37 protein-coding genes and 1 riboswitch are annotated in these 48,357 nt (G+C 48.5%); of the genes, 24 read left to right on the plus strand and 13 right to left on the minus strand.

Annotated elements, in window-relative coordinates; genetic code table 11:
- The first annotated feature begins 21 nt into the window (after positions 1–21).
- Positions 22–912: a cation diffusion facilitator family transporter gene (locus AC58UW_RS17970; RefSeq protein ID WP_497421983.1), complete on the plus strand. Its 891-nt coding sequence runs from the start codon at positions 22–24 to the stop codon at positions 910–912.
- Positions 913–986: 74 nt separating this feature from the next.
- On the opposite strand, the gene sleB is transcribed toward AC58UW_RS17970, so the two are convergent.
- Positions 987–1,619: a spore cortex-lytic enzyme gene (gene sleB, locus AC58UW_RS17975; protein WP_497422030.1), complete on the minus strand. Its 633-nt coding sequence runs from the start codon at positions 1,617–1,619 to the stop codon at positions 987–989.
- Positions 1,620–1,844: 225 nt separating this feature from the next.
- A complete protein-coding gene (gene acnA / locus AC58UW_RS17980; RefSeq protein ID WP_497421984.1) occupies positions 1,845–4,562 on the minus strand; it encodes an aconitate hydratase AcnA in 2,718 nt (905 codons plus the stop codon).
- A gap of 292 nt (positions 4,563–4,854) precedes the next feature.
- On the opposite strand from acnA, the gene AC58UW_RS17985 reads away from it, so the two are divergent.
- The 3 genes from AC58UW_RS17985 to AC58UW_RS17995 are packed head-to-tail and all read left to right on the plus strand — an operon-like array spanning position 4,855 to position 7,384.
- Positions 4,855–5,874: an amidase domain-containing protein gene (locus AC58UW_RS17985; protein WP_497421985.1), complete on the plus strand. Its 1,020-nt coding sequence runs from the start codon at positions 4,855–4,857 to the stop codon at positions 5,872–5,874.
- Between the two features lie 43 nt (positions 5,875–5,917).
- Positions 5,918–7,060: a D-alanine--D-alanine ligase gene (locus tag AC58UW_RS17990; protein WP_497421986.1), complete on the plus strand. Its 1,143-nt coding sequence runs from the start codon at positions 5,918–5,920 to the stop codon at positions 7,058–7,060.
- A gap of 6 nt (positions 7,061–7,066) precedes the next feature.
- Positions 7,067–7,384, plus strand: a complete 318-nt coding sequence (locus tag AC58UW_RS17995; protein WP_497421987.1) for a hypothetical protein — start codon at positions 7,067–7,069, stop codon at positions 7,382–7,384.
- A gap of 158 nt (positions 7,385–7,542) precedes the next feature.
- Here the strand turns inward: AC58UW_RS17995 and AC58UW_RS18000 are convergent, their stop codons facing one another.
- Positions 7,543–8,064: a hypothetical protein gene (locus tag AC58UW_RS18000; protein WP_497421988.1), complete on the minus strand. Its 522-nt coding sequence runs from the start codon at positions 8,062–8,064 to the stop codon at positions 7,543–7,545.
- A 201-nt stretch (positions 8,065–8,265) separates the two neighbouring features.
- On the opposite strand from AC58UW_RS18000, the gene AC58UW_RS18005 reads away from it, so the two are divergent.
- The 8 genes from AC58UW_RS18005 (at position 8,266) to helD (ending at position 17,164) form a co-directional block, all read left to right on the plus strand.
- A complete protein-coding gene (locus AC58UW_RS18005) occupies positions 8,266–8,565 on the plus strand; it encodes a hypothetical protein (protein WP_497421989.1) in 300 nt (99 codons plus the stop codon).
- A gap of 82 nt (positions 8,566–8,647) precedes the next feature.
- Positions 8,648–9,604, plus strand: a complete 957-nt coding sequence (gene uvsE / locus AC58UW_RS18010; protein ID WP_497421990.1) for a UV DNA damage repair endonuclease UvsE — start codon at positions 8,648–8,650, stop codon at positions 9,602–9,604.
- 100 nt (positions 9,605–9,704) lie between these two features.
- A complete protein-coding gene (gene fabI / locus AC58UW_RS18015; RefSeq protein ID WP_497421991.1) occupies positions 9,705–10,475 on the plus strand; it encodes an enoyl-ACP reductase FabI in 771 nt (256 codons plus the stop codon).
- A 215-nt stretch (positions 10,476–10,690) separates the two neighbouring features.
- On the plus strand, positions 10,691–11,551 hold the full coding sequence (locus AC58UW_RS18020) for an inositol monophosphatase family protein (RefSeq protein WP_497421992.1): 861 nt from the start codon (positions 10,691–10,693) through the stop codon (positions 11,549–11,551).
- A 412-nt stretch (positions 11,552–11,963) separates the two neighbouring features.
- The gene (locus AC58UW_RS18025; protein ID WP_497421993.1) at positions 11,964–12,941 is read left to right on the plus strand and encodes a sugar kinase; all 978 of its coding nucleotides are present in this window, start codon (positions 11,964–11,966) and stop codon (positions 12,939–12,941) included.
- 32 nt (positions 12,942–12,973) lie between these two features.
- Positions 12,974–13,636 (plus strand): bifunctional 2-keto-4-hydroxyglutarate aldolase/2-keto-3-deoxy-6-phosphogluconate aldolase, encoded by a 663-nt coding sequence (locus AC58UW_RS18030; RefSeq protein ID WP_145668938.1) that lies wholly within the window; start codon positions 12,974–12,976, stop codon positions 13,634–13,636.
- Between the two features lie 4 nt (positions 13,637–13,640).
- Entirely contained in the window at positions 13,641–14,525 is an 885-nt protein-coding gene (locus AC58UW_RS18035) for a DinB family protein (protein WP_497421994.1), read from the plus strand.
- Positions 14,526–14,746: 221 nt separating this feature from the next.
- Positions 14,747–17,164 (plus strand): RNA polymerase recycling motor HelD, encoded by a 2,418-nt coding sequence (helD, locus tag AC58UW_RS18040; RefSeq protein ID WP_497421995.1) that lies wholly within the window; start codon positions 14,747–14,749, stop codon positions 17,162–17,164.
- Positions 17,165–17,576: 412 nt separating this feature from the next.
- On the opposite strand, the gene AC58UW_RS18045 is transcribed toward helD, so the two are convergent.
- The 5 genes from AC58UW_RS18045 to AC58UW_RS18065 form a co-directional block, all read right to left on the minus strand.
- Positions 17,577–17,702 carry a DUF6254 family protein gene (locus tag AC58UW_RS18045; protein ID WP_497421996.1) on the minus strand — a complete coding sequence of 42 codons (126 nt, stop codon included), beginning with the start codon at positions 17,700–17,702 and terminating at the stop codon, positions 17,577–17,579.
- A 158-nt stretch (positions 17,703–17,860) separates the two neighbouring features.
- The gene (locus tag AC58UW_RS18050) at positions 17,861–22,411 is read right to left on the minus strand and encodes a glutamate synthase-related protein (RefSeq protein WP_497421997.1); all 4,551 of its coding nucleotides are present in this window, start codon (positions 22,409–22,411) and stop codon (positions 17,861–17,863) included.
- 623 nt (positions 22,412–23,034) lie between these two features.
- Positions 23,035–24,381: a glutamate-1-semialdehyde 2,1-aminomutase gene (locus AC58UW_RS18055; RefSeq protein ID WP_497421998.1), complete on the minus strand. Its 1,347-nt coding sequence runs from the start codon at positions 24,379–24,381 to the stop codon at positions 23,035–23,037.
- A gap of 56 nt (positions 24,382–24,437) precedes the next feature.
- Positions 24,438–24,611, minus strand: coding sequence for a hypothetical protein (locus AC58UW_RS18060; protein ID WP_497421999.1), 174 nt, complete (start codon positions 24,609–24,611; stop codon positions 24,438–24,440).
- 40 nt (positions 24,612–24,651) lie between these two features.
- Positions 24,652–25,689, minus strand: coding sequence for an LCP family protein (locus AC58UW_RS18065; protein WP_497422000.1), 1,038 nt, complete (start codon positions 25,687–25,689; stop codon positions 24,652–24,654).
- A 206-nt stretch (positions 25,690–25,895) separates the two neighbouring features.
- On the opposite strand from AC58UW_RS18065, the gene AC58UW_RS18070 reads away from it, so the two are divergent.
- The 5 genes from AC58UW_RS18070 (at position 25,896) to AC58UW_RS18090 (ending at position 31,533) form a co-directional block, all read left to right on the plus strand.
- On the plus strand, positions 25,896–26,951 hold the full coding sequence (locus AC58UW_RS18070; protein ID WP_497422001.1) for an ABC transporter ATP-binding protein: 1,056 nt from the start codon (positions 25,896–25,898) through the stop codon (positions 26,949–26,951).
- Positions 26,944–27,738, plus strand: a complete 795-nt coding sequence (locus AC58UW_RS18075) for an ABC transporter permease (protein ID WP_497422002.1) — start codon at positions 26,944–26,946, stop codon at positions 27,736–27,738. Before AC58UW_RS18070 ends, AC58UW_RS18075 begins: the two co-directional genes overlap by 8 nt.
- 3 nt (positions 27,739–27,741) lie before the next feature.
- The gene (locus tag AC58UW_RS18080) at positions 27,742–28,530 is read left to right on the plus strand and encodes an ABC transporter permease (protein ID WP_497422003.1); all 789 of its coding nucleotides are present in this window, start codon (positions 27,742–27,744) and stop codon (positions 28,528–28,530) included.
- A 750-nt stretch (positions 28,531–29,280) separates the two neighbouring features.
- Positions 29,281–30,585, plus strand: coding sequence for a phytoene desaturase family protein (locus AC58UW_RS18085; protein WP_497422004.1), 1,305 nt, complete (start codon positions 29,281–29,283; stop codon positions 30,583–30,585).
- A gap of 27 nt (positions 30,586–30,612) precedes the next feature.
- Positions 30,613–31,533, plus strand: a complete 921-nt coding sequence (locus AC58UW_RS18090; protein WP_497422005.1) for an RNA polymerase sigma-70 factor — start codon at positions 30,613–30,615, stop codon at positions 31,531–31,533.
- Positions 31,534–31,545: 12 nt separating this feature from the next.
- Here AC58UW_RS18090 and AC58UW_RS18095 read toward each other — a convergent pair whose 3' ends face one another.
- The 5 genes from AC58UW_RS18095 to AC58UW_RS18115 form a co-directional block, all read right to left on the minus strand.
- Entirely contained in the window at positions 31,546–33,492 is a 1,947-nt protein-coding gene (locus AC58UW_RS18095; RefSeq protein ID WP_497422006.1) for an FtsX-like permease family protein, read from the minus strand.
- Positions 33,482–34,243: an ABC transporter ATP-binding protein gene (locus AC58UW_RS18100; RefSeq protein ID WP_497422007.1), complete on the minus strand. Its 762-nt coding sequence runs from the start codon at positions 34,241–34,243 to the stop codon at positions 33,482–33,484. The genes AC58UW_RS18095 and AC58UW_RS18100 overlap by 11 nt, the downstream gene beginning before the upstream one ends.
- Before the next feature lie 98 nt (positions 34,244–34,341).
- Positions 34,342–35,352 (minus strand): sensor histidine kinase, encoded by a 1,011-nt coding sequence (locus AC58UW_RS18105; protein WP_497422008.1) that lies wholly within the window; start codon positions 35,350–35,352, stop codon positions 34,342–34,344.
- Positions 35,345–36,040, minus strand: a complete 696-nt coding sequence (locus AC58UW_RS18110; RefSeq protein WP_497422009.1) for a response regulator transcription factor — start codon at positions 36,038–36,040, stop codon at positions 35,345–35,347. Before AC58UW_RS18110 ends, AC58UW_RS18105 begins: the two co-directional genes overlap by 8 nt.
- A 141-nt stretch (positions 36,041–36,181) precedes the next feature.
- Positions 36,182–37,429, minus strand: coding sequence for a DUF6612 family protein (locus AC58UW_RS18115; protein WP_497422010.1), 1,248 nt, complete (start codon positions 37,427–37,429; stop codon positions 36,182–36,184).
- Between the two features lie 157 nt (positions 37,430–37,586).
- Between AC58UW_RS18115 and bcp the strand changes: the two genes are divergently transcribed.
- The 7 genes from bcp (at position 37,587) to AC58UW_RS18150 (ending at position 47,964) form a co-directional block, all read left to right on the plus strand.
- Positions 37,587–38,066 (plus strand): thioredoxin-dependent thiol peroxidase, encoded by a 480-nt coding sequence (bcp, locus tag AC58UW_RS18120; RefSeq protein WP_497422011.1) that lies wholly within the window; start codon positions 37,587–37,589, stop codon positions 38,064–38,066.
- A gap of 388 nt (positions 38,067–38,454) precedes the next feature.
- The gene (locus tag AC58UW_RS18125) at positions 38,455–39,909 is read left to right on the plus strand and encodes a polysaccharide deacetylase family protein (RefSeq protein ID WP_497422012.1); all 1,455 of its coding nucleotides are present in this window, start codon (positions 38,455–38,457) and stop codon (positions 39,907–39,909) included.
- A gap of 65 nt (positions 39,910–39,974) precedes the next feature.
- Positions 39,975–40,952, plus strand: coding sequence for an AAA family ATPase (locus tag AC58UW_RS18130; protein ID WP_497422013.1), 978 nt, complete (start codon positions 39,975–39,977; stop codon positions 40,950–40,952).
- Positions 40,953–40,963: 11 nt separating this feature from the next.
- Positions 40,964–42,178, plus strand: a complete 1,215-nt coding sequence (locus AC58UW_RS18135) for a DUF58 domain-containing protein (protein WP_497422014.1) — start codon at positions 40,964–40,966, stop codon at positions 42,176–42,178.
- Positions 42,165–44,525 (plus strand): transglutaminase TgpA family protein, encoded by a 2,361-nt coding sequence (locus tag AC58UW_RS18140; RefSeq protein WP_497422015.1) that lies wholly within the window; start codon positions 42,165–42,167, stop codon positions 44,523–44,525. Before AC58UW_RS18135 ends, AC58UW_RS18140 begins: the two co-directional genes overlap by 14 nt.
- A 164-nt stretch (positions 44,526–44,689) precedes the next feature.
- Positions 44,690–46,228 carry a glutamine-hydrolyzing GMP synthase gene (gene guaA, locus AC58UW_RS18145; protein ID WP_497422016.1) on the plus strand — a complete coding sequence of 513 codons (1,539 nt, stop codon included), beginning with the start codon at positions 44,690–44,692 and terminating at the stop codon, positions 46,226–46,228.
- A gap of 89 nt (positions 46,229–46,317) precedes the next feature.
- A riboswitch (purine riboswitch) is annotated at positions 46,318–46,418 on the plus strand.
- 142 nt (positions 46,419–46,560) lie between these two features.
- The gene (locus AC58UW_RS18150) at positions 46,561–47,964 is read left to right on the plus strand and encodes an NCS2 family permease (protein WP_497422017.1); all 1,404 of its coding nucleotides are present in this window, start codon (positions 46,561–46,563) and stop codon (positions 47,962–47,964) included.
- The last annotated feature ends 393 nt before the right edge of the window (positions 47,965–48,357 follow it).

Consider the following 48,357-nt stretch of genomic DNA (forward strand, 5'->3'; position numbering starts at 1 on the left):
AGAGGGAAGGGAGTGGCAAGTATGAATAAGACAGCCTCAATGCTGGCGATCTGGATCAGTCTTGCCAGCAACATTGTGCTTACCGCCATCAAAATTATCGTTGGCCTTCTATTCAATAGCCAAGTGCTCATAGCCGATGGCATCCATAATGCCGGCGATGTAATTGCTACCGCGACCGCATACAGCTCTATGCGTGTTTCGTCTAAGCCCGCAGACGTAGACCATCCTTATGGCCACGGCAAAGCGGAGGTGCTAGGCGCCTTTATCGTCGCGATTATTTTAGCCGGAGCGGCTGTATACATTGGTTATCATTCCATTCATGCCCTATTCGAGCCAGCCGGTGAGGCTCACGTGATTGCTTTTATCGCAGCGCTTATCTCACTGATCTGGAAGCAAATTCTTTATGTGTACACGATGCGGGTTGGTCGTAATATGAACAGCAAAGGGCTGATCGCCACAGCCTATGATCATTTAGCGGATGTCTACGCGTCGATTGCTGCCTCCGTCGGGATTGGATTGGCGCTGCTCGGGGAACGCTTCGGCTATGGATTTCTAGCCTACGGCGACCCTGTGGCGGGGATTATCGTCTCCATTCTGGTATTGAAGCTGGCTTATGAAATGGGCCAAGACTCATTCGGTATTCTCATGGAGCGAAGTGTCAGCACGACACAGATTGAACAGTACGAGGCGTTGATCCGTTCTGTACCCGAAATCAAGCGGATTGACCGCTTGAGAGCACGCGAGCACGGACACTACATATTGATCGACGCGCGGCTGGGCGTATCGGGCACATTAACCATTCAGGAAGGTCATGATATTATTCGCGGCATTAAACAAAAGATCAAATCAGCCCATAACGATGTGGACGAGGTACTGGTGCATTTAAATCCGTGGTACAAGGAGCCTACTTAACTTAAACGCATGAAAAAACACCTTTCATTAGGGGACTCCGATCCGGAGCGGCCACATGAGAGGTGTTTTCCTTTTTACTTGGCAAAAATATGATTGCCGATTTGAACCGTCTGCGGACGTGTCCAGATCCATTTGCTTGTCGCTGTTTTTGGATTGAAGTAGTAGAGAGCACCACCGGTTGGATCCCAGCCGCGTACAGCTTCTTGTGCAGCTTGATAAGCTGTGCTATCCGGCGTCAACCAGTATTGTCCGTCACTTACAGCCGTAAAAGCTCCAGAATCAAATACAATCCCTTCGATTGTATTCGGAAATTCACTTGAGTTCAGACGATTCATAACTACTGCTCCGACCGCGACTTGTCCTTCATAGGATTCACCGCGAGCCTCGCTATAGATTACTTTCGCCAGTATATCAAGATCAGCTTGATTTACCGAATACTTACGTAAGCTCTGCCATGTATTAGCACCAACAATGCCATCAATCGTTAAGCCATAATTATATTGAAAATTACGCACAGCTGCGGCGGTAACGGGACCGTATACGCCATCTAGCGGCTGTTGGTAATAGCCTAACATTTTAAGACGGAACTGAGCATCCCAGACGTCTCCATTTTGACTGCCTGGCTGCAACGTTGTAGCCGTTGCGGCAGAAGTTGGTTGGCTCCATTCGCTTACTGAAATACCTAGACCAATCGAAGCGATCAGCATGACTAGGACGAGCCTTTTTAATGAGTTCATCTTCATCTCCCCTTTCGCTGTTACCCATTATAGGTCGACAGGATAAGGGGCTCAACCCGCAGTTATTACCAATGTAAGTCAATCACTTGTGGCTCTAAGGATACAGCCGCCTCTAAAATTGCAAAAAATCCGAGAATGCCTTAAGGCAATCCCGGATTTCGTAGATGTGTGTGTATTGCTTTCTTGATGGTTATCTTAGTTTTTCTCAGCCAAAATTTGGCGAAGAACGGTTTGTAGAATACCGCCATTACGGTAGTAATCCACATCAACCAAGCTATCCAAACGAACAAGTACGCTGAACTCGAAAGTTGTACCATCTTCACGAGTTGCTGTCACTTTAACTGTCGTTCCTGGTTGAACATCATTGCTCAGTCCAGTGATATCGAATGTTTCACGACCTGTGATACCTAGTGTTTTCCAGCTTGTTCCTTCAAGGAATTGAAGAGGAAGTACGCCCATACCTACAAGGTTACTGCGGTGAATACGTTCGAAGCTTTCAGCGATAACGGCTTTTACACCAAGCAGGAATGTTCCTTTGGCTGCCCAGTCACGGGAGCTTCCAGTTCCGTACTCTTTACCTGCGATAACTACGAGGTTTTGGCCTGCAGCTTGATACTTCATGGATGCATCGTAGATGGATTCTACTTCGCCAGTTGGCAGGTAAGTTGTTACGCCGCCTTCTGTTCCTGGTGCCACTTGGTTACGAATACGGATGTTCGCGAACGTTCCGCGCATCATCACTTCGTGGTTACCACGACGGGAACCATAGGAGTTGAAGTCTTCTCTTTTTACACCATGGTTGATCAGGTACTGACCTCCAGGACTGTCAACTTTGATGTTACCTGCAGGGGAGATGTGATCCGTTGTAACGGAATCGCCCATGAGTGCCAAAGTTTTCGCGCTGCGGATATCAGCGATATCGTCAAGAACTGTACCCAAATCAGTGAAGAATGGAGGCTCTTGAATATATGTGGAATTCGTGTCGAATTCGTACAGATCGCCTTCTGGAATCGCGATTTCGTTGAAACGCTCATTCGCACGGAATACGTTGCTGTATTTGTCACGGAACATGTCTGGGCTCATTGCAATGCCAAGAGCTTCTTGAATCTCTTGGTTTGTTGGCCAGATGTCTTTAAGGTAGACAGGTTGATTGCTTTGGTCGTAACCGATTGGATCGTTAGCCAAATCAATGTTTACTGTGCCTGCAAGTGCATAAGCAACAACAAGTGGAGGTGATCCAAGGTAGTTAGCTTTTACTTGAGCATGAACGCGGCCTTCAAAGTTACGGTTACCAGAGATAACGGCAGCTACCGTCATATCGTTGTCAGCAACAGCTTTGCTCACTTCATCAGGAAGCGGACCGGAGTTACCGATACATGTTGCACAGCCGTAACCTGCAACGTGGAAGCCTAGTGCTTCCAGGGACTCAAGCAAGCCTGCTTTCTTGAGGTACTCAGTAACAACCAGGGATCCTGGCGTCAAGGAGCTCTTCACGAATGCCGGTTTTCTCAAACCGCGAGCTACTGCTTTCTTAGCCACAAGACCCGCACCTAGCATAACGCTTGGGTTGGATGTATTCGTACAGGAAGTGATCGCTGCGATTACAACGGAACCTGTTCCCATTTTAACCGTCTCGCCATTCGAGTAAACCACATCAACTTCTTCGTTGATTTTCTCTTCCGTCAGACCATATCCACCTTTGTCGATTGGCGTACGGATGATGGAGTTGAAGGACTCTTTCATGTTCGTAAGCTCTACACGGTCTTGCGGACGTTTTGGACCAGCCAAGCTCGGTACTACGGAACCAAGGTCAAGTTCAAGCACATCTGTGAAGACTGGGTCTGGTGTGGAGTCAGTACGGAACATGCCTTGTGCTTTGTAGTAAGCTTCTACGAGTGCGATTTGATCTTCTTCACGGCCAGTTGCTCTCAAGTAGTTCAATGTTTCGCTATCAACTGGGAAGAAACCGATTGTTGCGCCATACTCAGGAGCCATGTTCGCTACCGTTGCGCGGTCAGCCAAGGAGATGTTGCTCAGACCAGGACCGAAGAACTCAACGAATTTACCAACAACACCTTTTTTACGCAAAATTTGTGTAACGGTGAGAGCCAAGTCAGTCGCTGTAGCGCCTTCTGCCAAGTGGCCTGTCAATTTGAAACCAACAACGTCTGGAGCTACGAAGTAAAGGGGTTGTCCAAGCATACCAGCCTCAGCTTCAATACCGCCAACGCCCCAACCTACAACACCTAAACCGTTAATCATTGTTGTATGGGAGTCAGTACCTACGAGGGAATCCGGATAAACAACCGTTTCACCATCGATCGTTTTTGTAGCAGCAACAGAAGCGAGGTACTCCAAGTTAACTTGGTGAACGATACCTGTTGAAGGCGGAACCGCACGGAAGTTATCGAATGCTGTTTGTGCCCAACGAAGGAAACGGTAACGCTCTTCGTTTCTTTCGAATTCTAAGTTAATGTTCATGTCAAGCGCATCCGGTGAACCGAAAGCGTCAACCATGACAGAGTGGTCAATAACAAGGTCTACAGGAACAAGCGGGTTGATCCGTTTTGGATCTCCACCTTCACGAGCCATTGTCGCACGCATTGCCGCAAGGTCAACGACGACAGGTACACCTGTGAAGTCCTGAAGAACGATACGAGCAGGAATGAAAGGAATTTCTTTGTTGTCGTCACGGCCTTGAGCCCAGCCGGCGATTTGTTTCACGTGTTCGCTTGTGATCGCACGGCCGTCGAATTGACGGATAGCTGCTTCAAGCAAAACACGAATGGAAACAGGAAGGTTGCTTACAGTACCGTGACCTTGGTTTTCAAAGTCAGGAAGACTGTAGTATTGGAACGAGTTTGTTCCGACAGTTAACTGCTTGCGCACAGAAAAAGTGTCCTTGTTGGACATAGATTATTCCTCCTTTGATATCTTCATCCATTGGTTTCATCTAGTGAAACTCAATTTCATTAATCCCCTAACTCAAGTATAGCGTTTCGATGTGTATGAGTAAAGATTTATTTCAATCATTTTTACCCTGCAAATGTCATATATTGAATCAATTCAAAGCAAATCGGGCTCGTCCTATGATGACTGTTATTTTGCCGCAAAAACGTACTTTCCATAAATAAAAGTTTCACACCTAGCAAGCAACTGCGCACGCAACATTCCTAGCAAAAAACTTTTTAGGAGGGTAACCCCGATGTCCTGGAAAACAGCGCTCTACAATTACGTCCATGCTAAAAATCAGTCAGAGCTCGAAGGCTCTGCAGCACCTTTGGAAGCCTATTTGTCAGACATCGCTTATGTACGTAAGCAGGAGGTCAGGGTTCGCAGGCTCCTAGAAAGTTTTCGCGATCGCAATGCCAAGCTGCTGCGAGGTGAAACGAAGCTGCGTCTTACCGGAGTCAGAGAATCTGCGCATGGTGTTATTGCGGATATCGTACTGCACCGTTTTATCCACTACAGAATCGGTTCAATTGACCACTTGGAGGAGCGTATTGAGCCGGAACGAGTCGTTATTGACAGTGCAGCGAATCGCTGGCAGGTCAGAAGTACAGAATCCTTACAGGGAGAACAATCGCTTCCGAATAAGCCGAGGAGCGTCTTTTTCTCTGAGCAAGCTGAATTTGTGGAGGGTCTCCGCAGAGCACCTTCACTCCCTTATATCAACCATAGTATACTCAACAGCGGAGCCCAGGAATTCGTTCCGCGCAAAATCATTTATAATCGCGATAAAGCCGTCCAATATGCGGAAACATGGTGGCAGACACCGAACCCGAAATATGAGCAATTTGAAGTGGATTGCACCAACTTTGTATCGCAATGCCTCTTTGCAGGCGGGGCTCCTATGGACTATACTGGGAAAAGGGATTTGGGCTGGTGGTACGCTGGCAAAAGAGGCAACCAAGAGTTGTGGAGCTTCAGTTGGGCAGTTGCCAATAGCTTGCAATCTTTTTTAGCGCACAGCCGCAAAGGGTTACACGGTCATGAGGTTCATGACCCGCGCGAACTTCAGCTTGGCGACACAATCTGCTATGACTGGGATGGCGATGGCCGTTATCAGCATAATGTTGTTGTGACAGGCAAAGATGCTAATGGCATGCCGCTCGTCAATGCACACACGTATAATAGCCGCAATCGCTATTGGGCTTATAAAGATTCACCGGCATGGACGGAGCGGACCAAATACTTCTTCGTTCGAGTTGCAGATGAAATGTGAAACTAATTTTTGTAGGAATAGAACGACTAGACGGAGGTAAGCAATGAGCGGCAAAATAAGAGTTGGACTAATTTATGGGGGGAAATCTGGAGAGCATGACGTATCTTTGCAAACCGCAATGGCCGTTATGAAAGCTGTTGACTTCACCAAATATGAAGTGATACCGTTTTACATCTCCAAAAAAGGGGAGTGGAAAAGCGGCGCGCCTCTCTTGGCACCCGTTACATCGAAAGAGGTACTGACCTTCAGCAATGGAGACTCCGTGAATGCACCTGTTTCTAATGCCTTAGCACCTATCTTCGGAGCTGTTCATGCGAAAGGCGATGTAGCTATCGCTTCTGCCGCGGCTGGAACGAAAGACACAAGTATAGATGTTATTTTCCCGCTTTTGCATGGTACGTTTGGTGAGGACGGGACAATTCAAGGTTTATTGGAAATGGCGAATATCCCTTACGTAGGAGCAGGGGTGCTTGCCTCCGCAGTTGGCATGGATAAAGTCATGATGAAGAAAATCTTTGCGCAAGAGGGACTTCCGCAATGTATTTTCCGTCACTTCACACGGGCGGAATGGGAGAAGAATCGCGCGTATCACCTCATTGAACTTGAAACCGCGATTGGTTATCCGTGCTTCGTGAAGCCGGCTAATTTAGGCTCCAGTGTTGGTATTTCCAAAGCTAGAAATCAAGATGAACTTATTAAAGCGGTTAATTTCGCTTTCCAATATGACCGTAAAGTCATTATTGAAGAAAATATCGATGCTCGCGAGATTGAAGTAGCTGTTCTTGGGAATGATGAACCACAAGCGTCAGTTGTAGGTGAAGTTGTTTCTTCGAATGATTTTTACGACTACAAAGCCAAATATATTGATGGTAAATCCGCTATGGTCATCCCGGCAGATATTCCGGCTGAAACAGCTGAGCAAGTTAGACAACTTGCGGTTCAAGCCTTCGCGGCTGTTGATGGCAGCGGCTTATCCCGCGTGGACTTTTTCCTAGGCAAAGCTGATCAAAAGATCTATATCAACGAAATCAACACGATGCCAGGCTTCACGCCTTACAGCATGTATCCGCTGCTGTGGCAGGAATCCGGCAAACCATATACAGAATTGCTGGATGATCTCATTCGTCTGGCGGTTGAACGGCATACAGCGAAGCAAAGTATCCAATATTCTTTTGATGTGGAGTAGATGCTAATGGGATTCCAATCGGAGTTTAACTCAGTCTGTAAGTTCAAGTCCGCGCAGGAGCTCTTCGAGCTTCTTGAGTACGGCCGCGGAAAAATGGTGAAAAGCGGCTTCCGCGTATTCCCGACGGGGCAGAAGGTCATTGCCTACACACCGGACAATCAAGCGATCGCCATCGTCAAAATCCTTGCATCCATCGCGGAAATTAATTTCCAAGGCGAGGAAGTGACGCAAGTGGAGATGGAGCTCGTTCGTCGTTTGACGGAGGAAGAGGCACAGGTACAGACGAAGCTTGCTTATGAGATGTTTTTTGGCGACCAAGCTTAGTTGGCAGTAGAGGAAGAGGTAGAAGAAGAGGAAGAAGAAGAGGAAGAAGAAGACATCGTTCATGAGGACGGTGTTTTTTTTGGGTTGAGGAGAGCCTCGGGTCATCCCGTGGCGCGATGCTGTGTGCTTCGTTGTACTTTGTGCAACATGAAAGCAGTCTACTGCTTGCAATCGCGGCCTTCGTTGCACAAAGTACAATCAAATTGGCGCTGTTGCCCGAAAACAGCAGAATTCAGCCCATAATGTTGTACTAAGTACATTATAGGGGAGTGTGGAGGGCTAATTGCGCTCATAACGTTGCACATAGTACAACATAGGGAATGGAATAGCGCTATCGGTTTCCATGAGTGAGCCTTAAGGGATTGCCATTTCACAGCTACCCCTGTGCATACCGCCCCACATTCGCATGCATATCGCTGCTCCGATGCTAATAGATAAAGCCTAGCTACTCTAACTAATTCTCTCTTCACTGCCACACAAACGCTCTTATTCACATCCCCTGCATGCATCAGCACCTCCGCCACAACTACAACTACAACTACAACTACAACTACAACTACAACTACAACTACAACTACAACTACAACTACAACTACAACTACAACTACAACTACAACTACAACTACAACTACAATTACTGCCACTACAACCACTGCCACTGCCACTACAACCACTGCCACTGCCACCACAACCTTACCGCACGCGTCCTACTCCGACCAATATCCCTAAGTAACGCAAATTCTGAGCTATCTACACAAAACTATTTCAGGCCTCACTACTCTCCACGAGGTCTTTCTGCGCATGGGTACTACAAGAAATTAGTACTTTTTCTCTTTTTCAACCAGAGCTACAATTAATTCAGTAGACTTCGCTGCAAAGGGATGAATAAGATGAAATTTACCGCCTACTGGCTGTTTAATATTGTGCTTGGCATACCGACGCCGTATGTGCTTATTTATATGATTTTCGGCTTCTACGGTTTCATGCCCCCTTCTTCAACCGAACAGAAGTACATGGCGGCAGGGGTATTACTCCTGTATCTCCTCGTATGGTTGATTGGCAATTTGCTAACTTTGCAAAAAGAAGACCGCGCCACTAAACTTGGCATGCTTGCGTTAAGCCCGCTGCCTATTGCCATAACGGCTTATTGCGGCTTTAAAATTATTGCTGCACTTTCCTAGTCATTCTAGTGAATGTGGCAACTGGAAAAAGGGTAACCTAACACAGGATTTTTACCTGAACTTTCTTGGGGGTTACATGTGCATGATTATTCGGCTTGGGTATGTGGCGATGTCGACGGTTGTCAAAAATGCTTCACCGTCCAAAACAATGACAGTCACCAACTTCAGCAAGCTGCTGGACCAGGAGGCTGCCATCCGGAAGCTGGAACGCTTGGGTGCGGAGAACTTGCATAATACATTGAGATTGCTGCGGCATAACCGGGCTCACGATATCATGGTGTTCCGCTTCTCCTCTAGATTCATCCCCCTTATCGGGCATGAAATGTTAGGGGACTGGGACCCCATCCCAACGCTTTCAGCGGAATTCGAGGAGCTTGGCGCCTATGCCAAGCAGGCGGGCATGCGCGTCAGCTTTCATCCAGACCACTTCACTGTCCTCAGCACACCGAAAGAGGATGTACTGCTGAAGTCCGTCCAGGATCTGGAACGGCATAACGCGATGCTGAATGCGATGGGGCTTGGCGCGGAGGCTATGTGCAACATCCATGTAGGCGGTTCGTATGGGGATAAGAAGAAAGCGGCAAAGCGATTTATTCACAACTTTTCCACGCTGCGCCCCGAGATTCAAAAGCGGATTACGCTAGAGAACGACGATAAAACATTCAATGCGCTAGAAACGCTGGAAATTGCTGAAGCAGTAGGGGTTCCGATGGTTCTGGATGTTCATCATCATACGGTGAACAACGAGGGGGAAGATGCCGCAGAGCTGTGGCCGCGTATTCAACAAACCTGGACAAACGAACTCCCGCCGAAGATTCACGTCTCAAGCCCCAAAAGTGAGACCGATCCGAGAAGCCATGCCGATTATGTGGAAGTTGGGCCACTTCTTGTTTTTCTTCGTGCGATTGCCCCTGTTACCCCAAGGCTTGATATCATGATTGAAGCGAAGATGAAGGATGAAGCGCTATTTCGTCTTATGGAGGATTTTAAGCTCCAGGAAGGAGTAGTTATCCTCGATCAAGCCTCGATCCAGCTGTAACGGCTTAGAATTATTTCTTGAAATGTTTGGCAAAATGGGGTACTTTGGAGAATGGGTAAGAATGACGCATAATCCAATGTTGAGAGGGGTTTTTCCGGCCATGAGTCAACTGTTAACAGGAAAAAATATACTTGTCATGGGTGTTGCCAATGATCGCAGCATCGCATGGGCTATTGCTCAATCTTTAGCAGCACAAGGGGCAAATCTGGTTTTTACATACGAGAATGAGCGTGTTGAGGAACGCGTGCGCAAGCTTGCTGATACGATTCCAGGCTCAACACTTATGCCTTGTAACGTAACGGTAGACGCTGAAATTGATACGTTAGCTGATACGCTGAAAGCGAAGCTTGGTGTCGTTCATGGCCTTGTACATAGTATTGCTTTTGCAAGAACGGAAGAATTGGACGGGCTGTTCGTCGACACATCGCGTGACGGCTTTGCCTTAGCGCATGACATCAGCGCTTACTCCCTTGTTGCCGTTTCCAAACGCATTTATCCGCTAATGACAGAAGGCGGCAGCATCATGACAATGACGTACCTTGGCGCAGAGCGTGCAATGAAGAACTACAACGTCATGGGCGTTGCCAAAGCTGCATTGGAAGCTTCCGTGCGCTACCTGGCGGCTGACCTCGGCCAATTTGGCATTCGCGTGAACGGTATTTCCGCTGGTCCGATCCGTACCTTGGCTGCCAAAGGCATCAAAGATTTCAACTCGATTCTGCGTCAAGTGGAAGAGAAAGCGCCGCTGCGCAAAACAACGGAAACCGCTGAAGTTGGCGATACAGCGATGTTCTTGATGAGCAACCTGTCACGAGGCATCACGGGTGAAGTTATTTATGTGGACGGTGGCTACCACATCGTTGGAATTTAAGCAATTTTTAATGTCTTTATGACTATCGAGGAACTGTATTGCCTTCGCGGCAATATGGTTTTTTTATTTGTAAATATCTGAAAATCTCCTTTTTTTATTAATAAATGTATAAATGTACGAATATTTTGGGATGAAACGCACTAGTATTTAAAACGTATAATTTACTATACTTAACTTACTTCTAAGTCTAAATAAAAAAGAAAGAGTTGATATAAGTGGTAAATGGTGGGGTGGAGCCGTTCGTCATCGGCAGTAAGAGTTTTACAGCAGTGGCTATCAATACGGCAGCCAAGGCTGGGCAATGGATCAAGAGCAAAATGGGCGAGATCAGCCGTATTGATACGAAATTTTCTCCGCAGGACCTGGTGACCGAAGTGGATAAAGGGTCGGAAAAGCTGATTCGCAACTTGATCATGACGCATTTCCCGGATCATTCCATTCTCGGTGAAGAAGGCGTAGAGCCTGGTCCTGAAGCATCAGCCAAAGCGCTTCAAGCCATGAGCGAGGAAGAATACTTATGGATCGTGGATCCCATTGATGGAACTACGAACTTTGTTCACGGGTTCCCGTTCTTCTCTGTTTCGATTGCACTCGCGCATAAGGGTGAGATCATTGTCGGCGTGGTTTATGACCCGTCTCGTGACGAACTGTTCGTTGCCGAGAAGGGCAAAGGTGCTTATATGCACGGCAAAAAAACAGTGGTCTCACTGGATGGACAGCTCTCAAGCAGTCTGATTGCTACAGGTCTTCCAGCCGATCGCAATGGAGCATTGCCGATTAACCTGATAGGTATTCAGGCGCTATCTCCCAAAGTCCGCAACCTCCGGATCGCAGGCTCAGCTGCGCTTCACTTGGCTTATGTGGCCTCAGGACGCCTTAGCGGCTTCTGGGAAATTGGTTTGAACGCGTGGGATGTTGCAGCGGGCGCTTTGCTGATCCAAGAGTCAGGCGGTAAGGTGACCGACACGGAAGGCAGACCTTATAATTTGGCGGTTCGCAACATACTGGCCACCAACGGTCAGATCCATGATGAACTGCGGCAAGAGTTGGTTAAAGCGGAAGCTACCGGATTCTAGCTGTCGTATAAGGTAGATGAAACCTGAGACATAAGTCTGAGGTTTTTTCTTCAGTTTTTTAGCTGGGGCGGGGGCACTCACTGGGGGAACTACAGGGTGCTATTTCGTCGATAATAGCCCTTTGAGCCATAGAAAGGGAACTAGGATCCGCTATTCCGTCATTTCGAATAGAAATTAGGCTTTATGACCGAAATAGCCCCTGTAGTTCCCGCTTAGCACACGAACATCCACTAATCACGCAAATAGAGGAATGGAGTTCCCCTATGCATAGTGGAAGAACTCTCTTGTCAGATACTAATCTTACATTCTAATCTTACTATCTGGTACAAACCGTCGTTATACACTATAATATAAGGTATATTTATTATTTAAACGTTTCAACTAACGATCAGGAAATGGATGGAGAACTCATATGACGACGAATACACAATCGCAATCGGTTACCGGACCTGACATTATTACCTTTGGCGAAACGATGGCGCTGCTGATGCCTACAAACGGAAAAGGACTGGAATACTCGTCTGAGCTGCACAGCTTGTTTGGCGGTGCGGAAAGCAACGTGGCTATCGGAATATCCCGCCTTGGAGGAAAGGTAGGCTGGTTTGGACGTTTAGGCAAAGACCCGATGGGCCGTTTGATTTACAAAAAAATCCGTGGAGAAGGTGTCGATGTTTCCCGTGCTGAATTGACGGCAGAAGCCCCGACAGGACTTATGATGCGCGAAATGATCATGGGCAAAACCTCCGTCTACTACTATCGCAAAAACTCAGCAGCAAGCCAGATGAGCGTGAAACATTTGGACGAAGGCTACATTGCTGGGGCAAAAATCCTTCATATCACCGGCATTACACCGGCGCTCAGCGAGTCTTGCAAAGAGGCTGCGTTCGAAGCGGTTCGTTTGGCCCGTAAGCACGGGGTCAAAGTTAGTTTCGATCCTAATCTGCGCTTGAAACTTTGGGGCATAGACGAAGCGCGCCCTGTACTTCTTGAGCTCGCCAAGCTGTCGGATATTTTCCTGCCTGGCCTTGATGAGCTGAAGCTGCTCTACCAGACGGATGACTGGGATGTCATTGTGGGCAAGCTGCGTGAATTGTCCGCTGTTTCCATCGTCAAGGGCGGAGAGAACGAAACCTACGTTGTAACACAAGATTCGATCACAGCGGTTCCTTATTTTAAGGCGGAGCATGTGGTGGATACGGTTGGTGCGGGCGATGGTTTTTGTGCGGGATTTTTGGTAGGCTTGTCCAAAGAGTACGACTATGCGGAAGCGGTGCGTATCGGTAATTTAGTGGGCTCCTTGATTGTTCAAACCGAAGGTGATTGGGAAGGCGCTCCAACTTGGGAGCAAGTAGACGCAATTCTTAACGATGTTAAACATATAGAACGCTAAATACACGCTTGCAAAAGAAGGGGAAGATTCCATTGAAAAAATTGAAACTTGTTCAGCAAATATCAAGTGAAGGCGTCGTTGCCGTACTGCGTGGCGAAACGCCGGAAGAAGTTGTTGAAATGGCAGATCAAGCCATTGCAGGCGGCATTAAAGTCATCGAGGTCACGATGACGGTGCCATTCGCGCTGCGCGCTATCGAGGAGCTGGCGAAACGCTACTCGAGCCAGACGCAGGACGCTTCCAAGTACGCGATTATCGGGGTGGGCACAGCCCTAGACCCGGAGACAGCGCGTGCAGCGATCCTGAGCGGGGCCGAGTTCGTTGTCGGCCCGTCGCTTAACCCGAACACGGTTGCACTCTGCAATCGTTATCGCGTGCCCGTCATGCCGGGCTGCATGACGATTCAAGAGATTCAGACGGCGCTGGAACTTGGGGTCGATATCGTGAAGCTCTTCCCCGGCAATCTCTACTCGCCGGCGATGATTAAGGCCATTAAAGGTCCGCTGCCGCAGGCGAACATTATGCCAACCGGCGGGGTCTCGCTGAGCAACCTCGGTGAATGGATTGAGGCCGGCGCCGTTGCTGTCGGCATCGGTTCGGATTTGACCAGCGAAGCGGTCAAAACAGGCAATTACAGCCTAGTTGCCAAGCGGGCTGCACAATATATTGAGGCCTATCGAGCGGCCAAGAAGTAGAACGATGGAACATAACGGGGCGAAGCTGCTTTTGCAGGTAGATGACATTCAGGCATCGATTGCCTTTTATACGAAACAACTGGACTGGGAGCTGCTCGAAAGAGCCGCTTCCTGTCTAGTTGCCTTGCTGCGAATCACGACTGACTATGACGCCGTGTTGATACAGCAAAAAGAACCGTCTGCTCAGTTAGTGACGGAGGAACAGACGGAGCTAGTAGCAAGCTGGCTGCAGATCAAACATGCCACGCCAAAAAAGGGAGATCTCATCTACGTTGGCGTAACTTCGGTGAATGCTGTGGAGCTTAACCTGCAAGCCAAAGGCTGTAAGGAGCTGCGAAAAGAAGAGAATCCAGGCCATATTCGTAAGCTATTTGTGCCTGACATCGATGGACATACGTTTGTGTACTGGCAGGAGCTACCGGCTACCCCTGCTGAGATTGTAGAGATGTATGAGGCGGGTGCTGACGAATTAGAAAGCGCAATAACGGGATTAACGGGGGAGCAGCTTAGTCTGGCGCAAACTCCCGGCAAATGGTCCATTCGTGAGCAAGTCCTGCATCTGATCGACTTAGAGCTGGTTACACAGCACAAAGTGAAATTCGCTTTGGCGGAGTCAGGGCGCACCTTTCAAGGCAACAGCTTTTCACAGGACGATTGGAGTAAAGGGCTGGATTATCGGAATCGGCCGATTCATGCAGAAGTGCAGCTGTTCCGGGCTATGAGACAGCATCTACTTGGATTGTGCGAGCATTTGCCGAATGCGCTTGAGAGAACGATCATCACGAAAGACCGCGAAGAGACCGTGGCGCAATTGCTGAAAATGATGGCAGGCCATGCAAAGCATCATATCCGAGCTGTGAACCAAATTCGTGAGCTGCATGGTTGCTGAGAACTAACGAGTCAGAATCTAGGAACTAAGGTGAAAAAAGAATGCCAGAAAACCCCAGGTCAAAGACCTAGGGTTTTTATTGATTTTTGGAGAGTAAATTGATAAAATAAAGATTGATTCAAATATTTTGAATTATAAACATTTTTATCCTAATTTAATTATAGCACCAAAACAAGCCCCATGTCAAATCGTAATAAAATGGTAAGAAAAGAGGCGTTGGAATGAGTCTAACAGATCAAGCTAAGGCAGCAGAAATGCAAAGAGTGCAGGAAGTAACAGAGCAGATAGCCGTCAAAATCACAGAGCTGGAAGAGCAAGTTGGCCTAGTTCAATCTGATGTTGTTGAGATTCGTAAACATTATTGGGACGAAGTCACGATGGATATGAGTACGGCAGAAGATGCGGTAGAATCCATCGCGAGCATGAGACAGCAATCAGAAGTGCTTTCTGAGCGGGAACGAACGCATCGACAGGCGACCAAAACGATAGGCAAGCTGAGAAGACTCGTCCAATCGCCTTATTTTGGCCGGATCGATTTCATTGAACGCGGTGAGCGGGAAGAAGAGGCTGTTTATCTGGGGATTGCGTCTTTCTTGGATGAGGAAGCCGGTCAGTATCTTATTTACGATTGGCGGGCTCCAATCTCCAGCCTGTATTACGATTTTGCACCTGGAGAAGTGGCATTTGCTACACCGAACGGCACAGTTGAGGGCCAAATGGTTCTGAAACGTCAATTCGTCATTCGTGACCGTCATATTCATCTTATGTTCGATACGGGTGTTACAATCGGTGATGAACTGCTGAAGCAAGTGCTCAGCCGGAGCTCGGATGCGCAAATGAAGACGATCGTAGCGACCATTCAAAAAGAGCAAAACCGCATCATCCGCAATGACAGCGCGCATATGCTGATCGTGCAAGGGGCTGCAGGCAGCGGTAAAACATCAGCCGCATTGCAAAGAGTCGCTTACCTCCTATATAAGCACCGGGATAAGCTGAGTTCGGATCAGATGGTATTGTTTTCACCAAATCCGCTTTTTAATCATTATGTTTCCACGGTGCTGCCAGAGCTAGGTGAAGAAAATATGCAACAAACGACCTATCAGGCCTATTTGGAGCATCGTTTGGGCGAGTTGTTTGAAGTGGAGGACTCTTTTACACAATTGGAATATGTACTGACGAGGGGCAACCTTGAGGATGTGACTGAGAGAACGCCAATGATGGAAGAAGCCTATGAAGCTCGTTTGAGCGGAATTTATTATAAATCTTCGACTGCTTTTCTTGCTGTCATAGAGGCTTATAAGAAGCAGCTTGAGCAAATGGGGATGTTATTTAACCCTATTAAGTTTCGCGACAAAGAGGTACTTAGCGCGGCTCGTTTGGTGGAGCGTTTTTATAGCTATGATACGGCTATTCGGCTCCCTAACCGCTTAGAGCTGATGAAAGTATGGATATTGGAGCAGCTAGAACTCTTTGCAGAGCTTGAAATCGAGGAAGCTTGGGTCGATGAGGAGATTGAACTGCTGAGCAGTGATGAGTACCATCGTACGTATATAAGGCTGCATAAAATGGAAGGAGGACTTGATTCCACTTTCGACGATTATGAGCAAGAAAGGCATTTGCTTGCTCGAACCGTCATGAAAGAGCATGTAAAACCTGTGCGAAGCGCAGTGAAGCAGCTTAAATTCGTTGATATGATTGGCCTTTACGGGCAATTGTTTGAAAAGAGAGAGGGGACAGCCGCGGATGAAAGGGAGCTGATAGCGGAGAAACCGCGCTATTGGTCCGAAATCTGCGGGCGGACGCTGGAGGAGCTGGCGCAAGCCAAGCTGCCGTACGAGGACGCTACGCCCTTCCTGTACTTGCTGGAAGCTGTCTGCGGCTTCCAGACGAACGGTGCTGTGCGCCACGTCATTATCGACGAGGCGCAGGACTATTCTCCGTTTCAGCTGGCTTATCTGAAACGGCTCTTCCCGCGCTGCCGCATGACAGCGCTCGGCGATCTGAGCCAGGCGATCTATTCGCACGCTTCCGCGTACAGCGAAATCGATCCGATCGCCGCTCTGTACGGGCCGGAACAAACGGAAGTCATCCGTTTGTTCCGCAGCTACCGCTCCACGCGCGAGATCGTGGAGTTCACCCGCGGCATCGTGCCAGGCGGCGATGCCATAGAGCCCTTCACCCGCGCCGGCAGCAAGCCGCGGGTGATCCAGACCAGCGATCGCGGGTCGCTGCAGAGCCTGTTGGCAGCCGAAGTAGCGCGGCTGCTGGATGAAGGCTATGCCTCGCTCGCGATCATTACCAAGACCGCGAGCGAGGCCGAGATCGCGCATCAAGCTCTTACTCCCCTGCTGCAGGTACCGCTGGGGCGTGTCACCAAACACAGCCCGACCTTCGAGTCGGGCGTGCTGGTCATCCCTTCGTATCTGGCGAAGGGGGTCGAATTCGATGCCGTACTCATTTATGATGGTTCTCATCATCAGTACGGCCATGAGAATGAGCGCAAGCTGTTTTACACGGCTTGCACCCGGGCTATGCACGAGTTGTGTATCTTCGCGCAAGGGGACCCGTGTCATTTCATCACGAGTCAGCCGCAGGATACTTATGTGCTTACGGACAGCTCCAAGGAAGTTATCAGTTAGGGGGGAGGGTCCTATGGGCACTATCCCCAAGAGTCAGGAGAATTATCGTGGGTAACAGCTGTGATCGATCGTTGTCCAGAAACGGTATTTTCAGAAGCTTCTGAGTGAAAGGGATAGTGTCAATAGTATGCCCCGAGCTGGATGTTGTGCGATCGGGATAGTGTCTATAGTGAGTGTCAAACCGTATTCTGAGTGAAAGGGATAGTGTCGATAGCTGCGTTTCAAATTGTGTATTGAGCTGGTGGGTTAGCACTAGATAGGTAGGGCCTCGGTAAGCTCTTACCTGAGTCAAAGGGATAGTGCCAATAGCCACCGCGAACTCAAAGAACCCGGTACCGCACATCCTAAGATGCGCGGCAAACCGGGTTGCTTTGAGTTGGTCCCTCTTTTGGACGTTAGAGGGGGCTTTCGGTTACTTGTTAAGTCCCGCGTCGTACTCACTGGCGAATTCGGCCAGAGACTTCACCTTACCATGTGGATGTCTAGCTTGTTTGCGGCTTTTCCATGCAGCTTCTTCGCGGCGTTTCGATTGGCTCATAGCAAAAAACCTCCTATGGTATGCGGATGGGTGTTGCACTTATAACGTGTGAATTACGCGGTTCTTTTATACAAAGAGCCTCCGTGGTTTTCTCGCCCAGCTACCTCGCATAAAAAAGCTCCACAAGACCTTGAAGGTCCTGTGGAGCTTTCATTTATCTATTCCGTAGCAACGGATTGGTCAGCTTGCATGTTGACCGGGGAGATACGGATGAAGTTAGCTTCAAGATTGCTTAGCAAACCGTCAATTTTGACTGCTGCATCCGTTTGACCCGAGTTAGCAAGCTCTGTGCGGTAAGCTGTGAGCAATTCAGTAAGATCTTTGATACTTTGTACGCCGATTGTCTCAATTTTAACTTTTGCGCCTTTAGCAATACGACGTTCGATAGCTGCTTGGTCTAGACCCATTTCTGGTACAAGACGTTGGTAGATAACTCCACCTGTCATCCCTGCACAAATCCATGGACCTGGATCTCCCATAACAACGGCACGGCCGTTTGTCATGTATTCGAACGCAAAGCCTTTGAGGTTCGCACGAGCAGCAAGTCCGCCGAGCTCATCTCGCAACGGCGTCGTGATTTCGCCGCCGAATACAACATCTGCACCGGAGAAACGGATACAAGCACGTGTATCTGCGCTGCCTTGAATCAAGAACAAGCCTTTTTGTGCGCCGTAACCGAACGATTTACCAACGCTACCGTTGATGAACGTGTTGTTTTTGCCAAGTGACTTCACGATGGCCACTTTACCACCGAACGCCATTTTACCAAGACCATCCTCAGCACCACCTTGAACGGTAATGTCAACGCCGCGGGCATTGAATGCACCTAAGCCGTTACCTGGAACAGATCCGTCAACGAGGTTCAGAGCGATAGCTGGCAGTTCATCGTAGCTGCCGTCGAAACGGTCTCTTACGCGATGGCTGGAGTAGCGAGTTCCGAGAATACGGGACTCCGCATCCACTTTGGACCAGTTGCGAACGATTGGAGCGTCAAACGCCAAGGATTCAGGGAAGAATTCCAGGCCTTCTGCACCAGCCGCGATACGGATATCAGAGGATACTGCTGCTTCTTCCATAGCTCTTTCAGCATCAGAAACGAACTGAAGTGGAGCAGGACGAAGAATGTCAGACAGATCAATGCGATCCAAGTGGCTGATTTGCTCAAGCAGGTCAGAACGTCCTACAAGGTCTTGCAAGCTTGTGAATCCAAGGGAAGCAACAACTTCACGTACTTCTTCGCCAATACCGCCGAACAGACGAACCAAGCTGTCAACAGCTACGTCAAATTGACGAGGTACGAAACGGCGAAGACCTTTTTCTTCGGCTTCTTCCAAGGAATCGATTTGAGTTGCGATACCAACGTGGCAAGTGTCTAAGTGACAGCCGCGGCATGTTGTACAACCGATCGATTGCATGGCGATACTGCCAAAACCTGCACGGTTTGCACCGAGCATAACCATTTTAACAACGTCAGCGCCTGATTTCAGACCGCCATCAGACCACAGCTCAACGCGGTGACGAAGACCTGCTTCAATCAAAGCCACGTGGGCAAGCTTAGTCCCAATTTCAGTAGGAAGACCAACGTGTGTCAAGGAGTGAATACGAGCCGCGCCTGTACCGCCGTCAAAACCGGAAAGCGTAATAACGTCAGCGCCTGCTTTGGCAACACCCACGGCAATGGTACCGATACCTGGTACGACTGGGATTTTTACGATAATTTTCGCTTTGCGACCGCTAGCTTCTTTCAACTCGGAAATGATTTGAGCCAAATCTTCGATCGAATAAATATCATGGTTATTCGAAGGGGAGATCAGGTCAGAGCCGATTGTTGCGTTACGAGCTGCAGCGATTTTTGCTGTAACTTTGGAGCCAGGTAAGTGACCGCCTTCACCCGGTTTAGCACCTTGACCGATTTTGATCTCAAGGAATGCAACCGCGTTAGCTAGTTCAACGTTAACTCCGAAACGTCCGGATGCCACTTGTGCACCGCGCGTTTTTTTGTAGCGACCAAGCATATCTTTAATTTCTCCGCCCTCGCCGTTCATGGTTACCATGTTCAGGCGTTCGCCGGCTTCAGCGTAGGCACGGAAAGCTGTTTCGTTCTGTGAACCGAAGGACATGGAGGAAATCAGCATCGGCAAGGAATGACCGCCAATGGAGATATCAACCTTCGATGGATCAAGGGCTTTACGACCTTCTCCAAGTGCTTTCTCAACGTTAAATCCAGCAATGTGACGAATGGAGATTGGGTTCTTCTTCTCTTCTTCACGCAGTTTGTCGCGGTAGTCGCCGTAAGAAGCAGCTCCTGAAGCAGCATCGCCGAGCGCTTTCCACATACGTTGGAAGAAACGGAAGTTTTTCGCTGCTTTTGCTTTCGGATTAGTGATATCGTTGTAACGAGCTTCAGCTTCAGCTTCGAGCTGCGCAAAGCCAGTTCCAGCTTTTTCACTACCCAGGTAGTTCACGATATCAAGCACCTCAGCCACTTCCGGATGGAAGCCGATGGAGGAGAAGAAACGTGTATAACCGCGAAGCTCATGCGTGCCGATCGTGGAGATGACTTTCTCCAGGCCTTTCGTAAGAGCTGCATACACTTTACGTGCTGCTGCCGCGTTGCCTTCTTTATCAGAAGCAGTGGAGAACAACAGGTAAGGTGAAATAACGTCGGCGCCAAGACCACAAGCTACTGCGATATCATGCAGGTTGCGAATGGCTGCGGAACGAAGCACCAATGTAACGTGACGGCGCAGGTTGTCGCCGAAAGTAAGCTTTTCTGCACGAAGCGCGATATCGATTTTGGATACAACTAAGTGAGGCTCAAGCCATAAACGATCGTTTTGGTGAGCTTCTGCATCATCAAGAATGATAAGTGCAGCGCCAGCGCGAGCAGCAGCAATAGCGTCAGCAGCCAAAGCGTCCAAACCAGCGCCCAGAGAAGTTCCTCTTGCAAAAGTCGTGGAAAGTACGGCTACAACATTGTCACCTTGTGCACGGAACAAAGCAACTAATTGCTCAAACGAAGGCTGGGACAAGTGCTCTTCGCTGTCTACACCATTCGTGCCTTCAAGCACAAGTGGAGCTAGAAGCTCAAGGCGCAGATTGTCATCAACCTGAGAGTAAACCGGCGTTCGCGAACCTGCGATAACACGAGTCGAGAAATGCTCCATTTCACGGTCACGGTCAATCGCTGGGTTGGTAACAACCGCAACGCTCTCTTTAATGAAGTCAGGCACGTTCTGGCGTTCCCAAGCAATAGCTGCGTGAGGGGAATCGTGACCCAGGGAACGAATAGGCTCGGCGCCTGTTTCGGACATCGTTTCGATATAAGAAATACCGTCGCGATCCCAACCGAACGCACTGTACAATTGATCCGTTGCTACCATGTTCTCATTGAGCTCGGCTTGTTTGTCTGTTTTCAAAGGATTTAGATATTTGCGAAGACCGCTAATATTCAGACGTTGGCTTGCGCGTTCATATACAAGAGTCTGTACTTCATGGTAAGGAATGACTTGAACATGTTCACCCGCAGTCAGCACAACACCGACTTTCTCGCCAGGTGCGATAGGCTTCGGATCAGCAACCATGTCGCCAACCGTGATAACGCCTTGCTCCGAGGAGAAGTATAGGGAAGTTTCGCTCTCAACCATCCAAACAGGACGTAGACCAAGCGCATCCACGCTGAAAATACATTCGTTGCCGTAACGGGAAACGATACCTGCAGGACCTTGGGCGAAGTGACCCCAAACTTGACGGTAGTAAACATACAGATCTTGAAGTTCCGGACGGAATTGTTTCATTTCATTAATAATAGGAGGGAAAACCATTTCCATGGCTTCGAAAAGCGATAGTCCAAAACGGTGAATGAACGTTTCAATCGTTCTGTTCATGTCTTGGGAGTCAGATCCGCCGCTAACCAGCGGAACGCCAACCATATCTGCTTCGAGACGAAGTTTCTTAACCGTGTTAATTTCGCCATTGTGCCCGAGTAGGGAGAATGGTTGAACGCGGAAGAAGCTGGATAGTGTGTTTGTGGAATAACGGTTGTGACCGATTGTGACTTGGGAAGCGAAAAGTGGATCACGTGTGTCGTTAAAATATTTCGGAAGAATGCTTGCTGCGCCCAACACTTTGTAAGCGGAAGTAACATTGCTTAATGTTGCAACGTGCACATTGTAACGGTCTTCAATTGCAATATGAAGCTCAAAAAGGTGATCAGCTACTTGGCCATCTGTTTTGTTGCTGATTGCAGCGATTTGCCAGAACGTAGGCTCATCGTTTAATCCGTTAGGACCAAGAACGTTGCTGTCTACTTGGTTTTCTTGCTCGAGAATGATGGACACATCGTGGGAAGCAAATAGCTCACGGATGCCATTCTGAATCTCGGTAACGGTCAGGTCAAGTTTGCGTGGAACAAAGATGTGGCCAACAGAAAAACGGTTATCATAAGCAAGTTTGCCGTCTAGACCCGCATCTGCTAATTTCTTTTCCCAAAGAGCGCGTGGAATGTCAGTTAAAATACCGCAACCGTCGCCTTCGCCGTTAATAAATCCTGAGCGATGTTCCATTTTTACAAGGGCGTCAATCGTTTTTTGGATGTTTTCACGGGTAGGATGACCGTTCTTTTCAATAATACAAATAATACCGCAGCTATCGTGTTCGGTTCCTAGTAGATCTTGAAAACGGCCTTCATTACGCATAATTTCATTCATTGCTCAGGTCAGTCGCCTGACCGTCACCTCCCCTATATATTTAACTCCTCTTTCACTGCATTTCTTGCATTTTGGCATTAATGAGCCCGCAACTCGTAGCATTTCCAATGGATGACCAGAAAGTGATCAAAAACGAAATATGCGAGATTCTGAATAAAAATGCAATTTAACTGAATAGCATGCCAATTCCGAGGAAATAGCTCCCTTGAAATCAGTCAAGAATCGACCCGTCTTAAAGTAAGGCATCGTATACAAAAAACGAACGTGAATTTGTAAATCATGCCCTAACTTTCTAGGAAAATACTGCGTAAACAAGACTTTTCGTTAAAAGGGTAAAAGTAATCTTAGAATAGCATGAAAATGTTCATCCGACAATAGTTGCAGAGCGAAAACAAAAATGTAAGCGTTACCTTTTGTGTATAATGGTGAATAAAGGTAATTTTTTTATTGCTTGGTGTCTTCTTAAAATACGAACGAACTATGATCCTAGTAGGATCATAGTTCGCTTCTGGGGCATGTCTACTGAAATAGGTAATAGAAAATTCTTTGTGCGCTAGGGCATGATTTAATGGTTTTTTATACGTAATTTCTTTAATTGTGTGTATTTTCGAAAAAATTAAACCTTATCTTGTTTTCATGATTTTGAAAGCATGATCCACCGCATCCAGCGTCTGGGCGATGTCTTCTTCCGTGTGGGCAATGGTTGTAAACCATGCTTCGTATTTGGAAGGAGCGAGGTTGATTCCTTGCTCAAGCATGAGCCGGAAGAAGTCCGCGAAGCGTTCGCCGTCTGTATCCTGCGCCTCGTCATAGTTGGTGACGGGATGATCGCAGAAGTGGGTGGAGAACGCGCCGCCGATACGATTCAGCGTCAAGGCGATGCCATGTCTCGCAGCGGATTCCGCGATGCCGACTGCAAGCTTCGCGCCAAGCTGCTCGAGCTTGGCGTAAACACCTGCCTGCTGGAGCACCTCCAAGCAGGCGATGCCGGCCGAGATGGAGGCGGGGTTCCCCGCCATCGTGCCGGCTTGATAGGCAGGTCCGAGCGGAGCGACCTGCTCCATCACGGCCTTGCGGCCCCCATAGGCCCCGATCGGCAGCCCGCCGCCGATCACTTTGCCCAGGGCCGTAAGGTCTGGCTCGACGGCGGCGAAGCGCGCCGCTGCCTCGGCTGTGCCGCCCTCCACGAGAGGGAGGCGGGGATAAGTCTGTGCCGCGCCATAGTGGAAGCGGAACGCCGTGATGACCTCGTCGTAAATGACGAGGGCCCCGTATTTGCGAGCAGCCGCGCAGAGCTGCTCGAGGTAGCCGGCATGGGGCATGACCATGCCGAAGTTGCCGACGACGGGCTCCACCATCACCGCGGCAATCTCTTCGCTCCATCGCGCGAGCGCGGCTTCCAGTGCCGGAATGTCATTGAACGGCACGGTGATGACCTCTTGCGCGATGCTCGCAGGCACGCCGGCGCTGTCCGGCGTGCCGAGCGTGGACGGCCCGGAACCGGCCGCCACAAGCACTAGATCGGAGTGGCCGTGGTAGCACCCGGCAAACTTAATGATTTTGGTGCGCCCGGTGAAGGCGCGGGCCACGCGGATCGTCGTCATCACGGCCTCGGTGCCGGAGTTGACGAAACGCACTTTGTCCAGCGATGGGATCGCGGACTTCAGCATTCGTGCGAACTCGATTTCGAGTTCGGTTGGGGTGCCGTACAGCGTGCCGTTCTGTGCGGCGCGGCAAATCGCTTCGGTCACGTGCGGATGAGCGTGACCGGTAATGATAGGGCCGTAGGCGGCGAGGTAGTCAATGAAGCGATTGCCGTCTACATCCCAGAAGTGCGCGCCTTGCGCGCGCTTCATGAAGACGGGGGCGCCGCCGCCTACGGCTTTGAATGAGCGGGAGGGGGAGTTGACCCCGCCGACGATGTGCTTTAGAGCTTCTTGATATAATTGCTCAGAGTTCTTGCGTTCCATAAGAAGAGATCATTCCTTTATTCGTAGTAGTTGTTGAGATTCCGTTGTTCGATGCTTCATGTGTTGTTTTTGTTCGATTTGCGGCTAATAACGGACCTGTTGTCCGCTAGATTAGCAGCATGGGAGTCCGTTACGGACGGATGCGGGCTGGTGTCGTTCATCATCTCATAAAAAGCCTCTACTTGAGGGGCTATAAGCCCTGCACCAAGTAGAGGCATGTTAATCTTCAAACGCTAACTTTGCCGTAATTTTACGTAACTCTTCCGTCGATTACCTCGCCGTTGTTTTCACGGAAGTCTTCGGTGCAGGTGATGGCGATGGCTTCGTTGGACCTGTATCCGCGTCCGTCTTGCCAGCAAATAAGTCCCTCACATACTGCTGCAGCTTATCTTTGTTTGCCGTAATGACCGCAGCTCCTCGAACGTTCTTCTCGACGAGAAGATCTGACGGCGGAAGCTGGGAGGAGACGATTCCATCAGCCTTGGCTTCATAGCCTAAGGAAGCAAGCTTCAGCATATCCGTTACGCTTAGATTCGTATCAATGTAAGGATCCATTGCGTTCAGTATTTTTGGCAATTTAATGAGAGATGACGTAGTTTGCATTTTCTGGGCAACTGCCGTTAGGAACTTCCGCTGGCGTTCTGTACGCGAGAAATCCGATAAAGCATCGTGCCGGAAACGCACATATTGCAGGGCTGTTTTGCCATCAAGATGTTGGAGACCTTTTTTTAAATTAATATCATACACATGGTCATCTTCTGAATCGGTATATTTCATATCCTTTTCGACGTCAATATCAATTCCGCCGACAGCATCAATGAGAGCTATGAATCCTTTGAAATCGGTATAAACATAATACTGAACCGGAATGCCAAGCAAGTCACTGACGGTTTTCATTGCCAAATTCGGGCCGCCTGACGTGATCGCTGTGTTGATGCGGTCTTCGCCTTCGCCTGGGATTTTCACATATGTATCACGAAGGATTGAGAAGAGGTGAGCCTTCTTCGTTACTGGATCAATCGATGCAAGCATGATACTGTCGGATCGGGGCAGCTCATTCTTCACCATGCCGCGGGAATCCCCGCCTAATAGTAAAATATTAACCCGATTCTTGCCTTCCCATTTCGGCGGTGTGTATTTGTCGCCCTTGTCCTTGACTGTTTGGGCAATCAGGGGTGTGCTGCCTTTCGGCGCATCCGGTTTATTCGATATATTTTGCGCAAAATGGTAAAAGGAATAGGAATAATAACCAGCCACCACTATCAGGAGTAAGCCGATCAGGAGCAAGGTTCGTTTAATGATTCTCATGGTTCTGCGCTCCTTTCTATGGTAGGTATAATCTGTACTTTTTTTTCTTACAGAATTCATGTGTCATGAGTTTGGTGCAGTTGTTGTACATTTTATCTTTATGATCCATATTATAGATGCTACGAAACTTCGATAGCAAGTTACGGCGAATTTTGCCGTTATATGTAGCCAAGTGTAGCCGAGTCTACCTAGACAGGAGGAAGTTCATGTTAGCCATCGATGTAGAATTGCTTCGCAAAGAATTTCAAGTTCAGCAGAGCCGCGGGGGCTTAAAGGGCGCCTTCCAAGATTTATTCCATAGAGAGTACAAACATATTACAGCTGTGAAGGACATTAGCTTTCAAATTCCTAAGGGCGAAATTTGCGGTTATATCGGTGAAAATGGCGCTGGTAAATCAACCACGATCAAGATGCTGACCGGCATCCTTGTACCGACCTCCGGACACATTAAGGTTAATGGTTTCATTCCTTTTAAAGAGCGTGAGAAGTTCGTAGCTGGAATCGGAGTCGTGTTTGGCCAACGCAGTCAGCTGTGGTGGGATATCGGCGTTGTAGAATCTTTTCAATTGTTGAAAAAGGTATACCGTGTCTCCGAAGCCGACTACAAAAAGCGCCTCGACGAACTTGTCGACCGCCTGCAGTTATCTGATTTACTATCACGACCTGTCCGTAAATTGAGTCTGGGGCAGCGGATGCGTTGCGAGCTTGCGGCTTCGCTGATTCATAATCCGGCGATTCTCTTCTTAGACGAACCAACCATCGGTTTGGATATCGTTGTGAAAACAGAAATTCGCGAATTTTTGAAATCACTTAATCAGCGCTATGAGACAACGATCCTGCTGACCACGCACGATTTGCAGGATATTGAGGCGCTTTGCTCGCGTGTTATTATGCTCGATGACGGCCGTATTATTTATGATGGCGGTCTGGAAGAGCTGAAAGCCAAGTGGGGCAAAGGTAAGGAAGTGGTGCTTCAGTTCGAGCATCCGATTACATTACCACGTCTGCAAGAGTTGACTAGTGGTCTGGATGTGGCGTGGCAGCTTGAGAACGAATTGTCCGCCAAGGTGTTCATTCCTTACGAGCGCGCGAACGTATCTGAAGTGCTAAGCCGAGTGGTCGGTGTTGTGCAAATTCAAGATATCAAAATCAATGAAACCAACACGGATGACATCGTACGAGAAATATATAAAGCAGGTTCAGCTGATGTGAAACGTCCAGAGGAAACAAAGCAGCCAGAGGGAGCCTTCACACATGCTTAGTGCGTATTTAGAAGTTATTCGCATGCGATTTCTCATGATGCTTGCTTATCGGGTGAATTACTACAGCGGCATTCTGATCTATGCTCTCAATATTGGGTCCTATTATTTTGTTTATAAAGCCATTTATGGCGGGCAAGAGATGATCGGCGGTCTGACACTGGGCCAAATGACGACGTATGTCGCGGTTTCATGGATGGGGCGCGCGTTTTACTTCAATAACTTGGACCGGGAAATTGCCAATGAAATTCGAGACGGCAGTGTGGCGATCCAATTCATCCGGCCGTATAATTATGTATTTGTGAAAATGATGCAGGGACTCGGAGAAGGTGTCTTTCGCTTGCTCCTCTTCACCGTGCCGGGCATGATTTTCATTTGGCTGCTGCTGCCGATTGAATTTCCAAGCGATCCAAGCCTATGGGTAATCTACTTTGTGATGCTGTTTTTCAGTTTCCTGATCAATACGCAGCTTAATATCATCACGGGGTTGTTTGCTTTCTTCCTGGAAAATAACGAAGGCCTAATGCGCATGAAGCGTGTTGCGGTCGACTTATTTTCAGGGTTGATTATTCCGATTTCCTTTTTCCCGGGATGGTCCAAATCGATTCTAGAGTGGCTGCCGTTTCAAGCCATTACGTACTTGCCGAGCGCAGTGTTCACAGGGAAAATTGCGGGTGCAGCCATTTTTCAAAATCTCGGTGTACAGGTTCTATGGTTCGTGCTGCTGCTCATTCCCATGGTTGTTCTCTGGGTCAAATCCAAAACACGTTTATTCGTACAGGGGGGTTAACACATGACGTTCTATGTCTCCCTAGTTGTTGAGTATCTGAAAAACTACATGAAAACCCGTCTCACCTACCGATCCGACTTCTGGATTGAAGTGCTTTCCGATTTGATGTTCAATGGGCTCAACTTATTCTTCATTCTCGTCGTTTTTTTGCAAACACAATCGCTCGGCGGCTGGAATCAAGAACAAATTTTGTTCATTTACGGCTATTTTATGATCCCCTATGGCATATTCATCACTTTTTTTAATCTGTGGGGCTTCAGTGAACGATATATTGTTAAAGGGGAAATGGATCGCATCCTGACCCGTCCGGCTTACAACTTATGGCAGTTGATGCTGGAGAATCTCAGTCCATCTTCGCTCTTTAGCGCTTTGGCGGGGCTGATTGTCATGATCTACTCTTGGGTGAAGCTGGGGCTCCCGTTCCATTGGCATGATCCGCTGATTTTCATCGTGATGGTTGTGGGCTCGATCCTGATCTATGCTGGCGTGTACATCTCGCTGACGGCGCTTGGCTTCTACTCTGATGCGCCTACGGGCATTCTGCCGCTAATTTGGAACATCCAGAACTATGGGCGTTATCCGGCTACGATTTACAATAAGCTGCTTCGCAGCATTTTGACGTGGATATTGCCGTTCGCGTTTGTCGGTTTTTATCCTGCGGCGTATTTCATTGATCCGGCCAATTGGAAGTGGTTCGCGCTGCTGACACCGGTCATGGGCGTGGTTTTCTGCTTTATTGGCATTACGGTTTGGAATATTGGTGTGAAACGGTACCGCGGTGCGGGATCGTAAAATAAGTTTGGCCTTGGCCTCCAACACTGCGTATGCGGGTTGGAGGTGTTTTTGCGTTTCGCTGGGACCCGGACTGTAGCCTAGACATCCCGGTGATACCGCCTTCACCTCTATCATAACTTTATAGCTCCAAAGAAACGATCGTTCAGCTGTCTCCAGCAAGTATAGATGGAAAAACTACCGTTAATCTGCACGGTTCAGAGGCAGGGAACGAAATAGCGGTAGAAGCTCCAGCTAAAACATAGATAGCTGGGCGAAATTCCCTAGATATGTGAAAATTAACGGTAGAAAATCCAGTTAGTTGGATAGAAAATGGCAGACTCGAGGCAAATAGCAGGAGTAGTTGGCGCTATTTGTAAAGTAATCCTTATGCTCAAGTGCACAGCTCCAGAGAAACGATCCGTTCAGCTGCCTCAGCAAGTATAGATGGAAAAACTACCGTTAATCTGCACGGTTCAGTGGCGGGAAACGAAATAGCGGTAGAAGCTCCAGCTAAATCGTAGATAGCTGGGCGAAGTTCCTTAGATATGTGGTAAATAACGGTAGAATATCCAGCTAGTTGGACAAAAAGTGGAAGATTTGCGGCAAATAGCTGGAGTAATCGGCGTTATTTGTGAAGTAATCCCTCGGGGATCCCACAGCATTAACGATGTTTTTCATCGTTAACGCACCCGACTCCACGCCCTTTGTCACAAAACGCATGCCTCACTCGCCATATGTACGGAAAAGACCAAACGGAGGCGATGGAGCATGACAGAGTTGCTTAAATCCGAGTTAAAGCAATACGACACAGCGGTAATAGGCGGTGGCTTGGCAGGACTAATCGCGGCTATTGAACTGGCAAAAGGCGGGCAAACGGTGGTTATACTTGAAAGAGCTGCGCGCTTGGGAGGCCGGGCGATGACGAATAAGAAGAACGGCGCCTTTTTTAATCTGGGCGGGCATGCCTTGTATCGTGCAGGGCAAGCGTATGCGGTTTTGACGGAGCTGGGAATCCAATTAGATGGAGGAAAGCCTTCATCCAACATTAAGGCGATGTGGAACAACCGAATTGTTCCCATGCCTGCAAGTCTCACCAGTATGCTGACATCAAAGCTGTTGACGTGGTCGGGTAAAATGCAGCTCATGCAGCTCGTCATGAAGCTTACCAGAATGGACGCAAGCCGCATCCCGGACATGAGCCTGAGGGACTGGGCGGAGGCGCAGATATCGGACCCGATGGTCCGGCACGTCTTTTACTCGCTATGCAGAACGGCCACTTACGCGCAGGATCCCGATTTTCAGCTGGCGGGGCCGACACTGGCTCAGGTGCAGCGTTCTTTAAAAGGCGTCCTTTACCTTCATGGAGGTTGGCAAACGATTGTGGATCAGCTAAGAGACTTAGCAGTCCAAACCGGTGTACAAATCGTAAGCGGGAAAGATGTAAAAGAAATCGTGCTTGAAAATGGCAGAGTTCAAAAACTTGAGCTTGCCGAGGGCGAGTATATCCAAGCGGCTAATGTCATCAGCACTGCCTCACCGTCTGAAACTTATAAGTTAGTAAGTGATGCGGCTGACCGTACCTTGCTCAAGCAGTGGAAGGATCAAGCTCGTCCTTGCATGGCGGCATGTTTGGATCTTGGATTGAGGAAATTGCCTGAAGGCGGGCGAGACATCGCGATGGGCCTCGATCAACCGATTTTCTTCTCTCACCATACCGTGAACGCCAAATTAAGCGACAACGGAACCTTCGTTGTGCATTTGGTGAAGTATAACGGCCCCGGGGAGGGTGATCCGAAGGCCGATGAGCGCCTGCTCACCGCAGCGATGAATACCCTGCATCCAGGTTGGGAAGATGAGGTAGTGGCACGGCAGTTCCTGCCGAATATCACCGTTGTCCATGACACGCTGCATCGAGGAAGGTCGAGCCGGTTCACAGGGCCGGCTGTTGAGGGAGTCCGCGGACTCTATGTGGCCGGAGATTGGGTCACGCACGGCGAAATGCTCGCCGATGCTTCAGCAGCAAGCGCCAAGCGGGCCGCAGCCGCTATTTTAAAGAACAGCAGCATAGCGTAATATGGTAATAAGTAGGAGGTGTGAGCTATGGAAACTGCAGGGGATGCCGAGCAGATGTATACGGCGTATAAACCGCTTTTGTTCACGTTAGCTTATCGGATGATGGGAAGTGTCATGGATGCCGAGGATATCGTCCAAGAAACCTTTCTATATATGAATGAGAGAAATCCTCAGGGCATCCAGAATCTTAAAGCTTATCTGTGCAAAATGGTGACCAACCGCTGCATCGACAAGCTGCGTTCCGCGAGCAAAACACGCGAAGTCTATGTAGGCCCGTGGCTGCCGGAACCACTTGTGGGGACGGGTAGAGAGAGCGATGTGCCAGAACTATTTTATACGCAAAAAGAGTCCTTATCCACCGCTTACCTATTACTGCTGCAGCAGCTTACCTGGGTAGAGAGGGCGGTGTTCTTATTAAGGGAAGTGCTGCAATACGAATATGAGGAAATTGCTGAAATTGTGGAGAAAAGCAGCGTGAACTGCCGCCAGATTTTCCGCAGAGCCAAAAGTGCGATCAGCTCCTTTACCGATGAAAATGATGAGAGTGTAGAGAGCATACGGCCTAAGCAGCCAGTGGAGGATCAGGCTAACGCTATCGTTGAGCAATTCGTACATGCCTTAGTTTCTGGCAATATGGCTCAATTGCTGAACATCGTCAAAACAGAAGCAGTCCTATACTCGGACGGTGGGGGCAAGGTTAGAGCGGCTATACGGCCTATTGAGGGAGCAGAACGAGTTGCAATGTTCTTATTCGGAGCACTGTCTAAGGTTCCGAGTGGCTATAGTTTTGAATTGATGACAGTAAATGGACAACTGGGTGTTGTATCCTATCAGGATGGACAGCCGAACAATGTGATGACTTTCCATGTTGAAGGGGGTCAGGTTGCGGCTGTCTATTTGGTTGTAAATCCTGATAAGCTGAGGCATGTTGCGGATATAGATGTTTAAGAAGATCGTCTATCAAAGAGCTCTGCGGATGACTTTCTTATAATGCTGCACGGAAAGAAATCCGAAGACGGAATATAAGGCGGTATATAGCACCATGACTAATATCATGGGTGTCCACAGCTCCGCTCCGAATAGGAACCAGCCGGATTGAACGGCGAAGTAACTATGAGTTAGGCCTACGACAAGCGGGATTCCGAAGTTAAATAGCTGCTTGCGGCGAATCCCCTTTAATAGATCCTCCTGTGTGTAGCCAAGCTTTCGTAAAATCGTGTACGTCGGTTTCTCGTCTTCGCTCTCGTCCATCTGTTTGAAATACAGGATGCAGCCTGATGTGATCAGGAACGTAAGACCGAGGAAGCCGACGATGAACATAGTAAGTCCCATTCTATTTTTTTGGTTAAGTGTGCTATCTAACCGGGAGTCACCGTGATCATCTTTACCAAAGCCTAATTCTCCGAAAATCTGATTAGCTGTCGGCAGCTCAGCCTCGTTCACAATATCAATGCCTTGATACGTTGATGACTTCTTTTGCAGCGAGGGCACCAGATCTTGCTTTAGTCGCTGGAAGACAGAGTCGTCTACAATGGCAGTCGGCATGCCGCCGTTTGTGAAGTACCAAGAGACAATGGACTGTTTCTTCGAGCCTAAATAGGTGAGCTGGGCACTAACTTGCTGTCCGGCTAACTCGATTTGCCCTGAATGTTTAAAACTCATAAATTTAGTCAACAGATCGTTCGTGCCGGTAAAAAGGGTTTGTTCAGGCGTCATATCGTAGGAAGGCGTATTTATGTCGCTAATTACGGAAAGCGTCATATTGCTCGGATCGACCATAAGCCCATTCATATCCCCCGTAAGAATTCCCTTTATGTTGGCTTTTGCCTGAATAACTTCAATGTTTGTATCCCTATGCGAAATGTGTCGGGCATCCAGCGCCGCTTTGAACCTGCCGGCATCTTCCTTTTGAGTGATGGAGAAGTGGGCCGGTACATCGTTTTTTGCTGTTTTTTCAGCAGAATAGTAGGAAATGTAGCTTAAAGACAGCAAAGCGATGGCTAATGCGGAAACGGTTGTAATGACTGTCAGCAGCAGGGCATTGGATTTCATCCGAAACATGATGGAAGAGAGCGAGAGCACCTCACGGACATTCAAAAAGCCGTTTTTCCTCTTGCGAATGAGGTTAAGCAGCATGCGTACGGAGCCTCTATAAAAGAGATAAGAGCCGATAATGACCGAAGCCAAAATAAAGATCATGGCTGAGAACAACTCGACCATTGTCGTGAAATCGCCGCTGAACAGCTTCGATGAAACATAATACCCGAGCAGGATGAGCGTCATGCCGATCAATCCGAGGACTGCTTCTGCAAGGGACATCCGCTTTACTTTGATTTCGGTTGATGTGGAAACTCGGAACAAGGATAGAATGGTTTGTCTTTTAATAAAAACATAGTTAACCAGCATGATAAGCAAATAGACCGCCACGAACACAACAAGTGTCTGGACTAGCGCCTGAGTCGAAAAGTGGAGAGTTGCAATCGCGTTGACACCCGTAATTTGGAACAAAACCATCAGAATCAACTTCGACACGGAGAACCCGATAAAGCTTCCTACAAGCAGCGAGCTGAAATACAGGATGAAGTTCTCTGTGCTGAGGATACGGAAAATCGACGTTTTCGTCATGCCAATCAGCTGCAATAAGCCGATTTCTTTGCTGCGCCTTTTCACAAAGATGTTATTGGCATACAGGTTGAAGATGGCCACAATTGCGATTAACAGAATCGACGCTGATTTGATGGCTGCTGCTCCTTTAATTGAGCCTCTGGTCTGATCCAAAGCGGGATCGTACTGCAACGTGACGAAAGCGAAATAAAGCGCGACACTGAACATCAAAGCGAATATATACAAATAGTAGTGCTTGATATTCGCCTTCAAATTTTGAATAATCAGCTGGTTAATGCTCATTCTGCACACCGCCTAGAACTGCCTGAGTTTTCATAATATCTTGAAAGAAGGCCTGTCTGGACTCCTGCCCTTTATATAGCTGCGTGTACATTTGCCCGTCTTTGATGAAAATAACCCGGCTCCCGTAACTGGCAGCAACGGAGTCGTGCGTGACCATGACGATGGTCGCTTTCCGCTTCTCGTTCATATCGCTCAGCTTATGCAGCAAATCCGCTGCGGATTTGGAGTCGAGCGCCCCAGTCGGCTCATCTGCAAAAATAATGCCCGGCTCGTGAACAAACGCTCTGGCTGCGGAGGTCCGCTGTTTCTGTCCGCCTGAAATTTCATTCGGGTACTTATCTTTGATTTCATAGATACCCAGCTCAGTCGCAACAGCTTGGAATTTGGTCTCAGCGTCCTGCTTCGAAGTTTTGGTAATAGAAAGCGGCAGAAGAATATTTTCTTTGACGGTCAAGGTATCGAGTAGATTGTAATCCTGAAAAATAAACCCCAAATGACGCTTGCGAAACTCGGCTAACTGTTTGTCCTTCAAGGTCGTAATCTCTTTGCCTTCGATTTGAATGGAGCCCTGGCTGACCTTATCTATCGAGGAAAGCACATTCAGCAAAGTGGTTTTCCCCGAGCCTGACGCCCCCATAATACTGACGAACTCTCCTTTTTCAATACGGATATCGAGACCTTTCAGCACCTCTTGCTTGTTGAATTTGTTGCCGTAGCTTTTATGAATCTTCACTGCTTCCAGAATTGTCATTTCACACACTCCTTTATTCGTTAGCTTTATTATAAAAAGAGCTGCCCCGTTTCTCCTGCGATCGGGCGAACAAAGAAGAAGGGCATGTGACAAGGTTGTCACATGCCTGTGATGCGCATGACCTCATTCGGCTGGGGGAAGGTGAGGGTGAAGGTTGTGCCAGAGCCTGGCTCCGAGCTTACGGCTATGTGAATCAGCATCAACTCGGCGGCCTTTTTCGCCAAATAGAGGCCCATCCCCGTAGCGGCACTGTCCTGATGCCAGGCTGTGGAGGTGAAGCCCTTATCGAAGATGCGCGGCAGATCCTTCGGCTCGATCCCACGGCCATGGTCGATGACCTCAAGAACAGTCCGCTCGTTGCAGCGGCGGCTTCGGATGATGATATCCGCAGCATGAGGATCGCTGTATTTCACGGCGTTCGTCACTAACTGACGCAGAATGAAGGCGAGCCACTTGGCGTCGCTCAGCACGTCCGTCACTTCGAAATCGACATCGAAACCAATACCTTTTTGAATGCACCAGGTCTTTAGCGTCTTAATTTCTGCATAGGTCAATGATTCCAAATTCACATGCTCGATATACAGGTCGTTCTCCATGAACGGGAGCCGTTTCTGGTGAAGCTGCCTATCCAAGAGAAGATGAATCCGCAGCCACTCGTAGGTTAATGTAGTCTTCATCGTCTCATCTTCCAGACGGTCCATCATGAGCCGCATCGCGGTGAGCGGTGTTTTGACTTCGTGAATCCAAGCCAGCACATCGTCCTTCTCCTGTTCCAATGCCACCTGATTACGGGACGCAGATTGACGGAGATGCTCAGCTAGATTTATCATGCTAGTCTCCACGATCGACTCTAAGGGACTATCCGCACCTTCCATGCTAGAGAGGTCCAGGTTGTTATCCCGTTCCTCAAGCTGTTTATAGAAACGAGTTTCTTTGTTGTAGCGAAAAATAAAAAAAATCAGAAATAACGTTGTGGTTAGAAAGACAATGTACAGAATAGGCCCAAATGGAATGGCCATATCCAAAAAGGCAATAAGCAGAACAAGGGTCTGTACGGATAAAAAGAAAAGGAGCCAGCTTCTTCTTTCGACGAGATAGCGTCTAATCATGGAAATGAGCCTCTTCCGTGGCCATATAGCCTTGCCCGACCTTTGTTTCGATAAAGCGGCCTAACCCCAGCTCGTCCAGCGTTTTCCGAAGCCGATTAACGTTGACGGTTAAGGTATTGTCGCTGACAAACCGCTGGTCGTCCCATAGGCTGTTAATGATGACATCCCGGCTAACGATTGTATTCTTGTGTTCAATCAGCAATTTGAGAATGAAAATTTCATTCTTCGTTAATTCGATCGTACCGGCCTCGTTAGTCACCGTATTTTTCTCATAATCAATCGTAGCACCGCACCAGGTTTTCAGCTTGAGCGGCTCCGTATTGTAGTTATAGACACGACGGAGAATAGCCTGAATTTTGGCGATAAGCACGTCGAAATGAAACGGCTTCTGGATGAAATCATCAGCGCCAAGCTGCATCGACATCACCATGTCCGTTGGATGATCGCGTGAGGACAAGAAGACAATGGGGACATTGGAGTGAGTTCGAATCATTCGACACCAATGGAAGCCGTCGAATTTGGGGAGTTGAATATCGATAATCACGAGATCAGGTTTCAAGGCTGCGAACGTTTCGATGACCCGGCCAAAATCCGCTATGCCATGCACATCATAGGACCACTGAGCGAGCCGGTCCTTCACTTCCGTGAAGAGAGTGGCATCATCTTCGATCAGTAATATTTTAAACATAAGGAATCACCTGCTTGCGAGAAATTTCTAACATTCATTGTAATGGAAAAAAGCGGTAAGTGCGAATGGACAGTATCCACCACCAAACACAAAAGAACCTCAACCTCCACGAAAGTGGGAATCAAGGTTCATCTTTTGCGCTTATTGAGCAGGCATTGGGAGAGGTTTCGCTTTCTTAGCTTCCTCAGGTAATTGAATATCTATCGGCTGATTCACATCCTGATAGGTCATGGACATCGTCATATCCATATGATCCAGTGGAATATTCGGGTCCTCGGCATAATCGACGATATAATCGCCATCCATGCTGACAGGAAGTTTGGTCTGCTCATCTACCGTAAGCACAGCAGATAAGGAAACGCTCATTCCTGCGATCGCAGGGGAGTTAAGAACCTCTTTGAACGCATCCTGGCTGCCGCCAAGCCCGTTCAATGTTTTGATAATATCGGTGGTGTTGGTCAATTTGCCTCGAATAGAGACCTTGCGCTGCTTCTTCCCGTCCTTCTCGGTTGTGCCAAGATCCTTGTAGAAGAAATATGGCGTTACCAAGGTTTTGCTCACGTCCATGCTTTTCTTCTGCAGCTCCATCAGCTGTTCGAAGGAAAATGGCACCTGCTTGGACAAATCATACCATTCAATGCCGTCATTCGCTGCACTCGGCATCGACATGAAGATACCTTGACTGACCATGTATTGCTCCATTTTGATCGTTTTCATTACCATATCTGATCCAGGTGCGATGGTTGTAATAGATTGATGAATGCCTTGATCTTTATTATAGGCGATGTCTGACTTGACAGTTGTCTGTAGGTCGTTCATCGGATATTCCGCATTTGGATGAAATAGAATATGCATGCCCATCTCCATGTGACCACGGAACGTTTTCAGATCAGTTGGTGAAGTTGGATCAGCAGCGAGCCAGGAAGACACTGAGGGGTCATTCGCTAACGCTTTTTTGATGGCTGCTCCTGCTGTGTCGAGGGTAATGCCGGCATTTTGGCCGCTGAAATCAACGCTGAAATCGTTTTGCAAAACGGAGCTTGCCTTACTGTCCGCTATGCCTAAGAATCTCCCTAGAATGAGGGAAGCTTCCGCGGGGCTGACCGCTTGGTTCAGACGGAAGGTACCGTCCGAATATCCCTGCAGGATTTGGCGTTCACGCATGATACGCACAGTGTCAGCATAGGGAGACTCTGGACTGACGTCGGAAGGCAGCACAGTTTGCTTGTTCGAAGGTGACAGCTTCAGCTCGTCGGTAATTTGTTTAATAAATTGTCCGCGTGTAACAAGTGCACTATCATCCGCGGCTGCGGCAGAGATTGATAAAGTAGGGAGAGCTAGTGTCAATCCCAATGCAGAGAGTAAGGACATACGTTGAATAGGATGCATGACGATTCTTCACTCCTTTAAGTTTTATACCATCCTATTAAAATTACCATGTTTTTCATGATGCACGCTAGTTTTGGTCATAGCGGTTTGATGTGAGGCTGCAAATATCGCATAATGGGGGGAGATAAGAAGGAATGGATAGAGGAGCGTTCATAGAATGGCCAAGAAAAAAGAGCAAGAGACGGTCAAACGTCTTGCCCCTGATTTTACACTGCCTGCATCGAGTGGCAGCAGCGTATCCCTGCATGATTACATAGGGAAAAAGGTGGTTATCTACTTTTACCCACAAGATAATACGCCGACCTGTACGCAGCAATCTTGCGATTTCCGCGACTATAACGGCAAGTTCGCCGAGCTCGGGGTCGAAGTAATCGGCATTAGCCCTGATGAACTGAACGCCCATCATAAATTTATCGCGAAATATGAGCTGCCTTTCCTGCTGCTCTCTGACAGTGACCACCAGGTCGCTGAAAAGTACGGGGTATGGGCACTCAAAAAGCTGTATGGACGTGAGTACATGGGCATTGTGCGCTCGACTTTCCTTATTGATGAGGAAGGATACATAGTGAGGGAATGGAGTAAGGTGCGGATAAAAAATCATGTCCAGTTGGTGCTGGATGCGGTTGTAGCACTGTAAGAGAAGGGGCTGTCGAGATAATCTCGGCAGCTTTTTTGTTTGCTTCAATGGATGCGATGGGTGCGTGGAAGGTGAGGGAGAGAGAACTACAGTCCGCTATTTCATCCCAGAACGGCCTTTCGCTAACTAGAGGGGAACTATGATCCTCTATGTATTCAATTTTGGGCGAAATGCTGCAATTTGAAGCGAATAAGACTCTGTAGTTCCGCTTAACTCATGAAATCGGCCAATTACGCCTAAATAGAGGACTCTAGCTCCCTTTCTCATACCGAGAGATACCGCTAATCGGCATCGAAAAATTACTGCTAGATAAGAGACATACTCCCCGTTTATCTCCCATATACTCTATCAGTTAGTAAAATGATAGAACAAGCGGAGGGATCATCGCATGCGTTTTCAAGTTCAACATGCAGCCAGTAAACGGAAAAGTATTCAACTCACTATGGTCATCCTACTACTAGTTTCGCTGTTTCTCTCTGCTGTCCCTGTAAAGGCCACGGAGGAGGATGGAAACTCCGCAAAAGATGAGCAAGAGGTCTATCAAAAGCTCAAAACGGGCAAGCGCCTGCAGCAGGAAGAGAAAAACTATGTAACACCTGAGCAGCCTACGGTTTATTTAACCTTCGATGATGGTCCTAGCAAGCTAACGGGTAAGGTTCTAGATATTTTAGAGGAAGAAGGCGTGAAAGCTACGTTTTTCGCGCTTGGTGAGCAAGCCACAGAGCATCCAGATCTGGTGAAAAGAATTTTGAAAGACGGACATACCTTAGGCAATCATTCCTATAATCATGTATATAAAGAGCTTTACAGTGATTTTCAAACGTTTTGGGATCAGATTCAGCGCAGTGAAGAAGTGTTCGCCGACATCGCGGATACTCGCCCGCAATTGGTGCGCGCTCCTGGAGGAACTTATACCAATTTCGATGCCTATTACTACTATTTAATGGATAAAGCAGGCTATACCGTCGTGGACTGGAATGTAGACAGTGGAGACTCGAAGAGAGTTAATGTGCCGGCGGGTGAGATCTGGCAAACGGTAAAGGGATCGCCGCTCGAGCATGAATTAACGGTTCTATTTCACGACGGCACGGGGCATGAATCGACGGTAGAGATCCTGCCTAAGGTGATTGAATACTATAAAAGCCTGGGTTATGCCTTCGCACCTCTGACAACTGACGTGAAGCCGAAGCAATTCCAGGTGGGGAAATCCAAGTGGTCAAGAAACATGAGTGCGGCTCATTTTCAACAGCTATGGGAGGAAACACAGCAATATGTGGCCGTACATCAGCACCCGAGGCTGCAGCCGATCAAAGAGGAGCCTAAGAACACAGACGAGCAGCTAGCGAAGCAAAAGGTGTCAGCAGCAGAGGAAAAGTCGCCATTACTCGCTATACAGCCGAGCGTACCGTTGAAGGTCCATTTTTCTAGGTGGACCAGCGTTACCCTGGAGCCCGCCCAATATCAATTGAGATCGAATCGAATTGAGCTTTCACTACGTTTTCTGATTGAGAAATTAGGTGGAAATGTACAGTGGCAGGATAAAACCAAGACAGCTAATGCCCATTACGGCATTTATGATATCGAATATGACTTACCATCGAGAACGATTCGCGCCTATGCTTTAGGAAATAGCGTAGCAACCTACTCGCTCGCAGATATGGAGCTGCAGGAAGGGACGATGGTCGTGCCTCTGCGCAAAACGGTAGATTCGCTAGGAGGTAGAATTACGGACACGGTGATGGAAGCGGACAGACGGGAAGTGTCTATGGCATTCCGGCAATTCTATATGCTGAAAGAAAATAATAGTATTCTAAAAAACTCTCTATTTGCACTAGCAGGCTAATGTCTAAAAGAGTAGAAGACTGGAAAAACTAGAAGCATACCCTTATGTAAGGAGGCTTCTTGACTATGCAGTCGAAGACAAGAATATTCGATCAGCCGCAGCCTCTCGTGGAACGGATGATCCTGAACGTGGAGAAAGTCATTGTTGGCAAAAGAGAGACGATCGAGCAGGCGTTTATCGCGATGTTAAGCGGCGGTCATCTGTTATTGGAAGACGTGCCGGGTGTGGGAAAAACGATGCTTGTGCGCGCTTTGGCAAGAACCATTGGTTGCGAGTTTAAGAGAATACAATGTACGCCGGATTTACTGCCGTCCGATGTGACGGGCGTGTCTGTTTATAATGCGAAGACAGGCGATTTTGAATTTCGCCCGGGGCCTTTGATGACGCCTGTCGTATTGGCAGATGAATGCAACAGGACCTCACCGAAAACACAATCTGCTTTTTTGGAAGCGATGGAAGAGAAACGGGTCACGGTCGATGGAGTGGGCTATGAACTGCCGAAGCCTTTCGTCTTGCTGGCAACTCAAAATCCCGTAGATTACGAGGGAACTTATGCGCTGCCTGAAGCGCAAATGGATCGCTTCCTGATGAAGCTATCACTAGGGTATCCAACGCCGGATCAAGAGATTCTGATGCTCGACCGACTCCAGGACCGCCATCCCATCGATCAGGTGAAGCCTGTTATCGTGCAGGATGAGTTTGTGCAATTACAAAGAGAAGCAGCTATGATTCATGTCGATAATACGTTAAAAGATTTCATCGTTCGCCTTGCATTAGCTACAAGGGAACATACAGATTTGTACCTCGGCGCAAGCCCACGGGCCTCCTACGCGTTGATGCGTGCTGCGCAAACGTCCGCATATATGAAAGGCAGAACTTTCGTTGTGCCGGACGACATTAAAGATTTGGTCCTCCCTGTGTGGACGCACCGGCTTATTCTGACTTCCGAAGCCCGGATGACGGGCAAGTCGGCGGAACGGATACTGGCAGATCTCTTAGTTTCCTCACAAACTCCAGTACTTCGCTATGTTTCGTCGAAGTAGGAGGCGCATTCATGAAAAGCTGGGGTAAAACGTCGCTGCTCTTTGTGGGGTGTGTCCTATCGGTTCTGCTGGTTTATTGGCAAGGCGGGTTCGCTGCCTGGTATTTAGGAATCTGCTTGACCCTGATTTGGATTCAGGCCGGGTTCTTTTATGTCTTTGCGTTCAAAGGGCTGTCGATCAACCGACAGCTGTCGGGAGAAGTATTTGTATCGGGGGAAGATATCAAAATCACCCTCGGGATCGGGCACCGTGCGCGGATGCCGATGCCTTGGCTGGTCGTCAAAGAAACGTGGGTCCATGAAGGAAGCGGGGCTAAGCTGGTTTACAGCAAGCTGCTTTTCCCATGGTTTCAGTCCACCCTCCTATTCCACTATAAAATAACGGGCCTTATGCGCGGCGTTTATCGCTTCGCGGGGTGCGAAGCGGTCACCGGCGATATGTTCGGTTTTGCCGTCCGCCGAACGCACCGGGACGAGATCCACCGGTGCGTCGTCTATCCGAAGGCAGATACGCTCAGCCGCTCCGGCATGACCTTTCACGCGGACGACGGCGACGTGCCTACCGCCCGCGGTCCCAAAGCGGAGACACCGCTGATCAGCGGTATCCGTGACTATGCCAGCGGTGATCCGTATCACCGCATCCACTGGAAATCCACAGCCCGGTTGAACCGGCTGATGACCAAAGACCCCGAGCAGGCCGCCTCCGCGAAGCGGATGCTGCTGCTCGATGCGGCGCCTGCGGCGACTCCAGCCGAAGCGGCTCAGCCGCTGCTGGAGAAGGGCGTCGCCCTCGCGGCAGGCTTCTTCGAAGCCGCCGCTGGCGGGCGCGAGAGCTGCGGCTTCGCCAGCAGCTCGAACGGAAAGCGAATCGCGCCGGCGATTCGCCCAGACCTGACGCTCGCGTACGAAGTACTCGCGAGCGTGGGCGGCAAGCCCGTCATGGCCTTTCCTGACCTCGTCAGGAAAGAGGCGGCGGCCTTGCCGCCAGATGCGTCGATGGTGTGTATCACATCGACGCTGGATGTGGCGCTGGTGCGCGCGATCGCGGATGCGCGCACCAGGCGCCGTGCCGTGCACGTGATTTACGTGCACGCGAAGCCCTCCCTCTCGGTCGCTGAGCGAGAGGGGGCCTCGCAGCTGCAGGCCGCAGGCTGCAGCTTCACGGAAGTGCCACATCCCGTTCACCAGTGGCCCAAACAAGGAGGTGTCGCGGATGCAACCGCTTGAACCACGGCGCGATTCGCGCATGCTCTTTCAATCTTCCCAATCGACCCGTACGGCAGATGAGGCTGTTCACCCTTCGAGAGTCATCCCGCCAAAACCCATCTTCCACGCCGGCGCAGTGACGAGCACAGAGACATCATCGCCGCTTCACCAAAGCTTTTTCCGAGACATCTTGATCTCTCTCTTGCTGTTCTTACTGATTTCAGAATGGCTCCATCCATTGGCATGGATGGCAGATACGTCGATTGAAACCGGCCCTATATTGGTCGTTTTTGCGTTATGCATCGCCATAGATTGCTTTAAGGTTCCTTACGCTTGGGGCTGGACCGCCAAAGGCGTATTGATCCTGCTATTTGTCGGATTCATGTTTAACCGAGAAACCTTTGTAACCGGAACGTGGGTTATTGACTTGCTTAGAACGATCGTTCGGGATGCCGGTCATCTGATGCAAGCCCATTTCGACCTCATCAGCGGTGAACTCAGGACCTTGTTATTTTTGCTGGGCTGGTCGCTTCTTATTTCCGTGATACAGGCGCTCATGCTGCAGAGGCAGCACAGTCTGTGGTTTGTCGCCGCTACGCTAATTTACCTGGTTGTTCTTCAATTGGTATTTGGCGCGGATACCGTGCAAGGCATCATGCGCACAATAGGATATGGACTTTTTCTGCTAGCGCTGCTGAACCTTTCTAGGATTGAGCAAACCTACGGAATTGCTTCAGTTCGTCCGGGAAGCGCTTTTAGGTGGGTGGCTGTTAGTGCAGTCATCGTGGGGGTGCTAGCCGCAGCCGCATGGTATTCGGCTAAGCAGGCTGAGCCGGAACCGCTGATGAAACCGGTAAGCTGGGCGTATATGTCCGATCGTTTGTTTGAACTTTACAATGAGGAGACGCATGCTGGGGGAGCTGTGGCCAAATCAGGCTACGGTCAAAATGATACCTCCTTAGGAGGTCCGCTCCAAGTTGACACGACTCCGGTTTTCACAGCCAAAACCTCAGAGCTGACTTACTGGCGCGGAGAATCCAAAAATGTCTACGACGGCAAAGGCTGGACCCAAACGAACCAAACGCTTGAATCGTATGCAGCGCCTGTTCAAACAGGTACGGGAAGGCTTGTTACACAAGAGGTTTTGTTGAGTGATAAATCACCGAATAAGCAGTTGTTCTTAGGTGGCAATCTACTTGGTGTAGACTCTCTTCTGACGGAAAAGGGGAGTCCGTTATCACCGGATATCCTGCTCAAGTCTCCGTTCAGCGGTAAAGTAGCTTTGCCTGAGATCGCAGATCCTTTGTCTTATTACAAAATAACCGTGCAGCCTGTTAAGGAAGATCCCACGTTGCTGAACTCGGATAATGGCTCCTATCCGTCTGAGATTGCAGACGATTATTTGCAGCTGCCGGCAACATTGCCGAAGTCGGTTCGCAGCATGGCCGAACAAATAACAGCCAATCGGCCCACACCATATGCCAAAGCCGTTGCAATTGAGCAGTATTTGAGTCATACCTATACGTACAGCCTTGAGAAGCCGACGGCTCCAAGCCGCAGTGAGGACTTTGTCAGCCACTTTTTGTTCGTGGATAAGGTTGGCTATTGTGATCATTTCTCAACGTCGATGGTTGTGATGCTGCGTTCTGTCGGAGTGCCTGCTCGTTGGGTAAAAGGTTTCGCGCCTGGAACGCTGCAATCGGCTGACAGTGGGGCGGATCAGCTTCAAGAAGTGCTGGTTCGCAATCAGGATGCGCACTCCTGGGTAGAAGTTTATTTTCCATCCATGGGTTGGGTGCCGTTTGAGCCTACGCCGGGATTCTCAGGTATTTCTTCCGACCATCCAAGAGAGACCTTAACGACGGCCGCCATGGAGCAATCTGCGATGACAGCTTCACTTATGAACATTCCGGTGCCGGAGAAATTTACAACGAGCTCAAGCGAGTGGCTGCAGGCAACGAAACATACAGTCATTGATTACGCCGAGTCAAATCGTAACTTTCTCATTCTGCTGCTTGGGAGCCTCCTGGTGCTGGCGTCTATTGTCCTTCTGCTGAAGCGAAAAGGTTTCCTGGTCAACGCAGCGCTCGTTCCATTTTACAAACACGGCTTAAACAATCCGCATCCCATGATTCCTTATATGGATCGTTTATGGCTCCAGTTATTCCGCAAGTACGGCGTCAAACCTAAGGATCAAACCGTGAGAGACTATGTAACAGCGTTGAGCTTCAAACATCAAGGACAAAAACAAGCGCTGCTTAAGTTCGCTTTAATCTATGAAAGCATCCGCTATGATGCCATCAATTCTTCGCATTATACGAAGCGGGAAATTATGGCAATATGGAAAGCCATTCAAAAGACACATTAAACCCCTTTACATCCTAGGTACTTAATGTTTAAAATTAGTACCTATAAATAGCGGTAAGCGGACAAGGGTACCCCAGAAAGTGAAGAGATGCTTTGTCGCTCATTCCTATTACTTTTCGGGGAGCCCAAAAACATAAAACCGCTATGAAATTAGGAGGTCGGATAATGAGTAAACCGAGTGAAATGATCGTCGTTTTAGATTTTGGAGGCCAGTACAACCAGCTGATTGCTAGACGAATTCGTGATTTGGGCGTGTACAGCGAACTGCTGCCGTTCAATACAACGGTTGAGAAAATTCGCGAGCTTCAGCCGAAGGGTATTGTGTTCTCAGGCGGTCCATCAAGCGTGTACGGTGAGGGAGCTCCAGCTGTTGATCCGCAAATTTTTGATTTGGGGATTCCGATTTTGGGGATTTGCTACGGCATGCAGTTAATTGCTCATCAATTGAACGGTAAAGTTGAACGCGCGCATACGCGTGAATATGGCAAGGCAGATCTTTCTTTTACCAATGAAAGCCCGCTCGTGAAAGGTTTAGAAGCGAAACAAACGGTATGGATGAGCCATGGCGACCACGTTTCCGTTCTTCCTGAAGGTTTCGTGATCGAAGCGAGCACGGATTCCCTTGAAATTGCTGCAATGAGCAATCGTGAACGCAATATTCATGCGGTACAGTTCCACCCGGAAGTTCGTCACTCCCTTCAAGGGAATGAAATGATCCATAACTTCATCTACGGCGTTTGCGGTTGTGAAGGTGATTGGACAATGTCCTCCTTCGTTGAGGATATGATCAAAGAGCTTCGTCAAGAAGTCGGCGACAAGAAAGTCCTTTGCGCGCTTAGCGGCGGTGTGGATTCATCCGTTGTTGCGATCCTTTTGCATAAAGCGATTGGTCCACAATTGACGTGTATGTTCATAGATCATGGTTTGCTGCGTCAAGGCGAGGCAGAAAGCGTAATGGAGACATTTGTTGGCAAATTCGATATGCATGTGGTCAAAATCGATGCGCGTGAACGTTTCCTCGGCAAATTGGCCGGCGTAGACGATCCGGAGCAAAAACGTAAAATTATCGGTACCGAATTTATTCGCGTGTTCGAAGAGGAGTCCGGCCAATTCGATGACTTTACGTTCCTGGCGCAAGGTACGCTTTACACGGATATCGTAGAAAGCGGTACAGCCACAGCCCAAACGATTAAATCGCATCATAACGTAGGCGGATTGCCGAAAGATATGAAGTTCAAGCTAATCGAGCCGCTCAAAACGTTGTTCAAAGACGAAGTGCGTAAAGTGGGCGAAGAGTGCGGTCTTCCTGCAGCGATCGTGTGGAGACAACCATTCCCAGGTCCTGGCCTGGCTATTCGTGTACTCGGCGAGGTAACTGAGGATAAATTGAAAATCGTTCGTGAATCCGACGCCATCCTGCGCGACGAAATCGCAAAAGCAGGTCTGGATCGCGAGATCTGGCAATACTTCACGGCTCTTCCGGGCATGAAAAGCGTTGGGGTTATGGGAGACGCTAGAACATACTCCTACACCGTAGGCATTCGCGCAGTAACTTCCATCGACGGCATGACAGCTGACTGGGCGCGTATCCCATGGGATGTGCTCGAGAAAATCTCCGTTCGTATCGTGAACGAAGTGGAAAATGTAAACCGTATTGTCTACGACATTACGTCCAAACCGCCTGCTACGATTGAGTGGGAATAGATAAAACGGAAAAGACGAACGTTCTGGGAAAAATTAACCCTTGAACGTTCGTCTTTTTTATTGACAAAGGGTTAGTTCCGCACTAAAATGTGAAATGGATAACAGTTTTTCGTATAATCTTGGGGATTGGCCCGAGAGTTTCTACGAGATCACCGCAAATGATCTGGCTACGAAAAAAAGGACGGAATCTGTGTGAGTTACTACGACTTTTTGTGCTAAGCATAGAAGGGGCAACTCTCATAGGGAAGCTCCTTTTTCGTACCCGGAATCAGGCAATATGATTCCGGGTTTTTTGCTGTTCCCCACCATTCGTTTTAGGAGGAGTAGGAAAAATGGATCGCTTTTTCAAATTGAAACAAAACGGCACGACCGTAAGAACGGAAATCATGGCGGGGATCACAACGTTCATGACAATGGCTTACATCCTTGCAGTCAACCCAGACGTGCTGAGCGCTTTTAAAACGGGAGCTACCGGCGGGGACTGGACGTCGATTTTCTTGGCAACAGCGATTGCTGCGGGTGTCATGACGATTGCTATGGGGTTATTCGTTAACTTTCCTGTTGCGCTTGCGCCGGGAATGGGCTTGAACGCTTATTTTGCAACGATTATCTTGACATCACAAGGTAAGTTTACGTTTTCGATGGCGCTAACCGCCGTATTTATCTCGGGGATCATCTTTATTATTTTAACCGTGACCAGAATCCGTCAGATGCTCCTAGTCGCTGTTCCAGATAGCTTGAAGCATGCAATTACGGTGGGGATCGGATTGTTTATCGCTATGATCGGGTTCAAGAACAGCGGTATTCTTACTGTTGCTGTAGAAAGCGGCAATGATATCAAAGCGCATCAATTTACAGATGTTCTTTCATTTGAAACTGTGTTTCATATGGGTTCATTAGAAGATAAAAGCGTTATTCTAACGATTATTGGTATTCTGTTGATTTCCATTTTTATGGTACTACGCATTCGCGGTGCTATCTTGTTCGGCATTTTGGCTACTACAATTATCGGTTACTTCATGGGTATGGTTAATTTAGGTACCTTGACGAGTGCAGATACGACATGGGTTCCGGATTTAAGTAAGCTTCGTTTCGCTGACTTTGATTTTGCAGGGATTATGACGACGGGGATTGTTTCTGTCATCGCTACATTTACATTCGTTGAGTTGTTTGATACATTCGGCACCATGGTTGGAACAGCGAATCGCGCTGGTATTATGAAGAACAAAGAAGAAGGCAACAAGCGTGTAGGTAAAGCGATGTTCGTTGATGCAATCGGTGTTAGCGGTGGTGCATTAGTTGGGACAAGTACCGTTACTGCTTTCGTAGAAAGCGCAGCGGGTGTTGCAGAGGGTGGACGCACTGGTTTGACGGCTGTAACTACGGGCGTATGTTTCTTGCTTGCTCTGTTCCTCGCTCCAATTGCAATGCTGATTCCTGGTTCCGCTACTGCGGCTGCCTTGATCGTTGTTGGTGTTCTGATGGTGCAATCGATTCGTGAGATTGATTTCCAAGACTTCGTTATCGCGATTCCAGCGTTCCTTACTATTGTATTGATGCCTTTCACTTACAATATTGCGAATGGTATTTCCTTTGGTGTTGTTACCTATGTGGTATTGGCAGCAGCAGCGAACTTGGGTGGCAAAAGTGAGAAGCGTTATTCCATCCACTGGCTCATGTGGGTACTAGCGATTCTTGTTATAGCTCGTTACGTCTTTATAGGAAGTCAAGGTTAAAAAGCTTTAAGCTCTGGTGGCATTATGCACCGGGGCTTTTTTGTTACCATATTTTACAATTAGAAAAAGACTTGCAATGCCTTTGCGCATTTGTTATATTACTTCTTGTCGCTTCGGCGGTCGAACGAAAGAACGAAAGTAACTGAAAAAAAGTTCTTGCAATCGAATAGGCTGATGTGGTATATTGATCAGGTCGCTTTTGAAGGCGATGGATGAATAAGGAAGAAATTGATCTTTGAAAACTGAACAACGAGTGAGTAAGCACGAACGAGAAATCGTTCAAAAATAGAGATTATTTATAATCTCGCTAGCAAGTCAATGAGTACAATTAAGCTTTTCTACTATGGAGAGTTTGATCCTGGCTCAGGACGAACGCTGGCGGCGTGCCTAATA

The organism is Paenibacillus sp. J22R160 (assembly GCF_059692135.1).

Bases quoted from the DNA above. Each gene is read 5' to 3' on its own strand.
- AC58UW_RS17970 (WP_497421983.1), top strand. From the start codon at position 22: ATGAATAAGACAGCCTCAATGCTGGCGATCTGGATCAGTCTTGCCAGC.
- sleB (WP_497422030.1), bottom strand. From the start codon at position 1,619: ATGCTGATCGCTTCGATTGGTCTAGGTATTTCAGTAAGCGAATGGAGC.
- acnA (WP_497421984.1), bottom strand. From the start codon at position 4,562: ATGTCCAACAAGGACACTTTTTCTGTGCGCAAGCAGTTAACTGTCGGA.
- AC58UW_RS17985 (WP_497421985.1), top strand. From the start codon at position 4,855: ATGTCCTGGAAAACAGCGCTCTACAATTACGTCCATGCTAAAAATCAG.
- AC58UW_RS17990 (WP_497421986.1), top strand. From the start codon at position 5,918: ATGAGCGGCAAAATAAGAGTTGGACTAATTTATGGGGGGAAATCTGGA.
- AC58UW_RS17995 (WP_497421987.1), top strand. From the start codon at position 7,067: ATGGGATTCCAATCGGAGTTTAACTCAGTCTGTAAGTTCAAGTCCGCG.
- AC58UW_RS18005 (WP_497421989.1), top strand. From the start codon at position 8,266: ATGAATAAGATGAAATTTACCGCCTACTGGCTGTTTAATATTGTGCTT.
- uvsE (WP_497421990.1), top strand. From the start codon at position 8,648: ATGATTATTCGGCTTGGGTATGTGGCGATGTCGACGGTTGTCAAAAAT.
- fabI (WP_497421991.1), top strand. From the start codon at position 9,705: ATGAGTCAACTGTTAACAGGAAAAAATATACTTGTCATGGGTGTTGCC.
- AC58UW_RS18025 (WP_497421993.1), top strand. From the start codon at position 11,964: ATGACGACGAATACACAATCGCAATCGGTTACCGGACCTGACATTATT.
- AC58UW_RS18035 (WP_497421994.1), top strand. From the start codon at position 13,641: ATGGAACATAACGGGGCGAAGCTGCTTTTGCAGGTAGATGACATTCAG.
- helD (WP_497421995.1), top strand. From the start codon at position 14,747: ATGAGTCTAACAGATCAAGCTAAGGCAGCAGAAATGCAAAGAGTGCAG.
- AC58UW_RS18045 (WP_497421996.1), bottom strand. From the start codon at position 17,702: ATGAGCCAATCGAAACGCCGCGAAGAAGCTGCATGGAAAAGCCGCAAA.
- AC58UW_RS18050 (WP_497421997.1), bottom strand. From the start codon at position 22,411: ATGAATGAAATTATGCGTAATGAAGGCCGTTTTCAAGATCTACTAGGA.
- AC58UW_RS18055 (WP_497421998.1), bottom strand. From the start codon at position 24,381: ATGGAACGCAAGAACTCTGAGCAATTATATCAAGAAGCTCTAAAGCAC.
- AC58UW_RS18065 (WP_497422000.1), bottom strand. From the start codon at position 25,689: ATGAGAATCATTAAACGAACCTTGCTCCTGATCGGCTTACTCCTGATA.
- AC58UW_RS18070 (WP_497422001.1), top strand. From the start codon at position 25,896: ATGTTAGCCATCGATGTAGAATTGCTTCGCAAAGAATTTCAAGTTCAG.
- AC58UW_RS18075 (WP_497422002.1), top strand. From the start codon at position 26,944: ATGCTTAGTGCGTATTTAGAAGTTATTCGCATGCGATTTCTCATGATG.
- AC58UW_RS18080 (WP_497422003.1), top strand. From the start codon at position 27,742: ATGACGTTCTATGTCTCCCTAGTTGTTGAGTATCTGAAAAACTACATG.
- AC58UW_RS18085 (WP_497422004.1), top strand. From the start codon at position 29,281: ATGACAGAGTTGCTTAAATCCGAGTTAAAGCAATACGACACAGCGGTA.
- AC58UW_RS18090 (WP_497422005.1), top strand. From the start codon at position 30,613: ATGGAAACTGCAGGGGATGCCGAGCAGATGTATACGGCGTATAAACCG.
- AC58UW_RS18095 (WP_497422006.1), bottom strand. From the start codon at position 33,492: ATGAGCATTAACCAGCTGATTATTCAAAATTTGAAGGCGAATATCAAG.
- AC58UW_RS18100 (WP_497422007.1), bottom strand. From the start codon at position 34,243: ATGACAATTCTGGAAGCAGTGAAGATTCATAAAAGCTACGGCAACAAA.
- AC58UW_RS18105 (WP_497422008.1), bottom strand. From the start codon at position 35,352: ATGATTAGACGCTATCTCGTCGAAAGAAGAAGCTGGCTCCTTTTCTTT.
- AC58UW_RS18110 (WP_497422009.1), bottom strand. From the start codon at position 36,040: ATGTTTAAAATATTACTGATCGAAGATGATGCCACTCTCTTCACGGAA.
- AC58UW_RS18115 (WP_497422010.1), bottom strand. From the start codon at position 37,429: ATGCATCCTATTCAACGTATGTCCTTACTCTCTGCATTGGGATTGACA.
- bcp (WP_497422011.1), top strand. From the start codon at position 37,587: ATGGCCAAGAAAAAAGAGCAAGAGACGGTCAAACGTCTTGCCCCTGAT.
- AC58UW_RS18125 (WP_497422012.1), top strand. From the start codon at position 38,455: ATGCGTTTTCAAGTTCAACATGCAGCCAGTAAACGGAAAAGTATTCAA.
- AC58UW_RS18130 (WP_497422013.1), top strand. From the start codon at position 39,975: ATGCAGTCGAAGACAAGAATATTCGATCAGCCGCAGCCTCTCGTGGAA.
- AC58UW_RS18135 (WP_497422014.1), top strand. From the start codon at position 40,964: ATGAAAAGCTGGGGTAAAACGTCGCTGCTCTTTGTGGGGTGTGTCCTA.
- AC58UW_RS18140 (WP_497422015.1), top strand. From the start codon at position 42,165: ATGCAACCGCTTGAACCACGGCGCGATTCGCGCATGCTCTTTCAATCT.
- guaA (WP_497422016.1), top strand. From the start codon at position 44,690: ATGAGTAAACCGAGTGAAATGATCGTCGTTTTAGATTTTGGAGGCCAG.
- AC58UW_RS18150 (WP_497422017.1), top strand. From the start codon at position 46,561: ATGGATCGCTTTTTCAAATTGAAACAAAACGGCACGACCGTAAGAACG.